The organism is Kribbella sp. NPDC058245 (genome assembly GCF_042882005.1).
Classification (GTDB): Bacteria; Actinomycetota; Actinomycetes; order Propionibacteriales; family Kribbellaceae; genus Kribbella.
In genome coordinates, this window is sequence record NZ_JBHVWY010000007.1 from 44,922 (window position 1) to 102,592 (window position 57,671).

At 68.7% G+C, this 57,671-nt stretch carries 47 protein-coding genes and 1 tRNA gene (1 of these 48 only partly in view); 35 read left to right on the top strand and 13 right to left on the bottom strand.

The genetic code is table 11. The features are described from left to right. Window positions 1-277 (top strand): hypothetical protein (locus ACFVWG_RS18020; protein ID WP_391544427.1); only part of this gene is annotated, 277 nt, incomplete at its 5' end. Between the two features lie 1,039 nt (window positions 278-1,316). Here the strand turns inward: ACFVWG_RS18020 and ACFVWG_RS18025 are convergent. Beyond that, window positions 1,317-1,490, bottom strand: a complete 174-nt coding sequence (locus tag ACFVWG_RS18025; RefSeq protein ID WP_391544428.1) for a hypothetical protein — start codon at window positions 1,488-1,490, stop codon at window positions 1,317-1,319. A gap of 162 nt (window positions 1,491-1,652) precedes the next feature. Here ACFVWG_RS18025 and cmk point away from each other — a divergent pair, with 162 nt between their 5' ends. From cmk to ACFVWG_RS18060, 7 genes are all read left to right on the top strand, one after another. After that, complete coding sequence (cmk, locus tag ACFVWG_RS18030; protein WP_391544429.1) at window positions 1,653-2,321, top strand: (d)CMP kinase; 669 nt, start codon at window positions 1,653-1,655, stop codon at window positions 2,319-2,321. After that, window positions 2,318-3,046: a lysophospholipid acyltransferase family protein gene (locus tag ACFVWG_RS18035; protein WP_391544430.1), complete on the top strand. Its 729-nt coding sequence runs from the start codon at window positions 2,318-2,320 to the stop codon at window positions 3,044-3,046. Before cmk ends, ACFVWG_RS18035 begins: the two co-directional genes overlap by 4 nt. Next, window positions 3,039-4,418 (top strand): ribosome biogenesis GTPase Der, encoded by a 1,380-nt coding sequence (gene der / locus ACFVWG_RS18040; protein WP_391544431.1) that lies wholly within the window; start codon window positions 3,039-3,041, stop codon window positions 4,416-4,418. The genes ACFVWG_RS18035 and der overlap by 8 nt, the downstream gene beginning before the upstream one ends. A 111-nt stretch (window positions 4,419-4,529) precedes the next feature. Further along, window positions 4,530-6,821, top strand: a complete 2,292-nt coding sequence (locus tag ACFVWG_RS18045; protein ID WP_391544432.1) for a sialidase family protein — start codon at window positions 4,530-4,532, stop codon at window positions 6,819-6,821. A 55-nt stretch (window positions 6,822-6,876) separates the two neighbouring features. Further along, window positions 6,877-6,951, top strand: a tRNA-Pro gene (locus ACFVWG_RS18050). Between the two features lie 49 nt (window positions 6,952-7,000). Next, on the top strand, window positions 7,001-7,795 hold the full coding sequence (locus ACFVWG_RS18055) for a hypothetical protein (protein ID WP_391544433.1): 795 nt from the start codon (window positions 7,001-7,003) through the stop codon (window positions 7,793-7,795). Between the two features lie 42 nt (window positions 7,796-7,837). Beyond that, window positions 7,838-9,046, top strand: coding sequence for an MFS transporter (locus ACFVWG_RS18060; RefSeq protein ID WP_391544783.1), 1,209 nt, complete (start codon window positions 7,838-7,840; stop codon window positions 9,044-9,046). 30 nt (window positions 9,047-9,076) lie between these two features. Here ACFVWG_RS18060 and ACFVWG_RS18065 read toward each other — a convergent pair whose 3' ends face one another. The 3 genes from ACFVWG_RS18065 to ACFVWG_RS18075 form a co-directional block, all read right to left on the bottom strand. Then, window positions 9,077-11,248, bottom strand: a complete 2,172-nt coding sequence (locus ACFVWG_RS18065; protein ID WP_391544434.1) for an MMPL family transporter — start codon at window positions 11,246-11,248, stop codon at window positions 9,077-9,079. Window positions 11,249-11,331: 83 nt separating this feature from the next. Continuing rightward, entirely contained in the window at window positions 11,332-11,877 is a 546-nt protein-coding gene (locus ACFVWG_RS18070) for a TetR/AcrR family transcriptional regulator (protein WP_391544435.1), read from the bottom strand. Window positions 11,878-12,449: 572 nt separating this feature from the next. Further along, window positions 12,450-13,109 (bottom strand): MBL fold metallo-hydrolase, encoded by a 660-nt coding sequence (locus ACFVWG_RS18075; RefSeq protein WP_391544436.1) that lies wholly within the window; start codon window positions 13,107-13,109, stop codon window positions 12,450-12,452. Window positions 13,110-13,320: 211 nt separating this feature from the next. On the opposite strand from ACFVWG_RS18075, the gene uvrA reads away from it, so the two are divergent. The 8 genes from uvrA (at window position 13,321) to ACFVWG_RS18115 (ending at window position 26,259) form a co-directional block, all read left to right on the top strand. Next, complete coding sequence (uvrA, locus tag ACFVWG_RS18080) at window positions 13,321-16,398, top strand: excinuclease ABC subunit UvrA (RefSeq protein WP_391544437.1); 3,078 nt, start codon at window positions 13,321-13,323, stop codon at window positions 16,396-16,398. A 175-nt stretch (window positions 16,399-16,573) separates the two neighbouring features. Beyond that, entirely contained in the window at window positions 16,574-16,915 is a 342-nt protein-coding gene (locus ACFVWG_RS18085) for a hypothetical protein (RefSeq protein WP_391544438.1), read from the top strand. Window positions 16,916-16,929: 14 nt separating this feature from the next. Next, window positions 16,930-17,235, top strand: a complete 306-nt coding sequence (locus ACFVWG_RS18090) for a hypothetical protein (protein WP_391544439.1) — start codon at window positions 16,930-16,932, stop codon at window positions 17,233-17,235. A 93-nt stretch (window positions 17,236-17,328) separates the two neighbouring features. Then, entirely contained in the window at window positions 17,329-17,694 is a 366-nt protein-coding gene (locus ACFVWG_RS18095) for a DUF6507 family protein (RefSeq protein WP_391544440.1), read from the top strand. Continuing rightward, window positions 17,691-17,972 (top strand): hypothetical protein, encoded by a 282-nt coding sequence (locus ACFVWG_RS18100; RefSeq protein WP_391544441.1) that lies wholly within the window; start codon window positions 17,691-17,693, stop codon window positions 17,970-17,972. The genes ACFVWG_RS18095 and ACFVWG_RS18100 overlap by 4 nt, the downstream gene beginning before the upstream one ends. A 113-nt stretch (window positions 17,973-18,085) precedes the next feature. After that, entirely contained in the window at window positions 18,086-25,477 is a 7,392-nt protein-coding gene (locus ACFVWG_RS18105) for a toxin glutamine deamidase domain-containing protein (protein WP_391544442.1), read from the top strand. After that, window positions 25,471-25,998 (top strand): hypothetical protein, encoded by a 528-nt coding sequence (locus ACFVWG_RS18110; RefSeq protein ID WP_391544443.1) that lies wholly within the window; start codon window positions 25,471-25,473, stop codon window positions 25,996-25,998. Before ACFVWG_RS18105 ends, ACFVWG_RS18110 begins: the two co-directional genes overlap by 7 nt. Beyond that, window positions 25,999-26,259: a hypothetical protein gene (locus ACFVWG_RS18115; RefSeq protein ID WP_391544444.1), complete on the top strand. Its 261-nt coding sequence runs from the start codon at window positions 25,999-26,001 to the stop codon at window positions 26,257-26,259. It abuts the gene before it with no gap. On the opposite strand, the gene ACFVWG_RS18120 is transcribed toward ACFVWG_RS18115, so the two are convergent. Then, window positions 26,260-27,141 carry a hypothetical protein gene (locus tag ACFVWG_RS18120; protein WP_391544445.1) on the bottom strand — a complete coding sequence of 294 codons (882 nt, stop codon included), beginning with the start codon at window positions 27,139-27,141 and terminating at the stop codon, window positions 26,260-26,262. It abuts the gene before it with no gap. Between the two features lie 170 nt (window positions 27,142-27,311). Between ACFVWG_RS18120 and eccCa the strand changes: the two genes are divergently transcribed. From eccCa to ACFVWG_RS18150, 6 genes are all read left to right on the top strand, one after another. Beyond that, the gene (gene eccCa, locus ACFVWG_RS18125; protein WP_391544446.1) at window positions 27,312-31,250 is read left to right on the top strand and encodes a type VII secretion protein EccCa; all 3,939 of its coding nucleotides are present in this window, start codon (window positions 27,312-27,314) and stop codon (window positions 31,248-31,250) included. Continuing rightward, complete coding sequence (locus ACFVWG_RS18130) at window positions 31,247-31,636, top strand: hypothetical protein (protein ID WP_391544447.1); 390 nt, start codon at window positions 31,247-31,249, stop codon at window positions 31,634-31,636. Before eccCa ends, ACFVWG_RS18130 begins: the two co-directional genes overlap by 4 nt. 1 nt (window position 31,637) lies before the next feature. Continuing rightward, the gene (locus ACFVWG_RS18135; RefSeq protein ID WP_391544448.1) at window positions 31,638-32,687 is read left to right on the top strand and encodes a DUF6177 family protein; all 1,050 of its coding nucleotides are present in this window, start codon (window positions 31,638-31,640) and stop codon (window positions 32,685-32,687) included. A gap of 19 nt (window positions 32,688-32,706) precedes the next feature. Then, a complete protein-coding gene (locus ACFVWG_RS18140) occupies window positions 32,707-34,029 on the top strand; it encodes an EsaB/YukD family protein (protein WP_391544449.1) in 1,323 nt (440 codons plus the stop codon). A 12-nt stretch (window positions 34,030-34,041) separates the two neighbouring features. Beyond that, a complete protein-coding gene (locus tag ACFVWG_RS18145) occupies window positions 34,042-35,601 on the top strand; it encodes a hypothetical protein (protein WP_391544450.1) in 1,560 nt (519 codons plus the stop codon). 119 nt (window positions 35,602-35,720) lie between these two features. Beyond that, window positions 35,721-36,278, top strand: coding sequence for a Rieske (2Fe-2S) protein (locus ACFVWG_RS18150; RefSeq protein ID WP_391544451.1), 558 nt, complete (start codon window positions 35,721-35,723; stop codon window positions 36,276-36,278). Between the two features lie 107 nt (window positions 36,279-36,385). On the opposite strand, the gene ACFVWG_RS18155 is transcribed toward ACFVWG_RS18150, so the two are convergent. The 3 genes from ACFVWG_RS18155 to ACFVWG_RS18165 form a co-directional block, all read right to left on the bottom strand. Continuing rightward, window positions 36,386-37,654 (bottom strand): S8 family peptidase, encoded by a 1,269-nt coding sequence (locus ACFVWG_RS18155; protein WP_391544452.1) that lies wholly within the window; start codon window positions 37,652-37,654, stop codon window positions 36,386-36,388. A gap of 160 nt (window positions 37,655-37,814) precedes the next feature. Continuing rightward, entirely contained in the window at window positions 37,815-38,552 is a 738-nt protein-coding gene (locus tag ACFVWG_RS18160) for an ankyrin repeat domain-containing protein (RefSeq protein WP_391544453.1), read from the bottom strand. Between the two features lie 53 nt (window positions 38,553-38,605). After that, window positions 38,606-39,061 carry a DUF6194 family protein gene (locus ACFVWG_RS18165; protein ID WP_391544454.1) on the bottom strand — a complete coding sequence of 152 codons (456 nt, stop codon included), beginning with the start codon at window positions 39,059-39,061 and terminating at the stop codon, window positions 38,606-38,608. Window positions 39,062-39,143: 82 nt separating this feature from the next. Between ACFVWG_RS18165 and uvrC the strand changes: the two genes are divergently transcribed. The 3 genes from uvrC (at window position 39,144) to yvcK (ending at window position 43,141) form a co-directional block, all read left to right on the top strand. Then, entirely contained in the window at window positions 39,144-41,168 is a 2,025-nt protein-coding gene (gene uvrC / locus ACFVWG_RS18170; protein ID WP_391544455.1) for an excinuclease ABC subunit UvrC, read from the top strand. A 6-nt stretch (window positions 41,169-41,174) separates the two neighbouring features. Continuing rightward, complete coding sequence (gene rapZ, locus ACFVWG_RS18175; RefSeq protein WP_391544456.1) at window positions 41,175-42,041, top strand: RNase adapter RapZ; 867 nt, start codon at window positions 41,175-41,177, stop codon at window positions 42,039-42,041. 155 nt (window positions 42,042-42,196) lie between these two features. Next, the gene (yvcK, locus tag ACFVWG_RS18180) at window positions 42,197-43,141 is read left to right on the top strand and encodes a uridine diphosphate-N-acetylglucosamine-binding protein YvcK (RefSeq protein WP_391544784.1); all 945 of its coding nucleotides are present in this window, start codon (window positions 42,197-42,199) and stop codon (window positions 43,139-43,141) included. On the opposite strand, the gene ACFVWG_RS18185 is transcribed toward yvcK, so the two are convergent. Together ACFVWG_RS18185 and ACFVWG_RS18190 are read right to left on the bottom strand one after the other, a co-directional pair. Beyond that, entirely contained in the window at window positions 43,138-44,613 is a 1,476-nt protein-coding gene (locus ACFVWG_RS18185) for a hypothetical protein (protein WP_391544457.1), read from the bottom strand. The genes yvcK and ACFVWG_RS18185 overlap by 4 nt on opposite strands. Continuing rightward, a complete protein-coding gene (locus ACFVWG_RS18190) occupies window positions 44,610-45,116 on the bottom strand; it encodes a SigE family RNA polymerase sigma factor (RefSeq protein ID WP_391544458.1) in 507 nt (168 codons plus the stop codon). The genes ACFVWG_RS18185 and ACFVWG_RS18190 overlap by 4 nt, the downstream gene beginning before the upstream one ends. Window positions 45,117-45,429: 313 nt before the next feature. Here ACFVWG_RS18190 and ACFVWG_RS18195 point away from each other — a divergent pair, with 313 nt between their 5' ends. From ACFVWG_RS18195 to ACFVWG_RS18235, 9 genes are all read left to right on the top strand, one after another. After that, on the top strand, window positions 45,430-47,034 hold the full coding sequence (locus ACFVWG_RS18195; RefSeq protein WP_391544459.1) for a glycosyltransferase family 4 protein: 1,605 nt from the start codon (window positions 45,430-45,432) through the stop codon (window positions 47,032-47,034). A gap of 52 nt (window positions 47,035-47,086) precedes the next feature. Then, window positions 47,087-49,045, top strand: a complete 1,959-nt coding sequence (locus ACFVWG_RS18200) for a glycosyltransferase (protein WP_391544460.1) — start codon at window positions 47,087-47,089, stop codon at window positions 49,043-49,045. Between the two features lie 68 nt (window positions 49,046-49,113). Further along, window positions 49,114-50,097: a DNA-binding protein WhiA gene (gene whiA / locus ACFVWG_RS18205; protein ID WP_391544461.1), complete on the top strand. Its 984-nt coding sequence runs from the start codon at window positions 49,114-49,116 to the stop codon at window positions 50,095-50,097. 206 nt (window positions 50,098-50,303) lie between these two features. Then, complete coding sequence (gap, locus tag ACFVWG_RS18210; RefSeq protein ID WP_391544462.1) at window positions 50,304-51,308, top strand: type I glyceraldehyde-3-phosphate dehydrogenase; 1,005 nt, start codon at window positions 50,304-50,306, stop codon at window positions 51,306-51,308. An 85-nt stretch (window positions 51,309-51,393) separates the two neighbouring features. Further along, window positions 51,394-52,587, top strand: a complete 1,194-nt coding sequence (locus ACFVWG_RS18215; protein WP_391544463.1) for a phosphoglycerate kinase — start codon at window positions 51,394-51,396, stop codon at window positions 52,585-52,587. Between the two features lie 5 nt (window positions 52,588-52,592). Beyond that, the gene (tpiA, locus tag ACFVWG_RS18220) at window positions 52,593-53,399 is read left to right on the top strand and encodes a triose-phosphate isomerase (RefSeq protein WP_391544464.1); all 807 of its coding nucleotides are present in this window, start codon (window positions 52,593-52,595) and stop codon (window positions 53,397-53,399) included. Further along, window positions 53,396-53,629, top strand: a complete 234-nt coding sequence (secG, locus tag ACFVWG_RS18225; RefSeq protein ID WP_132169095.1) for a preprotein translocase subunit SecG — start codon at window positions 53,396-53,398, stop codon at window positions 53,627-53,629. Before tpiA ends, secG begins: the two co-directional genes overlap by 4 nt. A gap of 14 nt (window positions 53,630-53,643) precedes the next feature. Beyond that, entirely contained in the window at window positions 53,644-54,003 is a 360-nt protein-coding gene (locus tag ACFVWG_RS18230; protein ID WP_391544465.1) for an RNA polymerase-binding protein RbpA, read from the top strand. A gap of 127 nt (window positions 54,004-54,130) precedes the next feature. After that, entirely contained in the window at window positions 54,131-55,114 is a 984-nt protein-coding gene (locus tag ACFVWG_RS18235) for an SMP-30/gluconolactonase/LRE family protein (RefSeq protein WP_391544466.1), read from the top strand. Here the strand turns inward: ACFVWG_RS18235 and ACFVWG_RS18240 are convergent. Together ACFVWG_RS18240 and ACFVWG_RS18245 are read right to left on the bottom strand one after the other, a co-directional pair. After that, window positions 55,108-55,695: a Uma2 family endonuclease gene (locus ACFVWG_RS18240; RefSeq protein WP_391544467.1), complete on the bottom strand. Its 588-nt coding sequence runs from the start codon at window positions 55,693-55,695 to the stop codon at window positions 55,108-55,110. The genes ACFVWG_RS18235 and ACFVWG_RS18240 overlap by 7 nt on opposite strands. 11 nt (window positions 55,696-55,706) lie before the next feature. Beyond that, on the bottom strand, window positions 55,707-56,483 hold the full coding sequence (locus ACFVWG_RS18245) for a dioxygenase (protein WP_391544468.1): 777 nt from the start codon (window positions 56,481-56,483) through the stop codon (window positions 55,707-55,709). 57 nt (window positions 56,484-56,540) lie between these two features. Between ACFVWG_RS18245 and ACFVWG_RS18250 the strand changes: the two genes are divergently transcribed. Then, on the top strand, window positions 56,541-57,407 hold the full coding sequence (locus ACFVWG_RS18250) for an LLM class flavin-dependent oxidoreductase (RefSeq protein WP_391544469.1): 867 nt from the start codon (window positions 56,541-56,543) through the stop codon (window positions 57,405-57,407). Here ACFVWG_RS18250 and ACFVWG_RS18255 read toward each other — a convergent pair. After that, a protein-coding gene (locus ACFVWG_RS18255) for a DUF6328 family protein (protein WP_391544470.1) crosses the window boundary here: on the bottom strand, window positions 57,388-57,671 show its 3' portion. Its footprint extends 211 nt past the window's final position; the window shows 284 of its 495 coding nt (coding positions 212-495); the start codon falls outside the window, past its right edge — the gene reads right to left on this strand; its stop codon occupies window positions 57,388-57,390. The two genes, ACFVWG_RS18250 and ACFVWG_RS18255, sit on opposite strands and share 20 nt — an antisense overlap.

The following is a 57,671-nucleotide window of genomic DNA, read 5'->3' on the forward strand; positions in this document are numbered from 1 at the left end:
GCTCGCGTTCGCTCCGATGTGGCGGCGGTCCGGGCTCGCGTTCGCTCCGATGTGGCGGCGGTCCGGGCTCGCGTTCGCTCCGATGTGGCGGCGGTCCGGGCTCGCGTTCGCTCCGATGTGGCGGCGGTTCGGGCGCGCGTTCGCTCCGATGCGGCCGGTTCGGTACGGCGGGATGGTTGCTCGCCGATCCGACTGCGGCCGGGCACGTGGGCTTGTGGTTGCTCGCCGCTGCGGCCGATTTACGGTGGCGGGTGGCTGGGGCCCGGCGCGTGGCTGAGGGGGATGGTGCGCTCGGCGATCGCGTGCCCGTTGTTTGGGCTTCCGGGCTGTGGTTGAGGTCCACGACCTGCGCCGAAAGGCGAGCGTTCGGAGTGGGGCTGAGGGGATGGTGCGGTTGGCGATCGAGCCGCTGTTGCTTGGGCGTCCGTGCTCTGGCTGGGGTCCAGGATCTGCGCTAGTGGTGAAGTTTTCGGCGCCATTTGACGAAAAAGTGACCGATAACGAGCAGACGGACCCAGCGCGGGTTCGGGCCGCGTTAGTTGGTGAGTTTTAGGGACTCGGTGACGAAAATCCACCAATTAGCGAGGACTCCCAGGCGGCCGTACCCCTCGCAGACCCCGGACCTGCCACCTGATGGGTTACCCCCAAAGCCAGTTAGTTAGTGGGTCAGGGTTGGTGTCAACCGGCCTGCGGGGCGAGCTGACGTCCGAAGCCCTGCACGCCTGGTACGGCGTGTCTTCGGACGTAACCGGTTCCCGGGGAGGATCCGGGTCGGCGTCCAACCAGAGTGGGGAGGATATGCGACCGATTCGGGGGCAAAATCCTCCCCACATCTCGTTTCGGGCCGGGCTAACTCTCCCCAAACCGGTTTGGGGAGCCACAGCGCGCCAGCCACCGCGACAGCAGCACTCCGCAAACCGGACCCAACCGGGCCGCTTGATACCGCCGCCGACCCGCTAACTAACCGGCTTTGGGGTTACCCCATGAGATGTGGCGAGGGTGAGGGCCTGTGCGGGGGGAGCGTCCGCCACGATGGGTCACCATCTAGGCCGTCCTGTCACTGACCGCAACCACAGCCCGGAAGCTCAGGCGACCTGAGCCGCGGTTGCCGGGCGCACCATCCCCCTCAGCCCAAGACCGCCCTAGCCACCCGTCTTTGTAAGCCGGCCGCGGCGGCGAGCAGCCAATGCCGTACGCCGCCGGCCGCATCAAGGACTGCAGGTAGTGGCGAGATCGCCACACCCGCAAACCCGCAAACCCGCACACCCGCACACCCGCACACCCGGCGCGCGGCGGCGGAGGCGCCGGCCGGGGGGCTACGTGCAGTCGGTCGTGTCGGCGAAGAAGTTGCGGAGGGTGGCTACCAGGATGGGTTGTTCTTCGGGGAGGGAGTGGCCGACGACGTTGGTGGCGTAGTCGCTCCAGACGTTCAGTACGTCGTAGTTGCGACCGACGAAGCCGTGTTCGCCCCAGAGGGCGAGGAGGGGCATGGTGAGGAGGCGGCCGGGTCGGCGCGGCCTCGGCGGCGCGGCTCATGGTGGCGTGATCGACCACCGCCGGGAAGTACCGGAGGTGCCGAGCATCCGTGCCGCAGTTTCACACACGGACCTAGTTGGTCGAAGGTTGTCCTCGGCGGCGGATATTCTCAGGCCATGATCATCGCTGTGGACGGGCCGAGCGGGTCCGGTAAGTCGAGTACCGCTCGGGGTGTGGCCGACCGGCTGGGACTGCGGTTCCTGGACACGGGGGCGACGTACCGGGCGGTGACGTGGTCGGCGATCGAGCATGGGCTGGATCTGGACGACACCGCGGCGGTCGCGCAGCGGGCGCGTGAGCTGCGGCTCGAGCTGAGCACCGACCCGCTGCACCAGTTCGTGATCGCGGACGGGACCGACATCACCGCGGCGATCCGGGAGCCGCGGATCAGCGAGCGGGTCAGCAAGATCGCGACCAATCTGGACGTTCGCAAGGAGTTGATCCGCCGGCAGCGGGAGATCATCGACGACGCCCAGCCCAGCGGCGGGATCGTGGTCGAGGGCCGCGACATCGCGACCGTGGTCGCCACCGACGCCGAGCTGAAGGTGCTGCTGACCGCGGACCAGGAGGCCCGGCTGGCGCGGCGCGGCGCCGAACTGGGCGCCGGCTCGGTCACCGCGGAGCAGTTGCGTGACCAGATCATCCGTCGCGACCGCGACGATTCCACCGTGTCGGAGTTCCAGGTCGCCTCGGACGGCGCGGTCACCATCGACTCCACCGATCTGTCCCTGGAGGAGGTCATCGACGTGATCAGCAGACTCGCCAAGGAGGCCTCGACCGGGTGACAGCCGAGCTCACCAGACGGCAGGAACTGCCGGCCACAGATGATCTGCCAAGGCTGCCGCACCGGCTGGCTGTCCCGGTCCGGGCGGTCGCGAGCCGGTACTTCGCGCGCAAATACGACCTGCACGTCCATCACGAGGAGCTGTTCCCGCGGACCGGTCCGGTGCTGATGACGCCGAACCATCTGAGCCTGCTGGACGGCCCGTTGCTCGGCGCGATCGCGCCTCGGATGCTCCATCAGCTCGGCAAGATCGAGGCGTTCGGCGGCCTGCAGGGGCTGTTCCTGCGCCGGACCGGCCAGATTCCGATCGACCGGACGTCGTACGACCCGCTCGCGATCCGGCAGTGCATCAAGGTTCTGCGCGACGGCCGGGTGCTGAGCATCTACCCGGAGGGCACCCGCGGCGCGGGTGATTTCACCCGGATCCGGCTCGGATCGGCGTACCTGGCGATGGCCACCGGGGCACCGATCCTGCCGGTGGCACTGCTCGGGACCCGGCTGCCGCACGGCGATGTGGAGGGTTTCCCGCCGTCCGGGAGCCGCGTCGACGTTGTGTACGGCGAACCGTTCACGGTTGACCGAGTATCCTTTCCTAGGCGGCACTCCGACGTACGGGCGGTTGCCGACCAGATCGGCGACATGCTGCGTGCCCATATCAAGGCCGCCGTCGCAGCCACCGGTCACCCGCTCCCGGGTGCGCCAGACAAGAAGGACCCTGATGACTGACCTGCCCACGGGCTACGACTTCGACGAAACGACGCACGAAGCGGAGGACTCCGGTCCGCTGCCCGTGCTCGCCATCGTCGGCCGGCCGAATGTGGGCAAGTCCACGCTCGTCAACCGCATCATCGGCCGCCGCGAGGCCGTCGTCGAGGACACCCCGGGCGTGACCCGGGACCGCGTCTCGTACGACGCCGACTGGGCCGGCCGCAGCTTCACCGTCGTCGACACCGGCGGCTGGGACCCGGACGCGGTCGGCATGGCCGCGCTCGTCGCCGCCCAGGCCGAGGTCGCGATCAACGCCGCCGACGCCGTGCTGTTCGTGGTCGACGCGACCGTCGGCATCACCGACGCCGACGAGGCCGTGGTCCGCGTGCTGCGCAAGTCCGGCAAGCCGGTCGTGCTCGCGGCGAACAAGGTCGACGACCAGCGGGTCGAGTCCGAGGCGATGAACCTGTGGGGTCTCGGCATCGGCGAACCGTTCCCGATCTCGGCCATGCACGGCCGGGGGACCGGTGACATGCTCGACGCCGTCCTGGCCGCGCTGCCCGAGGCACCGCCCGAGCGCGACGCCGAGAGCGGCGGCCCGCGCCGGATCGCGATCGTCGGCAAGCCGAACGTCGGCAAGTCCTCGCTGCTGAACAAGGTCGCCAAGGAGGACCGGGTCGTCGTCAGCGACATCGCCGGTACGACGGTCGACCCGGTCGACGAGCTGATCACGCTGGTCGGCAAGGAGTGGCGGTTCATCGACACCGCCGGCATCCGCCGCAAGGTGAAGAACGTCCAGGGCCACGAGTACTACGCCTCGCTGCGCACCAACGCCGCGATCGAGCGGGCCGAGGTCGTCGTGGTGGTGGTCGACGCCTCGCTGCCGATGACCGAGCAGGACATCCGGATCATGAACGCGGTCGAGGAGGCCGGCAAGGCCCTCGTCATCGCCTACAACAAGTGGGACCTGGTCGACGAGGACCGGCGCTACTACCTGGAGAAGGAGATCGACCGCGACCTGGTCCAGTTCCGCTGGGCGCCGCGGGTGAACATCTCCGCGCTGACCGGCCGGCACATGGAGAAGCTGGTCCCGGCGATCGAGGCCGCCCTCGACGGCTGGCAGACCCGCGTCCCGACCGGCCAGCTGAACGCGTTCCTCGGCCGGCTGGTCGCGGCGCACCCGCACCCGGTCCGCTCCGGCAAGCAGCCGAAGATCCTGTTCGGTACGCAGGCGACCACGATGCCCCCGACGTTCGCGATCTTCACCTCCGGGCAGATCGAGCCGTCGTACCAGCGGTTCATCGAGCGCCGGCTGCGCGAGGACTTCGGGTTCGTCGGCAGCCCCGTGCATGTCCAGATCCGGGCCCGGCAGAAGAACAAGAAGAAGTAGCCGCACTGCCAATAGCTGCAAATGCCCTTTAAACCAGTGCTGAAGGGATAGCGGTCCGGTCCGGTCTCCGGCATCGTGCGTGTCAACGACACGCTCCGCCGGAGGTCGCCCGTGAGGTTCCGCCCGTTTGTGCTTGCTGCTGCCCTGATGGCGGCACCCCTCGTTACATCACCCGCCGTAGCTGCTGAACCACCCGGTGTCACGCGCACCTATGAGGTGGAGCCGGTCGGCGGTCTACCTGCGGGCTGTACGACGCCCGCCGGGAAGGGTGCCGCGGTCGTCAGCTCGGAACGCGGCGCGAACGCCAGTGCGCGCTCTCTCCTGGTCAATGACGTGTCCGCCTCGTCGCACACAGTGATCACGTGCCCGTTGGATCCGGCGCCGAGCACCTCACTGTCGTTCGCGACGTACCCGGCCAGCGTGCCGAACGGGTTCCTGGTCAGCCTCCTCGGCCGCTGGCAGGGCGGCGCGGCCGGCGTGATCTACCACCTGAACGTCCAGTCCAACGGTGCGATCCAGTGGTACGACGGCGCCAGTTGGTCGCCGCTCGCACCGGCCGGCACAGTGCACCTCGCCGCCTGGAACACCTTCCGGGTCGACGGGGGACCGGCGTCCGCACAGGTATCGGTCAACGGCGCCGTGGTCGGTACGGCGAATCGGGCCGGTACGGCGGCTGTCCTCGACCTGACCGGGTATCAGTTCGCCAGCAACGGCACGGTCCCGCAGGGCGACAAGGTCTACTTCGACGACGTGCGGACCACGGCCGGCCGCGGATTCGAGTCCGAGCCGGTTGACGCCGTACCGACTGGGTGCAGCACGCCTGCTGGCAAGGCAGCCGGTGTGGTCAGCACGCTGCGTGCGAACACCGGAGCGCGGTCGCTGCGGCTCAACGACCGGGCGACCGACAAGCAGACCGTGATCTCGTGCCCGCTCGTGCCGCAGCGCGGGGTCGACCTGAAGCTCGCGGTCTACCCGGTCGCGCTGGCCAACGGGTTCCAGATCTCACTGCAGGGCCACATGGAAGGGTTCACCGACCAGCGGCTCGTCTTCCACATCGCGATCGGGTCCGACGGCAGCCTGCGCTGGTACGACGGGAACTACTGGACGACCGTGAGCCCGGCAGGCGCCGTACGGATCGGGGCTTGGAACCAGGTCGCCGTACAGGTTGCTGCGGATCAGGAAGAAGCGCAGGTGTCGGTGAACGGCGTCCGGCAGCTGGCCGGTGGGCCGATCGGGATGCGGCGCGTCACGGACCTCACGACCTTTGAGGTGTCGAGCAACGGGACCGCGCCGACCGGCGACGAGCTCTTCGTCGACGACATCTCCGCGCTGCCCGCTGCCGACGTACTGCCGCCCGGATCAGTCACGGTCGGGCCGGCAGTCACCGTCGACTCGGTGAACAACGATCTGCTGCAGATGCCGCACTCGGCGGTTGCCAACGGCACCGAATCGCTGGTGACCTACGGCGCGCACGCCGATGTCACCGCCAGCAACGGCACTCGCATCGCCGCGTCGCCCGACCAGGGCGGGACCTGGCAGCCCGTGCCTGCCCGCAACCCGATGCCGACCGCGCAGTCGTACAGCTTGTCGAAGCTGCGCAACGGCGACCTGCTCGCGGTCTCGTACCACACCTACATGCGCACCGGGAACCGCAGCGCAGACGTCGAGTCCTCCGTATCCCACGACGGCGGCCAGACCTGGGGCGCGATCCGCGTCGGCGCCATGACCACCCCGGTACTCATGAAACCGATCAGCTCCACCAGCAGCCGGCCGGGCCGCACCATGGGTGGCTTCGTCCTGGTCCACGGCGTCGTGGAAGACCCCGACGGCACGTTGTACCAGTCGGGCTACGGCTACTACGACGGCGACACCCGCTACCGGCAGATCCTGATCCGCTCCACCGACGGCGGCCTCAACTGGACAACGCAGTCCACGATCGCCTACAGCGCGACCATCAACGGCGAAGGCTTCTGCGAAGCTGGCGTCGTCCGCACCGCCGACGGCAGCCTCCTCGCCGTCATGCGCACCGGCTCCTACCTGCAGATGTACCAGGCGCGCTCCACCGACAACGGCAAGGCGTGGACCGCCCCCACACCCCTGCACGCCACCAACGGCGTCGCCATGACCGGCGTCTTCCCGAGCCTCGTCCTGCTCCCCGACAACCGTCTCCTCCTGTACTACGGCCGTCCGGGCCAGTCGATGGCCGTCTCCGACGACGGCAACGGCACGACGTGGTCCCCACCGACCTACGTCGACTACCGCAACTCGGCCAACGGATCCCTCATCCAAACCGGCCCCACCACGGTCCTCGCCTTCGGCGACCGAGGCGCCAACTGGTCCCTCAACAAGCCCACCACCTCCACCATCTGGTCCCGAACCATCACCCTCCCACCCCGTTCATAACCACCCCTCAACATGGGGTAAGGTTCTTCCTGCTCGGGGGTACGAAGCCGAGCGGCGGGCTGTGGCCTAGTTTGGCTAAGGCGCGTGGCTGGGGGCCACGAGATCGCAGGTTCGAATCCTGTCAGCCCGACAGTGGAGGAGCACCGATTTTTGTTGGTGCTCCTCTTTAGTTTGGGCTCATGAACACTCTGGGGGATCGACGAAACTGGACCGACGAGGATCTGCAGTCGGCCATCAAGGACAGCCACTCCTGGCGCGGCGTGGCGAGAGCGCTCGGGTTGAAAGGGACATCCGCCGGTTCGATCCGGGTCCTGAAGCGGCACGCCGAGCGGCTCGGACTCGACTCGACGCACTTCACCGGCCAACGCCCGTGGTCCGACGCCCAATTGCGGGCGGCCGTGCCGGCGGCGACCTGTTGGGCGGACGTGCTCAGCGCACTTGGGATTCTGGACAATGGCACGGTCCGCACGTCTATGAAGGGGCACGCGGTTCGGTTGGGCCTGGACTTCACCCATTTCGAACGCCCACGAGACCCGGTGCCGGATGGTGAGCTCTTCGGCCATCCGGTCCAGCTGACGACCTTGCGGTACGCGGCCTCGGCGGTGGCGATGGCGTGGTTCACGTTGCGAGGCTGCGCAGTCGCGCTGCCGGTCGAACCTCAGGAGTACGACTTGCTCGTCACCACCGCGAAGGGCGTTCAGCGCGTGCAGGTGAAGACGTGCGCCGCGCGGAACGGCAAGGGCTACTGGGGTGTTGGTATCGGCCGCCGTCCCTACACGCTCGACAAGACCGCCGGGAAGGATGCCGTACGACCCGGACACGATCGATCTGTTCTTCATTCTGCTGGGCGACGGCAGTATCTATTTGATTCCGAGTTCCGTGGTGGCAGGGCGGAAGTCGATCTCGGCCGAGAGCTACCTGCCGTACCGGGTGGGGGACGCGTCGAGTCTGTTGCGGTGACGAAAACCGTTTGATAGGGGGTGCTGCGGCGGACAGTATTGGTGGTTGTGCCTGAAATGGATGCGCGGCCGCTGCGGTCGGGTCCGTTTCGGTGGTTCTTCGCGGGCTGGTCGATCTCGATGGCGGGCAGCGCGATGGCGCCGGTCGCGCTGGCGTTCGGCGTACTGGAGCTCACGAACAGCGCCCGGTGGTTGTCTGCGGTTCTGACTGCGTCGACGGTTCCGATGATCGCGATGATGATCATCGGTGGAGGCATCGCGGACCGGTACCGCCGCGACATCGTCTTGGCGCTGGCCGGCCTCGGCGCCGGCGTCAGCCAAGCGGGTGTGGCGTTCGTGCTGCTGACTCACCAGGATCCCGTATTCCTGCTGCCACTCGCGGCCCTCAACGGCATCTTTCAGGCGCTGACCACGCCGACGATGCGCGGCATCGTCCCGCAGTTGGCGGCCGGACGCGGTATCCAGGTGGCCAACTCGTTGCTGGCGTCGTCGAGAAATCTGGCCCGGATGATCGGACCGGCGGCCGCAGGCTTCCTGACCGTGGCGGTCGGCGGCGGCTGGGCGATCGCAGCGGACGCCGCCTCGTTCTTGCTGGCCGCCGCCTGCTTCGGCCGGATGTTGCTCCCCGCCCGGCCGGCTCGCGCCGAGGGCGCCCCAAGCATGCTCGCCGAACTGCGCGAAGGCTGGAGCTACTTCAGTTCCAACTCGTGGATCTGGTCGGTGACCCTGGCGTTCGCGGTCCTGAACGCCGTATCAGTGGGGATCTGGCAGATCCTCGGTCCGGTGATCGCCGCGGACACGATCGGCCCGGAAGGCTGGGGTCTGGTGCTGAGCGCCCGAGCCGTCGGCGCGCTCCTGGCCACCGTGGCGATGGTGAAGCTGACGGTACGGCGGCCGATGATCCGCGCGCTGACCCTGATGACCCTGCCCGCCGTCCCGCTGGTCCTGATCGGTACCGGCGCGAACATCTTCTGGCTGGCCGCAGCGGCGTTCGCTGCCGGGGTCGCCGCGGAGTTCTTCACCGTCGTCTGGTCGACGGTCTGTCATCAGCAAATCCCCGAACGCCTGCTCTCACGCGTCGGAGCCTGGGACGAGTTCGGATCGTTCGCCTCGATCCCGATCGGCCAACTGTCGATCCCGTTGCTGGCCGCAGCATTCGGTACGGCGGCTGTCGCGGTCACCGGTGGGGGACTGCTGGCCGTCGCCATGCTGCTGCCTCTGCTTCTTCCCTCACTGCGACGCATCGAGTTCAGCACCGAGCGGTGAGGGGGCACCGGGTGGCGCCCCCTCACACGATCAGTGAACTTCGGCGAGTTCCTTAGCGGGTTTCTCTTCGACGCGGAGGGATTCGCCTTCGATGTCGACGTTCGGCGTGATGCGGTCGAGCCACTTCGGGAACCACCAGGCGGCCTTGCCCAGCAGGCTGAGGACGGCCGGGACGAGCGTCATCCGGACGACGAACGCGTCGATCAGGACGCCGATCGTGAGGCCGAAGCCGATGGCCTTGATGATCGGGTCGTGGACCAGGATGAAGCCGGCGAAGACCGAGGCCATGATCAGGGCAGCCGCGGTCACCACCCGGGCGCCGTGGCCGAGGCCTTCGACGGTGGCGGCGGTGGCTTGCTTCCCGTGCACGAACTCCTCGCGAACGCGGGAGACGATGAAGACCTCGTAGTCCATCGCGAGGCCGAACAGGATGCCCATCATGATGATCGGCAGGAAGCTCACCATCGGGCCGGGGTTGTCGATGCCGAACAGGCCGGCCAGGTGACCCTCCTGGAAGACCGCGACGGTGATGCCGAAGGTCGCGCCGATCGTGAGGACGAACCCGAGGGTCGCCTTCAGCGGGACGAGGATCGAGCGGAACGCCAGCAGCAGAAGGAGGAACGACAACCCGACGATCAGGAGGAGATAGATCGGCAGTGCGTCGGCCAGCTTCTGTGAGACGTCGACACCGACTGCGGTGTTACCGGTGACCGAGATCGTCGCTCCGTTCGCGGCGAGCGGCTGCACGGTGTCGCGGACGTTCTTCACCAGGTCGGAGGTCGCCTCGGAGGCAGGTCCGCTCTTGGGGATGATCTGCACCAGTTGCGTCGTACCGTCCTGGCTGGCGGCCGCGGGCTGGGCCGCGATGACATCGGGCAGTGTCGGCACCTTGGTCAGCAACTGCTGGACCACCGCGCCGGACTGCTTCGGGTCGTTGCTCTTCACAACCACGATCAGCGGACCGTTGGCGCCCGGACCGAAGGCCTCGGCGGTGAGGTCGTAGGCAACGCGCTGGTGGCTGCCGGCCGCCGCGGAGGCGCCGTCGGGCAGCGCGAGCCGCATGTCCTTCGCCGGGATCGCGAGCAGCCCGAGACCAATGATGCCGACGGCAACGATCGGGATGCGGAAGCGCGTCACGAACCGGCCCCAGCGGAAGCCGAAGCCTTCAGCCGGTACGACGGCGGCCGGCGTCTTGCGGATCTTGCGCGGCAGGATCCGGTCGCCGACGAAGCCGAGCATGGCCGGAACCAGCGTGAGCGCAACCAGTACGGCGGTCAGCACGGTCGCCGCGGCTGCGAGTCCCATCGCGGTCAGGAACGGTACGCCGACCACGGACAACCCGGCCAGCGCGATCACGACGGTCGCCCCGGCGAACAGCACGGCCGAACCCGCGGTCGCGGTCGCCCGCGCCACCGATTCCTCGGCGTCCAGCCCCTCGGCGAGCTGCGTGCGGTGCCGCGAGCTGATGAACAGCGCGTAGTCGATACCGACCGCGAGGCCGAGCATCAACGCCAGGATCGGACCGGTCGAGGAGACATCGGTGAACGCGGTCACGATGAACAGCCCGGCCATCCCGGCGGCCACACCGAGCAGGGCGGTCAGAAGCGTCATACCGGCTGCGACGAGCGAGCCGAAGGTGATGACGAGCACGAGTGCCGCGACCACGACGCCGATGACCTCGGTGACACCGATCTCCGGTACGCCGCCGACCACCTGACCGCCTGGGACCACTTGCAGGTCACCCGTGCTGAGCGCGGACAGACCGTCGTACCCCTCGGTGCTTGCCTTGGACAGCTCATCGGCCGGCTTCGCGAACTGGACGCTGATCAGTCCGGTCCGCCCGTCCGGGCTGATCGCCTTGCTGGTGAACGGGTCGATCGCGGCGATCACCTCGGGCACCTTCGCGGCCTTGGCGACGGTCGCGCCGACGGCGGCCTTCACGGTCGGGTCGGCCAGCGTCTTGCCGTCCGGCGCCTTCACCACGATGGTCGCCGACGCGCCGCTGGCGGCCGGCAGATCCTGCTTGAGGGCGTCGAGCGCACGCTGCGACTCGGTCCCCGGGATCGAGAAGGTGTTGGTCGTGCCGCCACCGAGGGTCAGCGCACCGACCCCGAGCGCGACGATGAACACCGCCCAGATCGCGGCGACCAGGCGCCGGCGCTGGTAGGAGAACCGGCCGAGCCGGTACAGGAGGTTGGCCATCGGATGGCATCCGTTCTTGACGTATGGGCAGAATCCGGCCGCCCGTCGTACCCGGTGGGCCGGTCGAACAGAACTCGGGTCGATCAGCTGGGTCTGAACAGGCGGTTCAGCGCGGCCTCGCAGAGGCGGTGCAACTCCTCGTCGGTCCGGCCGTCGGCATGCCGGCACTCGGCCGTCAGTCCGTTCAGTGCGAACCCGGCCAGGTCTTGCTCGAGCGGATCGTCGGAACCGGCCAGGAACCCTTTGAGCCGGATGCCGTCGGCCACCAGCAGCGCGAGCTCCGGCATCTCCTGGATGAAAGGAATGAGCTCCTGGACGACGTCCATCACGCCGCGGTAGCGGACGGCGAGGTCGGTGAACTCGCCGATCGCGAACTCCTGCGCCGCGGCCCGCGACAACTGGTCTGCGGCCGCGACCAGCGCAGCGAGGTCGGCCGCGGCCGGCTCGAGTACAGCAGCCAGCACAGCCGCCTTGCCGTTGAAGTGGTAGAGCACGGTCGCCTTGGAACACCCAGCCGCCGACGCGATGTCCTGCAACGAAACAGCCGAATACCCACGGTCCTGGAACAACCCCATCGCCTGCCGCACAATCTCGTGCCGGGTGCGCTCCCGCGCCGGAGTCGTCGTCATGACCTCATCTTCCCTGACCGATCGGCCAGTTTTCAACCGATCGGTCAGGATTGTGCCCCGCATCACGAAAACACCTTGAGCACCCACCAGTCATATTTCCGCGCCGATAGTGGTTGGTGGGTGCACAAGGCGGGGCGCCCGGTCCACCGACCGGAAAGGGCGGGCGCAGTGAAGTGCGGCACGGGCCTGGGTGGAGTGGAGCGAGACCTGAACCGACTTCGTCGGCTTGGTTGCCGAGCGGGCGCGGCAGCACGTAGCCGGGTGCGAGCAGGCGGTGACCGCCGCCGTCGCTCAGGCACTCGACCTGCCTGGCTGAGTCGGGGAGCGGAACTGACCGGAATTGACGGGCAGAAGTCCCCAGCCCCCGCGCCACCACTGGTGGCCGGAGACAGGGAGTCGGGGCCGGAGACGCCGTGCAACAGGTCTCTGGCAATCACAAGGTGGTTCAGGGCATCACTGGTGGCGAGGGGGCCGTCGGATGTCCGGCGGCGGCACTTCGCCGAGTGCAGAGATCGCGGTTAACGTCCGAAAACGCGCCGACCATGTGCTCCGCTTGTTCGGACGCTAGCGCCTCACCAGCCGCGTTCGCGCCACTCCGCTACGTGGGGGCGTTCGGTGCCGAGGGTGGTGTCGGCGCCGTGGCCGGGGTAGACCCAGGTCTCGTCGGGGAGGGTGCCGAAGAGTTTGGTGTCGACGTCGTTGAGGAGGGACTCGAAGCGTTTCGGGTCCTTCTCGGTGTTGCCGACGCCGCCGGGGAAGAGGCAGTCGCCGGTGAAGACGTGAGGGGCGCCGTCGGGGTCGTCGTACACGAGGGCGATCGAGCCGGGGGTGTGGCCGACCAGGTGGATCACGCGCAGGCGGCAGTCGCCGACGGAGATCTGGTCGCCCTCGTCGGCGAGCTGGTCGGTCGGTACGTCGATGCCTTCGGCGTCGAAGCGGCCGGCGACGGTGGTGGCGCCGGTCTTGGCGACGACCTCCGCGAGCGCCTGCCAGTGGTCGCCGTGGCGGTGGGTGGTGACGATGCGGGCCAGGCCGCCGTCGCCGATCAGGGTGAGCAGTGTGGCCGCGTCGTTGGCGGCGTCGATCAGGACCTGCTCGTCGGTCTGCCGGCAGCGCAACAGGTAGGCGTTGTTGTTCATCGGGCCGACCGCGACCTTGGTGATCATCAGCTTGGCCAGTTCGTGGGTCTGCGCGGGTCCGCCGACCTCGACGTTTCCGTGGTACTCCGGCATGCGAGCCGCTCCCTGGATCTTGGGTGCCTGGTTTTTGTCTACTCCGGCTGATCCTCGCATCTGCGCGGATTTGCGTGGAAGGCCGGTTCCGATCGAATATACTTTCGAAACGGTTGCTCCGCTCGGCAGCTTGGAAGTTTTTGTCGGTGGGCCTCGTTAGCATCACGGGGTATGCCCCGGTCAACCCCCGAGAACGTCTGAGAGTGAGCTTGTGTCTGACCGTCTGATCGTGCGCGGAGCACGTGAGCACAACCTGAAGGACGTCTCGGTCGACCTGCCCCGGGACGCGATGATCGTCTTCACCGGCCTGTCCGGCTCGGGCAAGTCCAGCCTGGCCTTCGACACGATCTTCGCCGAGGGCCAGCGGCGCTACGTCGAGTCGCTGTCGGCGTATGCGCGTCAGTTCCTCGGCCAGATGGACAAACCCGACGTCGACTTCATCGAGGGTCTGTCGCCGGCGGTCTCGATCGACCAGAAGTCGACCTCGCGCAACCCGCGCTCGACGGTCGGCACGATCACCGAGGTCTACGACTACCTGCGGCTGCTGTTTGCCCGCGCGGGCCGGCCGCACTGTCCCGAGTGCGGCGAGGCGATCGCGCGGCAGACCCCGCAGCAGATCGTCGACCGGGTCCTGGAGCTCGACGACGGGACCCGGTTCCAGGTGCTGGCCCCGGTCGTTCGCGGCCGCAAGGGGGAGTATCTCGATCTCTTCCGTCAGCTCACCGGCCAGGGCTTCTCCCGCGCCCGGGTCGACGGCGAGATCATCCAGCTCACCGAGCCGCCGAAGCTCGACAAGCAGAAGAAGCACACCATCGAGGTGGTCGTCGACCGGCTCGCGGTGAAGAGTTCGGCCAAGCAGCGGCTGACCGACTCGGTGGAGACCGCGCTGAACCTGGCCAGCGGTCTGCTCCTGCTCGACTTCGTCGACCTCCCGGAGAAGGACCCGGGCCGCGAGCGCCGGTTCTCCGAGAAGCTCGCCTGCCCGAACGATCACCCGCTGGCGATCGACGAGCTGGAACCGCGGTCGTTCTCGTTCAACTCGCCGTACGGCGCCTGCCCGGCCTGCTCCGGTCTCGGGACCCGGATGGAGGTCGACCCCGACCTGCTCGTCCCGGACCCGGAGAAGTCGCTCGACGAGGGTGCGATCCAGCCCTGGTCCGGCGCGAACGTCTCACAGTACTTCGAGCGCCTGCTCGGGGCGCTGGCCAAGGACCTCAAGATCAAGACCAGTACGCCGTTCGCCGAGCTGCCCGCGAAGGCGAAGAAGTCGCTGCTCACCGGGCACGACAAGCAGGTGCACGTCTCCTACCAGAACCGTTACGGCCGCGAGCGGTCCTACTACACGACCTTCGAAGGCGTCATCCCGTATGTCGAGCGCCGGCACGCCGAGGCGTCCAGCGACACCAGCCGGGACCGCTTCGAGGAGTACATGCGCGAGGTCCCGTGCCTGGCCTGCAACGGGGCCCGGCTGAAGCCGATCTCGCTCGCGGTCACCCTGGGCGGGAAGAACATCGCCGAGATCAGCGCGATGTCGATCGACGAGGTGCACGACTTCCTGCGCGGGATGGAGCTGTCGCCGCGCGAGAAGCAGATCGCCGAGCGGGTCGTGAAGGAGATCGGCGAGCGGCTGCGGTTCCTGCTCGACGTCGGCCTGGACTACCTCGCGCTGAGCCGGCCGGCGGGTTCGCTGTCCGGTGGTGAGGCGCAGCGGATCCGGCTCGCCACCCAGATCGGTTCCGGCCTGGTCGGCGTGCTGTATGTGCTGGACGAGCCGTCGATCGGTCTGCACCAGCGCGACAACCGGCGCCTCATCGACACCCTGGTCCGGCTCAAGGACCTGGGCAACACGCTGATCGTCGTCGAGCACGACGAGGACACCATCGACCACGCCGACTGGGTCGTCGACATCGGCCCGGGCGCGGGGGAGCACGGCGGCCAGGTCGTCGTCTCCGGCACGGTCGAGGATCTGCGCAACCACCCGGACTCGATCACCGGTGCCTACATCTCCGGCCGTAAGGAGATCCCGATCCCGGCGGTCCGCCGGCCGCTCACCGAAGGCCGCGAGCTCACGGTGTACGGCGCCCGCCAGAACAACCTGCAGGACATCGACGTGACCATCCCGCTCGGGGTGTTCGTCGCGGTCACCGGGGTCTCGGGCTCGGGGAAGTCGACGCTGGTCAACGACATCCTCTACACGTCGCTGGCCCGCCAGATCTACGGCGCCCGCACGGTGCCCGGCCGGCACACGAAGATCTCCGGCATGGACCAGGTCGACAAGGTCATCCACGTCGACCAGTCACCGATCGGTCGGACCCCGCGGTCGAACCCGGCGACCTACACGGGTGTCTGGGACCACGTCCGCAAGCTGTTCGCGGAGACGCCGGAGGCGAAGGTCCGCGGCTACCTGCAGGGCCGGTTCTCGTTCAACGTCAAGGGCGGCCGCTGTGAGGCGTGCTCCGGTGACGGCACGCTGAAGATCGAGATGAACTTCCTGCCGGACGTCTACGTTCCCTGCGAGGTCTGCCACGGCGCGCGGTACAACCGCGAGACGCTCGAGGTGCACTACAAGGGCAAGACGGTCGCCGACGTCCTGGACATGCCGATCGAGGAGGCCGCGGAGTTCTTCGCCGCGATCCCGGCGATCTCCCGGCACCTGACCACCCTGGTCGAGGTCGGTCTCGGATACGTCCGGCTCGGCCAGCCGGCACCGACGCTGTCCGGTGGTGAGGCACAGCGCGTGAAGCTGGCCTCCGAGCTGCAGCGGCGCTCGACCGGCCGCACGGTCTACGTGCTGGACGAGCCGACCACCGGTCTGCACTTCGAGGACATCCGCAAACTGCTCGGCGTTCTCGGCGGCCTGGTCGACAAGGGCAACTCGGTGCTGGTCATCGAGCACAACCTCGACGTGATCAAGACCGCCGATTGGATCATCGACCTCGGACCCGACGGCGGCCGCCGCGGCGGCACGCTGGTGGGGGAGGGGACGCCGGAGGAGATCGCCGCGAACCCGGCGTCGTACACGGGTGAGTTCCTGCGCGAGATCCTCGAAGGCCGTGCGGCCAAGCCGAGCGCCAAGGTGCTGGCGGCAGAAGCCAAGGCCCTGCCCGCGAAGAAGACGGCCGCGAAGAAGACGGCCGCGAAGAAGACTGCGGCTCCGGTGAAGAAGGCTGTTGCGGCACAGAAGACAGCGCCGGCGAAGAAGACTGCGGTCGCCACCGCGGCGAAGAAGAGCACTGTCAAGAAGACTGCCGCGAAGAAGGCACCGGCCCGGAAGCGGGCCGCCGGATAACGCGCGGTACTTGATCGAGGCAACCAATTCCGCAGTACCGGCAGCGCGGGATGGTGAACGGACCTTTCGACGTGGACGGAAAGGTCCGTGGGGGTGAGCGGCGGTGCGTCGGTGACCCGATGCTCCGACTATCGTTGCGGTCGCGGCGCAACCATGACTTTTCGGAGGAGAGACCGTGAGCGGACAACGCTGGGACATGGGCCAGGACACCCTGAGCCAGTTGGCGAAGAAGACCACGAGCGGAACCCAGGATCTCGGTGGCCTGGTGAAGCAGCTGGTCGCCGCTGCCCAGCCCCTGGAAGGCAAGATGAACGGCGCCGGCAAGCAGATGTTCGACGGCTTCAAGTCACAGGTCGACGGTATCGCCGGCGCCCTGAACGCGGGACTGGCCGCGATCAACGAAGGCCAGTCCGGGATGGACACCGCCTTCCGCGGTGGTGACAGCGAGATGGCCGACACGGCGAAGAAGAACCAGGGCTCGGCTGACTTCAACGCCGCCAAGTTCGGTAAGCGCTGAGAGAGGAACTGACGATGGCAAACCGCAACAGCTACGACACCGCCGCCTCGGGCGAGGTGCAGTCGACGATCAACAGCCTCGCCGGTCAGATCTCCGGCCTGATCGCCGCCCACCGGCAGAACGTCACGGCAGCACTGTCGGACGCGTCGGCCAGCGGCGTGACCGAGAACTACCGCGCCGTCGAGGACCGCTTCAACAAGGCGGCCGACCAGACGCTCGCGATCATCAAGACCCTCAAGGACACGATGGCGCAGAACGACTCGACCGCCGCCGCGACCCTGAAGAAGGCATCGTCGGCCGTCGACGGCATCGGCGGCTGACCTTCGCGTCCGCCGGCTCCGGGTATCTCGGTTCGAGGTACCCGGACCTGTCGTCGGCCGGTGAGTGCTCCGGCAGACCTGAGGAGTGACTGAGTGGACTGGAACATCGATATCGAGGCCGCGAGCAAGGTCCTCACCGACACCAGTAAGGCGGCCGAGCCGTTCGACGGGCTGGCCAAGGACTACGGCACCCGGCTGCAGACCATCGCCGACGGTATGAAGTACGACGTCTTCACGGTCGTCGCGGCCGCGGTCGGCGAGTACGCGCAGCACTGGTCGCCGACCATCGAGGCCGCGGCCAAGCAGATCGGCGCGTCGCTGACCGGCGCCCAGAACGCGATGAAGGCCTACATGGACGGCCAGAACGAAATGGCCATGAACGCCCAGCAGATGGCCGGACGCAACGAGATGCCGGCGGTGCCCGGCGTCAACGCAGGTGGAGGGAACCGAGCCGTATGAGCGAGCAGGAATCAGCGCTGGCACCGGACGACGTGGCCCAGGCCGGCCGGGTCCGGCTGGCCGAGTGGCTGACCGCCGCGGCGCCGAGCCCCGACCTGGGGACGACGGTCGAGGACCTGGCCGCCTGGCCGGCGTACCGGGCCGAGGAGTTCCTGGTGTTCGTGCCGCCCGGCTTCACCAACCGGATGTTCCTCCTGGGCGATCACGGCGTCACGTCGTTCGCCCCGAGCGAGCAGACCCTGGCGCAGGCGATGGACGCGGCGCGCTCGCAGTCCTGACATCCGGTACGGCGCTGAGATCGCCGTACCCGGAGTGGAACGCCGTACCCGTAACCGAACGTCGTACCCGAAGTTGTTCGTCGACCCCACGTGTGACCGAGGACTGAGCTGACATGATCCAACCCGAAGGCATCCCGATCGCGGAGCTGGACAAAGTGGTCTCTGCCCTCGACCACAACGTGCCCGGGCTCGGCGGCCTCGGCCAGGGGTTCACCGACATCGGCAACAACGTCCACAACACCTTCCACCACCTCGGCGACCACTACCAGGCGCCCGAGCGCGAGGTGCTGATCAACTCGACGTGGCGGGTACAGAAGAACCTCACCGAGTTCGGCCCCAGCCTGCCGAAGATGTCGGTGCACCTGGAGCATCTGGCCGGCGAGGTCCGCGGCAAGCTCGGCTTCCTCAAGGGCATCCGCGACGAGGCCTACGAATGGCATCGCCGCAAGAACGGCAACCCGGAGTGGCAGAACGACCAGGACATGATCGACGACAACAACCGGATGGTTGAAGACGTCACCCGGGTCATGACCAAGGAGTTGCCGGAGCTCTGCTTCAACACCGCCAACGAGATCGTCAAGCTGCACGGCGGCAAGCCGTGGGACCCCAAGACCGGCGCCAAGGAAGGCGAGAAGGTCGAGGAGAAGAAGGACGACGGCGACCCGCCGCCGCCGGCCTGGGGTACGCCGGAGGAGCGGGACCGGCCGCTCTGGCAGGACATCGTGATGGCACCGATCGACTTCGTGGTCGGTGTCGCGACGGTGGTCGGCGAGACCGTCCAGGGCATCCTGACACTGATCCCGGTGCTGCCGCTGCTGAGCATGATCGGCCCCCTCAAGGACTGGGCGAAGAACACCCTGCACTGGGACATGCCGACCTGGGACGATGCGGGGAAGGCCTGGGTGGGCCTCGGCACCATGGTTGGGCAGATAGCCTCAGCGCCCTATCAGCTCGCGTGGTGGGGCTTCGACAAGCTCACCGGCCAGGACACCCGGCCCGAGTGGGTCAAGGAGTGGGGCGAGACCGGCCTCACCATGGGTGAAGGCATGCTCAAGGGCTTCGTCGCCTGGGACGAGTGGTCGAAGAACCCGGCCAAAGCGTTCGGTATGGCGCTCACCAATGTGGTCGCGACCGTGGCGAGTGGTGGTAGCGCGGGCGCGCTGAAGACGGCCGCGATGGCAGGCAAGTTCGGCGCCGCGAGTCTGGCGGTGTCAAAGGTCGCCGGTATCGCCGAGAAGCTGCAGGCTGCCCGGATCGCGATGCACGACGGGGCACTCGGCCTGGCGACGAAGATCCCGAAGGTCGGCGACGTCGTCAGCGGGCTCTCGAAGATCCCGATCGTCGGTGAGACGTTCAAGATGCAGGGCGTGCCGAAGGTCGACGTACCGTCGGTCGACACGCCGCACGTGGGCGACACCCCAGGCCACACCCCGGCCGGCACCCACACACCGTCGGTGGACACGCCGCACGTCGATACACCGCACCTGGACACACCATCGGTGCACACGCCGTCGGTGGATACGCCGCACGTGGATACGCCGTCGGCGCATACGCCGAGCGTCGATGCTCCGGCCGCTCACGCCGACCCGTCGGCCCCGGCAGCGCACCCGGACACTGTTCCCACGCACGCCGACCCGTCGGCACCTGCTCCCCACACGGACCCGGTCCCATCGACGCCGGCCGCTCACGCGGATCCGATGACGTCGACCCCGGGTTCACACGCCGATCCGGGCGCGCCTCAGACACCTACAACCCAGCCGAGCAGCCCGACCAGCACCCCGGGCTCCACGAACACGCCGACCCCGACTCACACGCCGGGCTCGACGAACACGCCTGGGTCCACGAACACGCCGACCCCGACCCACACACCGGCTTCCACGAACACGCCTGGGTCGACGAACACTCCGGGCTCTGTGAACACGCCTGGAACGCACACTCCGGCGGCGACACACACTCCTGCGGGGCAGACGACGCCGAAGCTGGACTCGCTCGACACCACGCCGGGCCACACGCCGAGCTCGACGCATACGCCGAGCATCCACACGCCCGACGTGCACACACCCGCGGGTACGCACACGCCGACGACGCCGGACGTGCCGCACACCCCCGCAGGCACGCACACGCCCGGGACCGGCACACCCAGCCCGACGCACACCCCGGATGCGCCGACGCAGACTCACACGCCAGACGCCCCGGCGGCGACCCACACACCGGACGCCCCGGCGGCGCGTGCTGGCGACCCTGTCGTCACACCACCGCCAGTGCAGGCCGGCATGCCCGGTCATGCGGGCACGGGTACACCGCACTCGCCGGACGCGCCCCGGACGCCGGGTGGCTCGCGTACTCCGGACGCACCCCGTACGCCGGATGCGCCGCGCACTCCCGACACTCCGCGCACGCCGGGCCGTACGCCGGATGCGGACGCCCCGCGCACACGTGGTGACTACGACCAGCCGGACGCGCCACGTCACGCAGACGGCGACCCGAACGCTCCCCGCCGTACGCCGGATGAGCCGAACGCACCGAAGCAGACGATCGGTGAGCGGCTCGACGGCAAGGAGCCCACGATCGGGCAGCGCCTGGAGCCCGACGGCCCCGTCCGTCCGACCCCGCGCCAGTCCATCGCCGACCGCTTGGACGGCAAGGAACCGACGATCGCCGAACGCCTCGACGGCGTCGAACCAGTCGGCTCCCGCACCCCGCATACGCCCGACAGCACGCATACGCCGGACGGCACTCACACCCCGGACGGCACCCGCACGCCCGATGGGACGCGGACGCCGGATGGCACTCGCACACCGGATGGCACTCGCACACCGGACGGCACTCGCACGCCTGATGGGACGCGTACGCCCGACAGCACTCGGACTCCTGATGGTGCGCGGACGCCGGACGGGCAGCCGGTGCGGCCTCGGGGCGAGGACCCGTTGTACCCGACGGGAGACCGGCGGCACGAGGGCCGGGAGGCGCCGGACTATCGCGATCCGTCGCGGACCGGCGAGACCGCCGGCCGGCCCGATCCGGACGGGAACCGGCCACCGTGGCACGACCGGGACAACCCGGAGCCGGAGCCGCACCTCGACCCGAACGACCCGAAGAACAAGCCGTTCGACCACGACCCGAACAACCCGCAGCAGACACCGACGCTGTGGGACCGCCGCGATCCGGCACACGACCCGGCCGCGGTACGGCGCGACCCGCAGCACCCCGACGGCGGGAACGATCCGCACTGGGACAACCCGCTGAACCGTCAGCGCGAGCTCGACGCGATGAAGCCGGACTACCTGCGCCCGGAACCGGGCAAGCCCCGGCCACTGATCGATTCCGACAAGTTCGTGCACACGGACCCGCGGGACCCCCGTCGTGGCGACCTGCGCGACTCGGTCGGCGACCCGCCACACCGCAACCCCGAGAACTGGGTCGACAAGATCAACCCGGACCACCAGCGCAGCCCGCAGTACCAGATGAACTGCGCGGAGGTTTCGCGCCGGGCCGCGGACATCCTCAACGGTGGTACGCCGGACCTCGCGGCCGGCCGGAAGATGGCCAACGGCGAGGACCCCGAGGGCACGCTCGAGTGGATGGACCTGGAGAACTTCCCGCCCGAGAACCAGATGCGGGCCGATCCGTCGCGTCCGGCGGAGGAGTTCACCAACGCTGCCTACAAGCGCCTGCACGACGCGCTGTCCGGCCGGACGCCGGGCACGCACGCGAACGTGTTCGTGACCTGGAAATCGCACATGCCCGGGATCCCCGGTGGTGGGCACGTGCTGAACGCGTTCGTGGACGAGGCGGGCAACGTCAAGTTCCTCGACGCGCAGCCGACCGGCGGGATGATCAAGGACGCCTTCCCGCCCGGGCACACCGGCCCGCACCCGGCGAACCCGTACGCCGGTGACATCACGTCGATCCAGTTCGCGATCCGCGAGCCGGGTGGTCGCTGGGAGGGTCCGCCCCGCCCGTCGAACATGCCGCCCGCGTCGCAGATGTCGTACCTGCGCCCGTCGACGTTCCGTGGCAACGAGGTCCCGGACCTCGCCGGCGTCAACACCCCGGACCTCCACCTCTCGCCGGCCGGCGCCCACGCGCCAGGCAGGTTCGGATCCGGCGGCGACACACCGAACACCGGCCAACCGTCCATCGCCGATCGTCTGGACGGTCTCGACCGCCCATCGACCGGCCGCCACGCCGCCGACGCACCCCACACCCCAGACGTGGACACGCCGACCGGCCACACGCCGGAGAGCCGGACGCCAGAAGCCGGTACGCCGGACACTCATGCGCCCGAAGGACACGCGCCGGACACGCATGCGCCCGACGGACGCACGCCGGACGCCGACGCACCGAACACCCAGTCGACGCCTGCCCACAACACCGACCAGCCGTCGATCGCCGACCGCCTCGACGGCCTAGACCGTCCGTCGCCCGGCCGCCACGCCACCGACGCACCTCACACCCCAGACACGCACACCCCAGACGGCCACGCGCCGGACGGCCACGCGCCGGACGGACGTACGCCTGACGAGCACACGGCCGACACGCACGCTCCGGAGACGCATGTGCCGGACGGACATGCGCCGGGGGCTCACACCCCGAGCGGACGTACGCCCGATGGCCACGCGCCTGACACGCACGCTCCGGACACGCACACGCCTGACGGACGTACGCCGGACACTCACGTGCCGGATGGACACGTGCCTGCAGGACATACGCCCGGCACGCATGTGCCGGAGGCTCACGCGCCTAGCGGGCATACGCCGGATACACACGCGCCGGATACGCACGCTCCTCAGGGGCGGGATCAGGCTGGGGCGCATCCGACGGCGGATGATGGTCCGTTCCGGGGGTCCGAGCTGGGTGAGGATGGGTTCCGGGCGTCGGACGCGGATGTTGCCGCGTTGCGTGCTGAAGGCGACATCCACCCGGGCAAGCTGGCGGAGATCCGGCAGCGGGGTCGTGAGCAGATGGGCGACCAGTTCGACGAGCTGTCGCCCACCGAGATCACGTCGCTCGAGCGGATGCTGATCGGTCACGACCACCAGGATGTGAACGACGCCTACCGCGCCGGCGACACGTCGGTGGAGCGGAAGCCGGTGGTTCGCGTCGCCGCGTCGACGTTGAAGAAGCTGCCCGACTTCCACGGTGAGATCCACCGCGGTATCAGCTTCCGTTCGGCGGACGACCTGGAGAAGTTCCTCAACCGGTACCAGCCGGGCCGTACGGCGACGGAGCCCGCGTTCACGCACTCCGCCAAGAAGCAGAACGGTGCGGACGACTTCAGCGGTGGCCAGTACGACGCCGGTCGCGTCGTACTGCACATCGACGCGCGGCACGGCAAGGACTTGTCGTTCATGCGTGATCCCGCGATCGGTATCGACGAGGTCATGCACGGACCGCACACGCCGTTCTACCCGACCAAGCTCGAGCTGGACCCGGAGACCGGCGTCTGGCATGTGCACGTCCGTGACCACGGTGGTCCGGTCGAGCTGCCGCCGGGCCATACGCCGGAGCCGATCGTGGTCGACCGGCCGCAGACGAACTCGTACTGGTCAGACCCAGCAACCCACCGGCAGACCCCGGCGAACGCTGGTCTGCCGCAGGAGCCATTCCGTCCCGACTACGGCCCGCCGCCGGGATACCCGGTCCATAACTCCGGTCCGTCGGCGCACCCGGACAACCAGTTCGGTCCGGGAGGTCAGCAGCCGGCCTACCGTCCGGAGCAGCAGCCGTACGGCCCTGGCGGTCAGCCGCAGCACCCGGCTCCCGACTACGGTCCGCCGCCGGGCTACGGTCCGCAGCACCCAGGCAACCAGTTCGGTCCGACCGGACACCACCCGGACCAGCACCCCGAAGGCCAGTACGGCCCCACGGGTGAGCCGGCCTGGGGCCCGAACCGGTCCCAGGAGTTCCCGCAGCAACCCCACAACCCGCAGCAGCCTGGCTATGACCCGCGGCAGCCGGACCCGTACAACCAGCCCGGTCAGCCGCACAACCCGCAGCAGCCGCAGCCGGGTTATGACCCGCGCAGACAGGATCCGTACAACCAGCCGGGTCAGCCGCATAACCCGCAGCAGCCTGGCTACGATCCGCGGAACCCGCAGCCTGGCTATGACCCGCGGCGGCAGGACCCGTACAACCAGCCTGGGCAGCCGCATGACCCGCGGCAGCCGGGTTATGACCCGCGCAGACAGGATCCGTACAGCCAGCCTGGGCAGCCGCACAACCAACCGCATAACCCGCAGCAGCCTGGCTACGATCCGCGGCAGCCGCACGATCCCCGGAACCCGCAGCCCGGCTATGACCCGCGGCGGCAGGATCCGTACAACCAGCCTGGGCAGCCGCACGACCCGCGCCAGCCGGATCCGTACAACCAGCCGGGACGTCCGGGTGAGCCTGGCTTTGGGCCGCGTGGGCCGGAGCAGTTCCCGCAGCACCCGGGGCAACGGCCGGGGGAGCCGGGCTATGACCCGCGCAACCCGCAGCCCGGTTATGACCCGCGACAGCCGCACGATCCGCGGCAGCCGCAGCCGGGGTATGACCCGCGCCAGCCGGACCCGTACAACCAGCCCGGGCAGCCGCATAACCCGCAGCAGCCTGGCTACGACCCACGCAACCCGCAGCGCGGGTACGACCCGCGGCAGCCGCAGCCTGGCTACGGTCCGCAGGCACGCAACACCCCCGACAACCCCTCGTACGGCGGCCAGCCACACAACCAACCGTCGTACGGCGGACAACCACCGCACGGCGACCAGCCGTCGTACGGCGGTCAACCGCACCACGGCGACCAGCCGTCGTACGGGGGACAGCCGCCGCATGGGGAGCATGTGCCTGAGGCGGCGCCGGACACTGTGGTGGGGCCGGGCACAGGGGCGAACTCGGCGTATCCCGTGCGGTCGCCGAAGGTGAACGAGTTCGTCTCGAACGAGGACCCGCACCTGGAGCCGCTGTACCGGCGGATCCGGGAGGCGACCGACGACGTGCCGAAGGTCGCGGACGAGCTCGACCTGCACGACTTCGACGACGCGAAGCTCGCGGAGATCGAGGAAGTCGTCGATGTCGCGAAGCGGAACATGTTCGTGAACAAGCACGACGTCGCGGTCGGGCCGGGTGACATCCGGCGCGGCAACTTCTCCCCGCTCGACGGTGTCGGCGAGATGTGGAAGAAGGCGATGGACGGGCGGCCGCTGGACCGCTTCGAGCGCAGCTACCTGCGGTCGATCGTCGCCCACGAGTACGTGGAAGCGAAGTTGCTCGAACTGGGACAGCCGTACAAGCTGGCCGATCCGAAGATGTGGGACGCGGACGGGGTGTACCAGGGCGGGACCCGGCCGGGGCCGCACGAGCTGGCGCCGTCGGCCGGTGAAGGCGGGGAGATCGATCTGCTGAACAGCTGGGACCAGTACGGTCTGACCTCGCCGATTCCGCGGCCGTTCAAGTCTGGGACCATGTCGAAGGCCGATCTGGATGCGATCGTGCAGGCTGCGAAGGAGCAAATGGGATGGTGACCGACACGGCCGCCGCGGAGGCGATGGTCGAACGGCTGCTCGCCGTGAAGTGGGACGGCGACCTGGCGTTCGCGCGCCGGCAGTCGCGGGCCAGGTTGGCCCGGGAGTTCCTTCGGCGTACGGCGGAGTGGGCGGCGACCCTCGGTGCCGAGCAGGGCTGGCCGGTCAGCGATCTGGCCGGCGCCTTGGACCCTGCGCTCACAGTCGACCCGGAGCTGCTCAACCGGCTCGCACCGGACGACATGTCCACCGACCCGCGTCCGGTGCCGCCGGCTCTGGGCGCGGCGATCGTGCGCTGGGCAGCACTCGGTGATCTGCCTCGGCAGCGTTTCCCGCAACTAGAGGATCCGTACGAGCCGATCCTCGAGATGTTCGCTCGCGGTGGCGCGTTCAAGCGCGCTCCCGGCGAGCTGGACCTAGGCTTCATCTCCATCCAGGTGCGGACGGTCGCCGATCGCGCTGCTCTGGAGCCGTTGCCGATTGATGCGGCTTCGCTGGACGCGCTGGATCAGGAGAGCTGAGTGTCGGGTACCTATGGAACTCAGGTCATCGAGTCCGTCGCGGTACGGCGGCGGCGGTTGCGCGAGGCTTGGTTGTTCGGGGCCGAGCGGGCCAAGAACACGCTGAACGAGCAGACCGGCAGAATCCTCGCCAGCGTGATGATCGCGGCGCTGGCGTGCGCGGGCTGTGCGGGTGTGGCGTACTTCAAATCCGCGCAGGCCAAGGAAAACCAGCAGCAGCAGACCCCGAGCGGGCCGGTCAATCCCTCACCGACGAAGTAGCTACCGCCCGAACAGGTGGCGGAACCACGTCCGCCGCGGCTGCGGCTTGAGCGCAGCCGGCAGTACGGCGGCTGGGGGAGTGGCCAGCGTCACCGGGACCTGCACCATGAGGTCGCCCTGCAGCCAGAACACGTCCGGCGAGCACTGGTCGGGCGCGCCGCGGTAGCTGTCCGCCACCCAGGCGGCCAACGCGTCGGCGCGCGCCTGACCTGCGTCGGCCGGGCAGTACGCCACTGTGCTCAACCGCGGTACGCCGATCAGCACGCCGGCGCCGATCGATGCCTGAGGCAACAGGTTCTCCCGGTCCACGACCGCCATCGACACCAGCGGATCGCCGTCCCGCCGCAGTACCGAGATCCCATTTTGTTCTGCGGGTACGAGGTCCGCGATCTCCTGCAGGCTCAACTGCACCGGCGACGGTACGTCGGGATCTCCCAGCCCGAGCATGGATCGCCGGACGACGGTGAGCCGCCGCAGCTCGGTGCCGGTCTTGATGAACACGACGACCTCGAAGTGGTCACCGAACGGAATCAACGCATCCGCGACCGGTCCTGCGGTCCGGGCCGACCAGCCGCGCTGGACGAGCAAAGCACGCTGGCGCTCGGCAACATCGCCGTACCGGTGTTCGTCGGTGGCGAGCTCACCCTCCGCGACGACGGCGCGCAGCCAGGCCTCGATCTGCTCGGCCCAGCGTGCCTGTGGTAGCTGTAGGCAACGATCGACGATCTCGCCGACGCTCACGACGGCAGACATCTGTAGTGCACCACGGCCCCAGCCGACCTCGACGGTGCGTTCGGCGGAGTCCACGACGCAGCCCGGCAGCCAGATCGGCGCGAGCTCCGCGATCACATCCACGACCGCGGAATCGTCTGTCCCTGTCATCGGTTGACCTCACCCACCACTACAGTGTCTCGCACGTCCGTCGGTAAGAAGTAAGAAGTCCCCCCGCGCACACTGCGCGGCACGCCCAGCGGAGGAATACCTTAGTGGCAAGCCGGATCGTGCACCGCCCGGCGCGGCGTACACCTCCACCCGGGGTCCAGCAGCAACGTGTGATCGAGACCGCACCGAGCCTCGGCGGAGGTGGCGGCGGTGGTGGCAACGCGATGCAGATGCTGCTGCCGATGGTGGGCAGTGTCGGATCCGTCGCGATGATGACGATGGGCCGGTCCGGGCCGATGGTGATGGTCGGTGTCGGCCTGCTCGGCCTGACGCTGGTCGGTTCGATCGGCGGCATGCTGACCTCGCGCGGTAAGGGTGGCAAGGACCGCAAGAACCAGCGGACCCGCTACCTGGACTACCTGGAGCGGATGCGCGACGACTTCTCCAAGGAGGAGCGCAAGCAGCGCACCCAGGCCCTCGAGCTGAACCCGCCGCCGGATGCGCTGCTCGACTGCGTGGCCGATGTCACCCGCCTGTGGGAGCGCCGCCGTACCGACAGCGACTTCCTGCAGCCGCGCTGCGGCAGTGGCCGGGTTCCCGTCGTACCGGCGTCGGTCGGTCAGGGCGGCTCGGCGATGGAGCCGCCGGACCCGTTCATGATGGCCGAGGCGAACGCGCTGGTACGGCGCTTCACCGAGATGCCCGACATGCCGCTGACCGTCCCGCTGGACCACGTCGGCAACGTCAGCATCGTGGGCGACCGCGACGGCGTCGTACGGGTTGCTCGTTCCCTGCTCGTGCAGACCTCGGTCTTCCACGCGCCGGAGGACGTGACGATCGCTGCCGCGTTCCCGCAGCGCGCGCTCCCGGACTGGCAGTGGATGAGCTGGCTGCCGCATGTGCAGGACCCCGACCGCAAGCAGGGCCCGATGCCGTTCCGGCGGATCGCCGAGACGCCGTACGAGCTCTCGCAGTTGCTGTCCGGTGACCTGAGCGAGCGGGTGCAGTGGGCGACCGAGTCGCGCCGTGGCTCCGTGAACTTCGACGACCGCCGCCGCCTGACCCGCCGTCTGCTCGTGCTTCATGACACGTACGGCGAGAACGCGGCCGAGCTCCGTCCGGGCGCCGACGACCAGCTCGTCCCGGGTGAGCTCGGGGTCACTGTGCTGCACCTGGTCGCGGACCGCCGGCAGGAGCCGAGCTCGGTGACCATGCGGATCAGCGTGTACGGCGATGAGGTCCGGATCGAGGACCTGCGTGGGGCGTACCCGATGGTGGCCAGCGGTCGGGTCGACCGGATGGAGGCCGCGATCGCGGAGAGCATCGCGCGGGAGATGGCTCCGCTGCGACTGTCCGCTGAGTCCCTGGACGAGGACGGGTCGCACGACGACGTCGACTTCATGGGCCTGATCGGCATCTCCGACATCGGTCAGCTGGACTTCAAGCAGCTGTGGCAGCAGCGTTCCGACCGGGCGTTCCTGCGGGTCCCACTCGGCGTGGACGACAGCGGCGCCGTCGTACAGGTCGACCTGAAGGAGTCCGCGCAGCTCGGTATGGGTCCGCACGGTCTCTGCGTCGGTGCGACCGGCTCGGGTAAGTCCGAGGTACTGCGGACCATGGTGATGGCGCTGATGGCCACCCACAGTCCTGAGGACCTGTCGTTCGTGCTGGTCGACTTCAAGGGTGGTGCGTCGTTCGCACCGTTCGAGCGCGTCCCGCACGTGTCCGGCATCATCACCAACCTGCGTGACGACGCCAGCCTGATCGAGCGCGCCTACAAGAGCCTCGAAGGTGAGGTGCAGCGTCGCCAGCAGGTGCTGAAGGACGCGGGCAACATCGCCAACATCACCGACTACCGGCTGCACCGCCGGCAGAAGCCGGAGATGGCGCCGCTGCCGCACCTGTTCGTGATCATCGACGAGTTCGGTGAGTTGCTGAACGAGCGGCCGGACTTCATCGACCTGTTCCTCTCGATCGGCCGCATCGGCCGTTCGATCGGGGTCCACCTGCTGTTGTCCAGCCAGCGGGTCGAATCCGGCAAGCTGCGCGGTCTGGAGACCTACCTGTCGTACCGGCTCGGTCTGCGCACGTTCTCCGAGGAGGAGAGCCGGACCGTGCTGGACACCACCGACGCGTTCCACCTGCCGCCGCTGCCGGGCTTCGGGTTCCTGAAGGTGGACACCAGCGTCTATCAGCGGTTCCGCGCGGCCTACGTGTCTGGTGCGTACCGTCCGCCGAACGATGTGGTCATCGAGGACGAGGGCGCCGAGGCACGGCCGATCCCGATCCCGACCTACCAGCAGACCGACGCCGAGCTCGAGGCAGCCAAGCCGGTCGCCGACAACGCCACGGAGCGTACGACGGGTCCGACCGAACTGAACGTGTTCGTCGACCAGGTACGGCGTGCTGCCGACCAGGTGCTGAAGATCTGGCTGCCGCCACTTCCGACGGCGTGCACGCTGGATGCACTGGGCGGCCGGGCCGACTTCGTCGACGGACGCGGTCTGCAGCTGGCCGTCCGCGTGCCGCCGATGCAGCCGCCGGTCGGTGTGATCGACGACCCGGCCAACCAGCGCCAGGAGGTCTTCCGCCTCGACCTGACCCGGGCCGGCGGGCACGCCGCCATCGTGGGCGGTCCGCAGTCCGGCAAGACCACCGCGCTGCGGACCATCGTCACCTCGCTGGCCCACACGCACACGCCGCTCGAGGTCGCGATCTACGCACTCGACCTGGCCGGTGGCGGTATGCAGGCGCTGTCCGAGCTGCCGCACGTCGGTGGGATCGCGCTACGCACCGACCGCGAGCGGATCCGGCGGACGGTCGAGGAGATCCGCGGGATGATCGACCAGCGGGAGCGGGTGTTCCGCAATCATGCGATCGACACCATGGAGGCGCTGCGCCAGGAGCACGCGGCCGGCCAGATCCCCGAGCTGCCGGCGGCGGACGTCGTACTGGTGATCGACAACTTCGGCGCGATCCGGACCACGTTCGACGAGCTCGACGAGCCGATCACCGACATCCTGCAGCGGGGCAGCAGCTACGGCGTGCACGTGGTGACGTCCATGATGCGCTGGAACGACGTCCGGATGCAGAACCAGGCGATGTTCGGCACGATGCTCGAACTGCGGCTCAACGACCCGACCGACTCCAACATCGACCGGCGGCTGCAGGAGGTCCTGCGCAAGGCCGGTCCGGGCCGGATGCTGGTCCCGGGCGGCAAGCTCTACGGCCAGTTCGCACTGCCGCGGGTCGACGGCGTCGCCCGCGACGAGAACCTGGCCGGGATCCTCGAGGCCCAGGCGCTGACGGTGCGGTCCACCTGGCAGGGCCCGCGCGCTCCGCAGGTCCGGATCCTGCCGCTGCAGCTGCCGCGCAACCAGGTCGGCGACGACATCCGGCAGCCGGCCGTCGTACCGATCGGTGTGGACGAGCGCGGACTGGCGCCGGTCTATCTGGACCTCGCCGGGCGTGACACCAACCTGGTCGTGTTCGGGGACAGCGGTTCCGGCAAGACGAACATCGTCCGGCTCGTTGTTCAGCAGTTGATCGACCAGCACACGTCCGACCAGCTGGTGTTCGCCGTACTGGACCCACGACGCGGTCTGCGCGAGTTCGTCCCGGAGGCCTACACCGGCGGCTACGCGCCGACTGGTCGGGTCGCGGCCGGGCTCGCCGCCGGAGTCTCGCAGGAGCTGGCCAAGCGGATGCCGGACGACACCGGCGCGATCCCGGAAGAGGGCCAGGGCGGCCCGCGGATCGTCGTACTGGCTGACGACTACGACCTGCTGACGTCGGGCGGCCAGTCGCCGCTGGATCCGTTCCTGCCGTTCATCGCGTCCGGCCGGGACATCAAGCTGCACTTCATCGTGACCCGGCGTGCCGCGGGTGCGTCCCGGCAGGTCTACGAGCCGTTCCTGTCCGCGGTGATGGAGTCCGGAGCAGCCGGTCTGGTGCTGTCCGGCGACCGCAGCGAGGGCCAGCTCTTCACCGGTGCTTACCCGGGCGACTACCCGCCCGGCCGTGGATTGTTCGTACGACGAGGCGACGGACCGGAGCTGGTCCAGACGGCGCTGGCCGACCCGGCTCAGAGCAGTGGAGGAACGACATGACCTACGACCTGGTGGCGCTCGTCGACGGGCGGCCGTCGAGTGACGACATCCTGGCCGGCCTGTCCGCCGCGGGGAACGACCTCGGCGTCATCGCGGTCAGCGACGGCGCCGTGGTCCAGCTGTGCGCCCCGGACAACGAGCCGCTGGTGTCGATCGAGCTGCCGATCCTGATCCAGGTGCCCGGCGAGGTCGAGCGGATGCTCGGCCCGACGGTCGGCGTGGTGGACACACCCGCCTGGTGGGTGGAGATCCGCGCGACCGCCCAGGAGGGCGCCCGCGAGATCGCGGAGAAGTACGCGCACACCCTGATCGAACGGCTGGGCGGCAAGGTCTGGACGGCGGCGGGGATCCGCACACTCGAGGACGCCAACGAGGGGACCGACTGAGATGCCCAACGAACTGATCTTCAGCCCGGGCGTCGACCTGATCACCGAGAAGGTCGCCGTCGTCATGCAGGACCGCCCGGTGATCGGGATGTCGGCCTGGCTGAGCGACGCGCTGACCTCGGCGAAGATGGCCGGTCGCGACCTGCAGCTGGTCACCCCCAAGACCACCGCGCTGACCTATCCGGTCCGGACGAGCATCTTCAAGGGCCTCTACTCCAAGTGGGTCGTCACCGACGACGACGGCGAGTACTTCGATGGCCTGAACGGTGTCCGGCTGAAGTGGAACGGCGAGATGTTCATCGCCCGCGCCGCCGCGAAGGACGGTCAGGCGACCTCGGACCTGCACCCGGACTACGTGGTCAAGGAAGACCCGTTCGGTCAGCTCCAGTTCACCGTGCGGGTCCGGCACCGGGCGGTCGAGAGCCTGGTGATCGGCAAGATGGCCGAGCGGTTGTTCACCGCGGCGAGCGGGAGCGGCCCGGCCGGCTGGTCGACGTCTGAGCCCGTCACGCAGCCGTGGAGCCCGGAGGCCCTGACCGAATACTGCCGCGACCGCGCGCCGGAGCCGACCTGGCTGATCCTCGCCGGGCAGCCGGGCAAGGAGTTCAAGCCGGCGGTCGGCACCCTGGAGGTCCGCCGGACCATGTCCGGCGTGGACGAGACCGTGACGCTCGCGGTCACCCAGCCGGGGCTGGATTTCCCGAACGTGAACCTGGTCGGGGAGTGGATCGACGAGATCGCCGACAACTTCGAGCTGATCTCGGCGATGGTGATGGGCTCGTACGGCACGGCCGCGGGCACCTACCTGCCGCGGTTCGTCGGGATGGCCTGCCCGATCGGGGTCGGCGCCGGCAACGAGGCGGTCCGGTCCTCCAGCGTCGCGGAGATGGTGAAGGTCCCGGGGATCTCCCGGGCAATGGCGATCGGCCCGGCGCACACTCCCGCGATCTGGTACCCGATCGGCGACGGTCGTGAGCCGCGCGACTGGGAGACCTACGCCACGCTGATGAAGAAGCTGATCCCGGCCGACGCCTTGGCCGGTAAGCAGTGATGCAAAGGAGCTTCGAAAGATGAGCACGTACAGCCGGGTGACGGTGATCGGTCAGCGCCGTCGGCTGGATGCGGTACTGCCGGCGGACGAGCCACTCGGCGTCCTGCTGCCGGACCTGCTCCGGATGCTCGACGAGCCGCTGCAGCAGTCGCCGCAACGGCGGTTCCTGACCACGGCGACCGGGATCCTGGTGCCGCCGGAGGGGACGCTCGCGTCCGCGCAGATCATCGACGGTGCGGTCCTGCGCCTCGCGGCCGAGGGCGAGTTGCCGCCGCCCCCGACCGTGTACGACGTGACCGAGGAAGCCGTCGAAGACCTCAAACGACGCGGTACGACGTTCAAGCCTGCGCACCGGCGGATCCTCGCCGGGACCGGGCTGGTGTTCTCGCTCACTGCCGGGGCGATCTCGCTACTGGTCGCGGCGCCGAACCCGATCGCAGCCGCGGCGCTGCTGGTGCTGGGCGCCATTTGTGCGTTCGTCGGTATCGCGCTCGGGCGCGCGGGCAACAAGGTGATCGCGATCCCGCTGGTCATCGTGGCGACGGTGCTCCTAGCGGTGTCGGTCGGCTTCTGGGTGCTGGATGCGGGCGCGGATCTCGGTCTGACAGTGACGGTCGGCGCCTTGTGTCTGGCGCTGGGTCCGCTGTTCTTCTCGGCTGCTGGGCTGGCCGGTGGTGGCATGGTGGCCGGTGCGACGTCGGTGCTGTTCGTCGTGGTCTGGATGGTCGGCGTTGGTACCGGACTGGCTGCAGACCGGGTCGGTGCGCTCGCTGCGCTGCTGGCGGTGCTGCTGCTGGGTCTGCTGCCACGCATGGCGCTGGCGCTGTCCGGACTGGCCAGCCTGGACGACAAGCGAGCGTCTGGTCAGGAGATCATGCGCGGTGACGTGCAGAGCGCTCTGAACGCGGCTCACCTCGGTCTGGCGCTGGCGACGGTTCCGATCGCGGTGTCGTCGGGTGTGGCCGGCATCATGCTGCTGAAGGCAGGCGGTCCGTGGGCGGTCGCGCTGGCACTCGTCCTGGCGTTCCTGCTGGCCTCGCGGTCCCGGCTGTACCCGCTGGTGCAGGAGGTCGCCGTACTGTTCGCGGCGGCGTTCACCGTCGTGTCCGGGTGCGTGCTGATCGCCGCAGTGAACGGTCAGGGCGGTGCATTCATCGCACTGGGCCTGCTGGTGCTGGTCGCGCTGTTCTGTGCCTTCGGTCTCGGTTTCGCACCGGCGGAGCATGTCCGTGCGCGGCTGACGCAGCTGCTCGACTATCTTGAGGTTGGCGCGATCATCGTGACGGTCCCGCTGGCGCTGGGAGTCTTCGGCGTCTACTCCAACCTGCTGCACGCATTCTGACGACCGGATGGAATGACTGAATCTGACTGGCAGAGTGACATGCTGCGCCGGATGTCGGCGGAGCAGTCACCGGCCGAAGAGCCGTCCCGTACCGACCCTCCGCCACCGGCCGACCAGCCGGTAGCGGAGGAGCCGCCAGCTCCGCCTGCCCCTGCTCCCGAGCAGCCGCCTGCACCGGAGTACCAGCAGCAGGCTCCGCCGCCGTACGACCAGGCGCAGTACCAGCAGGCGCCGTACCAGCAGCAGCCCTATCCGCAGCCGGGGTACGAGCAGTACCCACCCGCCCAGCAGCCGCCGCCGTACCCGCCGCAGCAGCAACAGCCCTATCCGCCTGCCCAGCAGCCGCCGTACCCGCCCCAGCCCTATCCGCCTCAGCAGTACCCGGAGCAGCCGTACCCGCAGCAGGGCTACCCGCCGCCCCCGCCGCCCCCTCCGCCGCCGCAGTACCAGCAGCCGCCGCAGTACGGACAGGCGCCGCCAGTCGAGCCGCCCCCGTACGCCGTGCCCCAATATCCGCCGCAGCAGCCGTACCCGCCGGCTCAGTACCCGGCCGAGCAGTATCCGCCAGCCCAGTACCAGCAACCGCAGTACCCGCCGCAGCAGTACCCGGATCCGCAGCAGCCCTACGTGGACCCGCAGTACCAGCAGCAGCCCCCGCCGTACCACCAGCAGCACCCCGGGCAGACGCCGTACCAGGAAGCAACACCACCGCTACCCAACGCCGGCTGGGGACCACCGCCGACGCCACAGTCGGACCAGATCGGTACGCCGATGCCAGGCGAGGGCGACTCGGTGTTCCGGCGCTTCCGCCGGTTCGCCTCCGAAGCGGCGTACCTGGTTGGTGCCTCCGGCCGGATCCAGCGCGACGTGGACAACATCGCCACCATCCGCCGCCCTATCGCGATCATGCGCCGGGTCGGAGTCCTCAGCCCGGTGACGAACGCCGGTACGTCGACTGTCAGCGCCCTGCTCGCGATGATGCTCGCGAGCCAGCGGTCGGATCGAGTCGTGGCCATCGACGCGGACCCGGGTGGTGCCGAGCTGTCCCGCCGCCTCGAGCTCACCGTCGGCGCCGGCCCGATCGAACCCGTCAGCCTGGTCCGGAGCGAGGGCAACGCGGACGCGGTCCGCAGGTCACTCGCCGAGGCGCAGGGCCAGGGAGCCCGTGACGTCGGGCTGGCTGTGGTCGACTGCCCGGGCAGCATGTACGACGAGGTCAGCATGGAGATGGCGTCATCGGCGCACTGCATCGTGCTGGTCGTCCCGTCCGTGGAGCACGTCGCGAACTACTGCCTGCAGCAGCTCGACCAGCTGACCCCGGACGGCCAGAACGTGCTCCTGACCCGCGGAGTCGTGGTGATCACGATGGTCCAGCGGGCTGAGCCGAGCACTGTCGACTGGCTGGTCGAGGCGTTCCGGCAGCGCGGTCTCGAACCGCTCGTGCTGCCGCACGACGCGCACCTCGCCCAGGCCTGGCCGGTGCATGCCGAAGAGGTGCAGGACGAGACCCGCCGCGCCGTACTGGATCTGTCCGCCCGAGTCGTCCAAACCGTGACTGGCGCGGCCGGTTAACCCCCAAAAGTCTCAAACGGCGGTTCAATCGAGCAAGGGATTGAACCGTTCGGGCCGCCCACCCGTTTGTCAGAGCGTTCAACTATTTTCTGCCGGCAAGCTCCTGGAGGTCCAGATTCATGAGCGATGACACGATGGCACCACCCACCTCGCAACCAGCCGCCGAGCCGGACGGGCTGACGCGCGATCGGAGGTCGGTGCTCCGCTGCGCGGCCATCGCCGCGCTGGTGGGTGCCAGCGCCCCGATCCTCGCCGCCTGTGGCGGCGGCGACAGCAGCACGGGCTCCGCCCCGACCACCGGTGGCACCAGCTCCGGACCGACGGGCACCCCGAGCAGTGCACCGACCAGCGCGCCGACCACGGGCGCCAGCTCCGGTGCTCCGACCGGCAAGGTGCTCGGCGCGGTCTCCGACGTACCGGTCGGCGGCGGCAAGGTGTTCGCCGACGCCAAGGTCGTCGTCACCCAGCCGACCGCCGGGCAGTTCAAGGGCTTCTCCGCGATCTGCACCCACCAGGGCAACCCGGTCGGTTCGGTGGAGGGCGGTCAGATCATCTGCCCGTTCCACCAGAGCCACTTCAGCATCACCGACGGCGCTCCGGTCAGCGGCCCGGCCCAGTCGCCGCTTCCCGCGGTGAACGTCGCGGTCCAGGGCACGAACGTCGTACAGACCGCCTAACCGCCATTTGGCTGGCTAGGCAGCCAAATCGGGGGTTCTACACTCGTATTCAGAGTGCAGAACCCCCGATATCGGTGGCTAGCCAGGGAAATTGGTCAGGGTCAGGGTCAGGGCTGGGCCGGGTCGACCTTGCCGGCGAACAGCAGCTTGTTCGGAGAACCCGTGCCCGGCTCGCCGACCTTGTCCGGCGTGGACGCACCGACGAGTGCGGTCGCCACATCGGCAGGCTTGGCATCCGGGTGATCGGCCAGGTAGAGCGCGACCGCGCCCGCGACGTGCGGCGTGGCCATCGACGTACCACTCATCTTCGCGGTCGAGTCCGGACCGGTGATCCCGACCGACAGCACGTCCACGCCGGGACCGAAGACGTCGACGCACTTGCCCCAGTTCGAGAACGAGGCCTTCTGGTCTTGGTCATCGGTCGCGCCGACGGTGATCGCGGTCGCTTCGCGCGCCGGCGACGACGTACAGGCGTCCGCGCTTTCGTTGCCGGCAGCAACGGCATAGGTGATGCCGGCACCGACCGACGCCTTCACCGCCGCGTCCAGCGCGTCGTCGGCCGGGCCGCCGAGGCTCATGTTCGCGACCGCGGGCTTCTTCGCGTTCTTGGTCACCCAGTCGATCCCGGCGACCACGGTCTCGGTCGTCCCGGAACCCTTGCAGTCGAGGACGCGGACCCCGAAGATCTTCGCGCTCTTCGCGACCCCGTACGTCGTACCGGCGATCGTGCCGGAGACGTGGCTGCCGTGACCCATGCAGTCGACGCCGTTCTGCCCGTCGCCGACGGTGTCGGTACCGACCGACGCGCGGTCGCCGAAGTCCTTGTGGGCCGCGTAGATTCCGGTGTCGATCACGTAGACGCTGACATTCTCGGCCGCGGTGGTCGGCGTGTACTTCTGGTCGAGCGGCAGAGCCCGCTGGTCGATCCGGTCCAGGCCCCACGGCGGGTCGTCCTGGTTGACCGTGAACTTCTGGTTCTGCTGCACGAACGCGACCCGTGAGTCACCGGCGATCTTCTTCGCCTGCGCCTCGCTCATACTCGCCGAGAAACCCTTGATCGACGAGTCGTACTGGTCGCGGACCTTGACGTCGTACGTGCTGGACAGACTCTGGTTGGTGACCCGGGTCTCGCCCTGGGACCGCTGCCCGGCGAGGACGACGATGTAGCTGCCGGGGACGGCGGTCGGGCTGCCCGCGCCGCGGATCGTGACATCGGTCTGCGCCGGCGTGGCCGCCGTACTGGCCGTGGCGATACCGGTGACGGCGAGCGCCGAGGCCGCGAGTGCACCAAGCACGACGCGTGGTCTGACGAAGTTCAGGGCTGTGGAGTTCTTCAGGGCTGTGGAGATCTTCAGGGACATGGACTTCAGGGACATGGGCGGAAACTCCCTCGAGTCAACGCAAGGCCTTGTTGCCTCACGCAAAGGACCTGCGCATCTACCCTGGTCCACACGCTACGTAAAGCGCCCATCCCAGCCTGGGGTCAACTCCGCCTTATGACCCAACCCGCAACACGACCGTCGACCAATCGCAAGGTCAGAACCGGCCCCACCGGATCGGCCGCGCGCTCCCGCCGTACCAACGAATGGTGCAGTTGTTCGCGCGAGCCCACCGCTCGACCCCGTCGACGAGCGTCCCGGAACCGCAGTTCAGGAGGTCCTCGGCCAACTGCAGATCACGTGACGTTCGCAGGTGCGCGAGCAGGGACTCCTCCGAACCCGGGCGTCCGAGCTTGACCATGAGCACGATGAGCAGTCGTCGATCGCTCCGGTTGTCGGCGAATGCCCGCTCGAGCGCAGGCCAGAACAGTCGGTCGTCCGCACGGCGCAACTGGCCGAAACCTGCCCGAGCCGCCGGACCGGGGTCGGCCCAAGCGCCCTCGGGCGTGAGCCTGCGTGCCGTTCGGGGCAGCATCCGTTCGTACGACGCGATCTTGCTCAGGTCGTCCGCCGTGTAGCCAGCCTTGGTGACGAGCGTTTGGTCGGCACCCCGAGCGATCAGCCTCCGGACCACTTCCTCTTGCTGTGCATAGCTCGCCAGGTGGAGCGCAGTGTTGCCGCCGGCGTCGCGGGTGTCGATCGGGAAGCCGGACTGAAGGAACTCGTCGAGTCGCGTGCTGTCCTCGGGGTCCGCCGCCGCGCTGAAGAAGGCATCTCGCCGGCGGCGTGCTCGGTCGCGCGACCTCGTGTTCAGTACGACGAGGACGATCGGCAGCGCCAGGGCGGTGACGAACACTATCGGGGTTGCCCAGCCGGCGAGGAGGGGGACGAACATGGGCCGATGATGGCGTCGCCGTGGACTGCGGTGTGGGCGGTGACAGGTTGCGGTCAGGGCGTGAGGCGGCTCTGGTGGTTGGCGTGCTTGCGGGCGGCGAACTGGTACGCCTCGGCGATCAGGGGGAGCAGCGGGTCGAGGGTAGTGGGATTGACGATGGCTACCCAGTACTGGGAGGCGTAGAAAGGGTGTGGCATCAGAGTGTCGCGGGCGGCGTAGTCGTGGTCAGAGACCAGCACCCAGTCGGCGTCGCGCTCGGTCGGCGGCACACCGAACAGCTCCGTGTACGTCGCCTTGGCCAGCCCCAGGTTGAGTCGCCAGGCACCAGGCTCGTCCAGCCGGGACACGCGTTCGTAGTGGTCGCCGGTGACGATCGTGGCGAAGGGTTGCTGCCGCTCGGGCGGGAGGTCGGCGGCCGGGTCGTAGAGATGGAACAGGTCGCCCTGAGCTTCGAGAACGCGCACCCCGTCGTACCGGCGGATCAACTGATCGAGTTCGTCAACAGTCATGCCTTCAAGTCTGTCATTGAACTAGCAGTGGAGACCTTGGGAGAATTCCGGTTTTGTCGGCGGCCCGAACTAGGGTTGTCGAGTGGCTGATCCATCGTCCTACCGACCCGCGCCCGGGTCGATCCCCGACTCACCCGGTGTCTATCGCTTCAGCGACTCCGCCGGGCGGGTGATCTACGTCGGCAAGGCGAAGAACCTCCGGGCCCGGCTGTCGTCGTACTTCCAGGACCTGGTCAACCTGCACCCGCGCACGCAGGCGATGGTGACGACCGCGGCGAAGGTCGAGTGGACCGTCGTCCGCACGGAGGTCGAGTCGCTGCAGCTGGAGTACTCCTGGATCAAGGAGTTCGACCCGCGCTTCAACGTGAAGTACCGCGACGACAAGTCGTACCCGTGGCTCGCGATCACTCTCGACGAGGACTACCCGCGGGTGATGGTCGGCCGCGGCCAGAAGAAGAAGGGCATCCGGTACTTCGGCCCCTACAGCCACGCCTGGGCGATCCGCGAGACCGTCGACCTGCTACTGCGCGTCTTCCCGATGCGCTCGTGCAGCAAGGGCGTGTTCAACCGGCACCGCCAGATGGGCCGGCCCTGTCTGCTCGGGTACATCGGCAAGTGCGCGGCGCCCTGCACCGGTCAGGTGACCCAAGAGGAGCACCGCCAGATCGTCGACGACTTCGCGGCGTTCCTGTCCGGCCAGACCGCGACGTACGTGCGCCGGCTGGAGAAGGAGATGAAGGCCGCGGCGGCCGAGCTGGAGTATGAGCGGGCGGCCAAGATCCGCGACGACCTGGCCGCCCTCGACAAGGCTCTGGCCAAGAACGCGGTCGTCCTCGGCGACGGCACCGACACCGACGTGATCGCGCTCAGCGAGGACCCGCTCGAGGTCGCCGTCCAGATCTTCTACGTCCGCGGCGGCCGGATCCGCGGTGAGCGCGGCTGGATCGCCGACAAGGCCGACGGTACGGCGACCACCGGCGACCTCGTCTCGCGGTTCATCCAGCAGACGTACGCCGGTGACGCGGGCGACGCGATCCCGCGCGAGATCCTGGTGCCGACGATCCCGGACGACGTCGACGCGCTGACCCAGTGGCTGGAGGAGACGCGGGGGACGCGGGTCGCGATCCGGGTCCCGCAGCGCGGCGACAAGAAGGCGCTGATGGAGACCGTCGAGCGGAACGCGCTGCAGACGCTGACCATGCACAAGACCAAGCGGGCCAGCGATCTGACCACCCGCAACCAGGCGCTGGAGGAGATCCAGGCCGGGCTCGACCTGGCCGAGGCGCCGCTGCGGATGGAGTGCTACGACGTCTCGAACCTGCAGGGCACCGAGGTGGTCGCCTCGATGGTGGTCTTCGAGGACGGCCTGCCGCGCAAGAGCGAGTACCGCCGGTTCGTCATCAAGGGCGTCGAGGGCCAGAACGACGTCGCCTCGATCGCCGAGGTGCTGACCCGGCGGTTCAAGCGGATGATCGAGGACCGCGCCGACATTCCCGAGGGCGAGGACCCGACGGCGTACCTGGTCGATCCGGAGACCGGCCGGGCGAAGAAGTTCGCCTACACGCCGGGTCTGGTCGTGGTCGACGGTGGTCCGCCGCAGGTCGCGGCCGCCCGGCAGGCGCTCGACGAGCTGGGGCTCGGCGACATCCCGATCTGCGGACTGGCCAAGCGGCTGGAGGAGGTCTGGATCCCCGACGAGGAAGACCCGGTGATCTTCTCGCGGACCTCCGAGGGGCTGTATCTGCTGCAGCGGCTGCGGGACGAGGCGCACCGGTTCGCCATCACCCACCACCGCAACCGGCGGTCGAAGTCGATGGTCGAGAGCGTGCTGGACGACGTACCGGGGCTGGGGGAGGTCCGGCGCAAGACGCTGCTGCGGCACTTCGGGTCATTGAAGAAGTTGCGGCAGGCGAGCATCGACGAGGTGGCCGAGCTGCCCGGATTCGGGCGCCGGACGGCGGAGGCCGTCGTACTGGCGGTGAACACCGCCGCAACGACGGCGGAATCCGGCCGGGCGCCGTCGGTGAACACGGCCACAGGCGAGATACTGGGTGATGACGTCCCGGCGCCGGCCGAGGCGCCCAACGGGGATCCCAGGGAGAACTGAGAACTGATGGACGACACGAGCGGCAACCTGATCATCGTGACCGGGATGTCCGGCGCGGGGCGGAGTTCGGTTGCGGACGTGCTGGAGGACCTCGGCTGGTTCGTGGTCGACAACCTGCCGCCGATGTTCCTGACCACGATGGTCGAGCAGACGATCGGCACCGGGACCCAACCGCGGCTGGCGGTCGTGGTCGACGTCCGGACCGGGATGTTCTTCGACGAGCTGAGCTCGTCGCTGCACGACCTGCGGGTGAAGGGCTACCGGCCGCTGACCCTGTTCCTGGAGGCCTCCGACGACGTGATCGTGCGCCGGCAGGAGGGCGTGCGCCGGCCGCACCCGTTGCAGGGCGAGGGCCGGCTGCTGACCGGGATCCAGCGTGAGCGTGAGCTGCTCGGCGACATCCGGGCCGGTGCCGACCTGGTCATCGACACCTCGAACATGAACGTCCACCAGCTCGCCGCGAAGATCGTGAACGCCTTCGGTGACGAGGAGAACGCCGAGCTGCGGGCGACCGTGGTCTCGTTCGGCTTCAAGTACGGCATCCCGGTCGACGCCGACGTGGTCGCCGACATGCGCTTCATCCCGAACCCGTACTGGCAGCCCGACCTGCGCCCGATGACCGGGCAGGACAAGCCTGTGTCAGACTTCGTGCTCGGCCATCCGCTGGCCCAGCAGTTCCTGCAGAACTACTCGGACGTGCTGGACACCCTGCGGACCGGCTACCTGAACGAGGGCAAGCGCTTCGTCACCGTCGCGATCGGCTGCACCGGGGGTAAGCACCGCAGCGTCGCGATGTCGGAGGAGATCGCCCGCAGACTGCGCGAGAAGGGTTCACCGACCTTGGTCGTTCACCGGGATCTAGGACGCGAGTGACGGGGACGAGTCCTCGGCAGAGCCCTGCCCGCGAAGAGCGCGGGCTTGAGGACTCTCCGGTGTTATCTGGGGGGCGACCCCCAGACCCCCGAAGGAGCCCCGCCCGCGAAGAGCGCGGGCTCGAGACGTCTGGAGTCTTGTCCGGTGGGCGAGCTCTGGGCCTGCGAAGGCCTGGGGTCGTCGCACTAGGGGGAGGGCACGGCCTGGCGGCCTCGCTGTCCGCCCTGCGGCATGTGACCGATCAGCTGACCGCCATCGTGACCGTCGCCGACAACGGCGGCTCGTCCGGCCGGCTCCGCAAAGAGCTGGGGGTGCTGCCGCCGGGTGACCTGCGGATGGCGCTCGCGGCGCTGTGCCGTGACGACGAGTGGGGCCGCACCTGGGCCAACGTCCTGCAGCACCGCTTCCGCAGCAACGGCGAGCTGCACGACCACGCCGTCGGCAACCTGCTGATCGTCGCCCTGTGGGAGCTGCTCGGCGAGGCCGTCGACGGCCTCGACTGGGTCGGCCGGCTGCTCGGCGCCCAAGGCCGGGTGCTCCCGATGTCCGCCGTACCGCTGGACATCACCGCCCGCGTGATCGGTCTCGATCCCGACCACCCCGAGGCGCTGACCGAGATCCGCGGCCAGGCCGAGGTCGCGACCACCAACGGTCACGTCGTCGACGTCGCCCTCGACCCTGCCGACCCGCCGGCCTGTCCCGAGGCTCTGGTGGCCATCGCGGAGGCTGACTGGGTCGTCGTCGGACCAGGCTCGTGGTTCACCTCGGTCATCCCGAACCTGCTCGTTCCGGCGTTGTGCCGCGGTCTCGAGCAGACGAGCGCCCGCCGCCTGCTGACCTTGAACCTGGGAGAGCAGAAGGGCGAGACCGACGGCTTCTCACCCGAGACCCACCTCGAGGTTCTCGCCGCCCACGCTCCGGATCTGCGCATCGACGTCGTCCTCGCCGACGAAGGCCATGTCCCCGACCCCGAGTCCCTACGCCGTACGGCGCAGTCCCTCGGAGCGGAGCTGGTCATCGCCGACATTGCCGACGATGACCAGCACCTCCACCACGCCCCCGACAAACTCACGAAGGTGTATCGCGAGCTCCTCGTCTAGCTGGCGTCGACAGTGATCTTCTTGTCGTAGACCAGCTTGGCGTCCGCGTCGTACCCGCGGACCCGGACCTTCTTGAAGTTCTCACTGCCGCCGGTCGTGCCCCAGAGGTAGTAGCCGTTGGAGATCGCCGCGCGCACCGGCCCGGTGGGCAGGTCCACGATGATCTGGGCGACGCCCTGCGGAACCATGGCCCAGCGGGAGAACTCGTCCATGGTGGGGTCGCCGAACGTGCCGTCGGCCTGGACTCCGTGGCGCGTGTAGTCGTAGGCGTCCTGCTCAGCCCGGTAGCACCAGGCCACGACGTTCTGACCGGGGGAGACCAGCAGCGCGGTGAACCGCTTGTCGCTCCCGACCTTCAGTGCGACCGGCCACTGCGGGCTGATCCGTCCGGCGCCGTTGATCCGTGGGTCGATGTCCGGGTCCGGCTTCGGCAGCCCGAAGCCGGGACCGTCGAAGAACGCGTCGTCCGGCTTCTTGCACTGCGTGCGGACCTGCTCGTCGCTCAACGGGCTGGTCGGTACGACGGCCAGCGGCTTCCCGGTCTCGGGATCCTTCGTCAGCACGGTCCGCGGCTCGATCGGGTCGGACGTCTTGATCTTCACATCCGGCGGGACCTGCACCGGCGGTGCGGGTTTGGTGTACGTCCACTCGTACACCCGCTTGCCCTTCGCGTCGTACGCCCTGATCCGCTGGATGGGCGGGATGAACCGTCCCAACTTCGCGTCGTAGTTGGACTTGTCCGTCTTGAACCAGTCGGGGTAGCCGAGCGTGTAGAAGCCGCTGGCCGCGACGAGTGCCTGCCGGGGAGCCTTCTCGCCGGCGAGATTCACCAGAACCTGGCTGACGCCTTCGACCGGGATCATGACCTCGGCCGTGGCGGCCTGCGGCCCGCTGGGGGCATTGTCCGGGTCGGGTGTCCCGGGTAGGACGGTGCTGTAGCGCCCGAACGTCAGCGGCCGCTTCGCGTCCTGCATCGTGCAGTCGAACACGATCGACTTGTCAGGCGACAGGAACAGCGCTTGCAAGCGATTCTGGTCCCCGCTCTTGAGGATGATCTTCCAGCGCGTGTCGACCGGTCCGGCCTTGTCGGCCACCGTTCTCTGGAAAGACCTCGGGGCGGCTGTCTGGCAGCGTTTCAGCACCTCGGCGTCGGACAGCGGGCTGACCGGCGGCGGCGCGGTGGCCGTCGTACCGGACTCGTTGTCCACGATCTGCCCGGTCTTGGCGTTGACGGTGATGGTCTGGCTCTTCGGCGTACCGGCCGCGCCGTCGCCCTGGTTGAGTGTGTTCGACCAGACGGTGAAGCCACCGATGACTGCGATCGCGGTCAGGGTCGCGGTGGCGCCGGCGGCGAGCCGGCCACGCCGTACGGAGCGGCGGCCGCGGGCGAGGATGGTGTCGATGTCGGTGTTCAGCGGCTGGTCGGTGTCGTCGGCAGCGGCGGTCAGCAGTCGTTCGATGTCGTTACTCACGAGGCGCTCCTTTCGGGATGGCCGATTAGCTGGCGGAGGCGGTCGAGACCGCGGGAGGTCTGGCTCTTCACGCCGCCCGCGCTGACGCCGAGGATGTCGGCGGTCTCGTCGACGCTGAGGTCGTTGTAGTAGCGCAGGACCACGCAGGCACGCTGACTGGGCGGAAGCTGGGCGAGGGCCTTGACCACCATCAGCCGGTTGTCGACCGGTCCGCCGACGTCGGGCACGACCAGTGCCGCGTCGTCGGGATCGTTCAGGCGTTCGCGTCGCCACGGTTTGCGGCCCTGGTCGAGGACCGAGGTGACCACGGCCCGGTGGGCATAACTCCGGACACCTTCTCGGCGTTCGATCCGGTTCCACCGGCGGTATACCTTCACCAGGGCGTCCTGGGCCGCGTCCTCCGCGCGATGCCAGTCACCACACATCAGGAACGCCGTACGGCGCAGTGGCCGGATCATCGTCGCGGCGAACTCGGTGAACTCGGCGTCGTCTCGTGCTCTCATGCCCCTCCTCTCGTGCTGTCGGGGAAGGAACGCAGCCGATCGGGGGTTGGGTTGCAATGAACCCGGGAGGAGTTGGACGTCCTGCCGCCAGGACGGGGTGTCGTCCGTTCTGCGGTTCGCGGGTCGAACGTGCTGGCCATCCTACGGACCAGGCGCGGATATCGGGGCCTGATGCAACCTGTTCGCACCTGGCCTTCGTCTACTACCCATTGGGAACAGGGCGTGTCGGACACCCCTGGCGCTGGTCGAGCCCGGCCGGCCCCGCAGTCGATGACGCATGCCCGGTGCTGATACGGGCTGGAATGGAGCAGAGTTGACGGACAGGATCGCGCCACACGTAGCAATGGTCGTAGCCAATGACACCGCCAACGACACGCGGGTGCTGAAGGAGGCCGACGCGTTGGCACGAGGTGGTGTCAGGGTCACATTGTTCGGTGTGGCGCGCGAGGGACCGGCCACGGTCGAGCGCCTGGACAACGGCGTTCTCCGCGTGCTGGTCGAGGGCCGTTTCGTCCTGCGGGACGAGCGGACCAGGCGCCGGGCGCTCCGGCGGGCCAGGCGGCTGATGACCGGGGAGCCGGCGGCTGCGCTGGCCGCGCGCTCCGCGCGGATCAACGCCCGGCTGGGCGACCTCAAGGCAGAGTCCGGGCACGCGGTGCGGTCGCGGAAGGCCGGACAGGTCGGAACCGTGCCGTTCAAGATCGGTGTCGCCGGCCGCCTGCTGGCGCAGAAGCGCTGGCAGGTCGCCCGGCTGAGTGTGAAGGCCCGGACGAGACTCGCCCGGCGGCAGTCGCGCTGGGCCAACGGCTACTGGCAGCGCTGGGACGCGAGCATGTCCCGCGACGACCGCAGCGTCAGTTGGCGGACCGAGATCCCGGAGGCCTACGACTACGAGGCGATGCTGGGTCCGGTGCTGGACCGGATCGAGCCGGCCGCGATCCACGCGCACGACATGCACATCATCGGTGTCGCGGCTCGTGCGGCGGGGCGCGCGAGTCTGCGCGGCCGCGAGGTGAAGACCGTGTACGACGCGCACGAGTACGTGCCCGGGCTCTCGCAGTACGGGGGACGGACGCCTCGTTTCATCGCCGCCTGGGCGCAGCACGAGTCGGAGTACATCCGGCAGATGGATCGGGTGATCACCGTCAGCCCGGCGATCGCCCGGGCCTTGCGGAAGCGGCACGACCTGCCGCTCGAACCGACCGTGGTGATGAACAGCCCGGCGTTGGCGGCCGGCAGCGGCGCCGACGCCGCGGTGACCGGCATCCGGGAGCGCATCGGCCTGCCGGACACGACGCCGCTGATGGTGTACTCCGGCGGCATCACCCGGGCGCGTGGAGTCGAGACCGCGATCGAGGCGTTGCCGGACCTGCCGGACGTGCACCTCGCTGTCGTCTGCGTACCGAAAGTCGACATGCGTTCGGTGACGGCGCTGAAGAAGCTGGCGGCGAAGGTCGGCGTCGAGCACCGGGTGCACTACCTCGAACCGGTGGCGCCGGCGGACGTTGTTCCGTTCCTGCGGACGGCTGATATCGGCCTCATCCCGATCCTGCGGTTCCCCAGCCACGAGATGGCACTGCCGAACAAGGTCTTCGAGTACCTGTTCGCCGGCTTGCCGGTGGTGACCAGCGACATGCCGAGCCTGCACGAGTTCGTCGGCCGGACCGGGATCGGTGAGGTCTTCACGGCGGAGGACCCGTACGACCTGGCGGTCGCCGTCCGGCAGGTACTGGCCACTCAGGCCGGCTACCGCGAGAACGTCGCCCGGCCCGATCTCCTCCGGGAAGTGTCGTGGGAGGTGCAGTCGGACCACCTCCGGGCGTTGTACGCCGAGCTTCTCGGCACGGACCTCGAGCAGCAGGTCCCGGTCGAGGACGACCGGTGGGAGAAGGAGATCCGCACGATCCTCGGACTGTGACACCGCGCAGCGGACCAGGCCCGATGATGTGTGACGAACCGATGGAGAAGTGATGCGTACCAGTACCGACGTGCGCGTGGTGATGGTGGTTGCCAACGATGTCACTTGCGACCGCCGCGTCCGCAGGGAGGCCGCGGCGCTGGCCGCGACCGGAGCCGAGGTGACCGTGCTCGGTGTCGCGGCCAATGGCCTGCCGTCGAAGGAGCCGCTCGGCCGCGCGACGATCGTCCGGGTGGCGGTGCCGTACTCGCTGCGCACGGAGCGCACACGCAGCCGGAACGCGAAGCGGGACTGGCGTCCGCCGCTCCTCGGCTACCGGCACGCGTCGACGTATGCAGCCCGCACTGCGCGGATCCGCGCCGAGCTGATGGAGGTGAAGGCAGCTTCGGGCGCCGCGACCGCGCGGGCGAGGTCTGGTTGGGCCGGACTGCTGACGTTCAAGGCCGGCGTCGCCGTACGGCGGCTCCGCAGGGCACGCTGGCGAGTCGCCCAGCGGGCGGCCCGGCTGCGCAAGGGCCTCGGCAGCTCGGCCGACAGGTCGTTCACGGCCGGCTGGCGGGCGTACGACGCGGTGGTGCACCGGCTGCCCTGGCCCGCGCCGTGGCGCACACTGCACCCGGAGGCGTTCGACCTGGAGACCGCCTTCGGCGACCTGATCGATCTCCTGAAGCCGGATGTCGTGCACGCGCACGGTGTGCACGTGATCGGTGTCGCGGTCCGTGCGGCAGGTCGCGCGAAGCTTCGTGGCCACGACCTCAAGGTCGTGTACGACGCCCACGAACACGTCGCCGGACTCGGCGCCCGGACCCGGCGCTCCGCCGCGGCCTGGGCGAACCACGAAGCCGAATACATCGGAGCCGCCGATCGGGTGATCACCGCTGATCCGGCCGGCGGGTCGACGCTGCGCGCGCTGTACGGCGAGCTGACCGGTAAGCGGTTCGAGGCCGCCACCAAGGACCGCACGAAGACCGACCGGCAGCTGCTGATCGGACCGTTGAACAGCGCGGGGCAGGCCTACCTGTGGTCCACCGCGGTCAACCACAATCTGATGGGCGTCACCGCGGAGTCGCTGTCCATCAGCAGCGCCGCGTTCCGCTTCCCGGTGCACCGCACTGCCACCGAGGAGCAGTACCGCTCCGACCTGCGGTGGCAGCTGGAGCTGACCGCGCATGTGCTCCACGACGTCACCCACGTGATCTTCGAGGCGGGGCGGACGATGTTCGGGGCCGTCAGCGGGCAGATGTGGACCAGCGAGGTGCCGATGCTCGAAGAGGCTGGGATCAGGCACGCCGTCCTGTTCCACGGCTCGGAGATCCGTGACCCCGCCCTGCACCGGGCGCGCCATCGCCATTCACCGTTCAAGGACCCGAACGACGATCTGACCCAGCGGCTGCAGGCGGCGAACGACATGGTCCGCCGCAACCTGCAGAGCTACCAGGGCCCGGTCTTCGTCTCCACACCGGACCTGCTGGAGTTCGTGGACAACGGCATCTGGCTCCCGCTGGCGATCGACGTCGAGGGCTTCGCATCGAACCGTCCGGTGCTCGATCGCAAGATCCCGGTGGTCCTGCACGCCCCCACCTCGGGCCCGCTCAAGGGCTCGTCGTCCATCGATCCGGTGCTGGCCGACCTGGACGCGCAGGGTCTGATCCAGTACCAGCGGGTGCAGAAGGTGGCGCACGCGGAGCTCGCCGAGATGGTGCGGAACGCCGACATCGTCGTCGAGCAGCTGCTGCTCGGCTTGTACGGCGTCACCGCCTGTGAAGCGATGGCAGCCGGGCGCGTGACCGTCGGGTACGTCCCGGATCGGATCCGGGAGCTGTTGCCGACGGACCTGCCGATCGTGGAGGCGACGCCGGACGACCTGGCCGAGGTGATCGAGCGACTGGTCCACGAACGTGACGAGGCCCGGAAGATCGCCGACGCCGGCCCACGCTACGTCCGGGATCTGCACGACGGGCGCAGGTCGGCCGAAGCGCTGTTGCCGTTCCTGGGCGGCGAGCCCGCGTAACGCACTCCCACCGGGCACAGTTGGACGGGGCGGCGAGGGTCTTTGACAACGGTGGGAGGATGCCTTCTATGGCGATGACAGCACAGGTGAAGTCCGAGTTGACCAGCATCCAGGTCACGAAACCCTGTTGCCGCAAGGCCGAGGTGTCGTCCGTGCTGCGCTTCGCGGGAGGACTGCACCTGGTCTCGGGCCGGATCGTCGTGGAGGCCGAGCTGGACAGCGGCGCGGCCGCGCGCCGGCTGCGCAAGGACATCGCCGAGATCTTCGGGCACCCGTCGGACGTGGTGGTGATCTCCCCGTCCGGAATCCGGAAGCAGACCAAGTACGTCGTCCGGGTCGTTCGTGACGGTGATGCGCTGGCTCGCCAGACCGGACTGGTCGACAACCGCGGCCGTCCGGTCCGCGGCCTGCCGCCGGCAGTGGTGTCGGGCGCTTCCTGCGATGCGGTGGCTGCCTGGCGTGGTGCGTTCCTGGCCCACGGTTCGCTGACCGAGCCGGGCCGCTCGTCCTCGCTCGAGGTGACCTGCCCGGGCCCGGAGGCCGCGTTGGCGCTGGTTGGCGCTGCGCGTCGGCTGGGGATCGGTTCCAAGGCTCGTGAGGTGCGAAACGTCGACCGCGTGGTGATCCGCGACGGTGACGCGATCGGCGCCTTGCTGACCCGCCTGGGTGCGCACGAGTCGGTGCTGGCCTGGGAAGAGCGCCGGATGCGTCGCGAGGTCCGTGCGACCGCGAACCGGCTGGCCAACTTCGACGACGCGAACCTCCGTCGCTCCGCTCGTGCCGCGGTCGCGGCCGGTGCTCGGGTCGAGCGTGCGCTGGAGATCCTGGGCGACGACGTACCCGATCACCTGCAGATCGCCGGCAAGCTGCGGCTGGAGCACAAGCAGGCCAGCCTCGAAGAGCTCGGCCAGCTGCACGAGCCCGCGCTGACGAAGGACGCGGTCGCGGGCCGCATCCGCCGCCTGCTGGCGATGGCCGACAAGCGCGCGAGCGACCTCGGCATCCCGAACACCGAGGCCAACCTCACCCCGGAGATGCTCGACCCGGCCTGAGGTGATCACCACTGCGTCAACTGGTATTCACCTGAAGACCCCGGGAGGTTCCCGGGGTCTTCGCACGTCTGGGTGGTCTGGACCACGAATGACGCGCGTACCACGGTGGTCTGCTGTGGATAGCACCAGTTGGCCCGGTGGGCGGTTGGGCTAATGTTCGGGGTGAAGAGCAGTGCTGGAACGCTAGTTCGAGGAGACGTAGTCCCGTGACCGTACGCGTAGGTATCAACGGCTTCGGCCGGATCGGCCGTAACTTCTTCCGCGCCGTGCAGGCGTCCGGTGCCGACATCGAGGTCGTCGCCGTCAACGACTTGACCGACAACCAGACGCTGGCCCACCTGCTCAAGTACGACTCGATCCTGGGCCGTTTCCCCGGTGAGGTCTCGGCGACCGACACCGACATCTCGGTCGGCGACCACACCTTCAAGGCGTTCGCCGAGCGCGACCCGGCGAACCTGAAGTGGTCCGACGTCGGCGCCGACATCGTGATCGAGTCGACCGGCTTCTTCACCGACGCCACCAAGGCCAAGACGCACGCCGACAACGGCGCCAAGAAGGTCATCATCTCCGCCCCGGCGAAGAACGAGGACCTGACGATCGTGATGGGCGTCAACCACGAGCTGTACGACGCCGAGAAGCACACCGTCATCTCGAACGCGTCCTGCACCACGAACTGCCTCGCCCCGATGGCCAAGGCCATCCACGACGAGTTCGTCATCCAGCAGGGCCTGATGACCACGGTCCACGCCTACACCCAGGACCAGAACCTGCAGGACGGCCCGCACTCCGACCTGCGTCGCGCCCGCGCCGCGGCGATCAACGTCGTCCCGACCTCGACCGGTGCCGCCAAGGCGATCGGCCTGGTCCTGCCGGAGCTCAAGGGCAAGCTGGACGGCTACGCGCTGCGCGTCCCGGTGCCGACCGGCTCCGCCACCGACCTGACCGTGAACGTCGGCCGGGAGACCTCGGTCGAAGAGGTCAACGCCGCCGTCAAGGCCGCCGCCGAGGGCGCGCTCAAGGGCTACCTGCGCTACACCGAGGACCCGATCGTGTCGAGCGACATCGTCACCGACCCGGCCTCCTGCATCTTCGACGCCGGCCTGACCAAGGTCCTGGGCAACCAGGTCAAGGTCGTCGGCTGGTACGACAACGAGTGGGGTTACTCCAACCGCCTCGTCGACCTGGTCAACTACGTCGGCACCTCGCTCTGACGTTTCTTCCCAGCATGCGCTCGAGGGTGACCCTGGTGTCCTCCTTCGGGCGCATGCCTGTTTCGTAGACAGGAACCCCTGAACTGTGAAGACCATCGACGACCTCGGAGATGTCGCGGGACTCCGCGTTCTCGTACGCTCCGACCTGAACGTACCGATCAAGAACGACGTGATCGGCGACGACGGCCGCATCCGCGCCTCGCTGCCGACGCTGGTGAAGCTGGCCAAGGCCGGCGCCAAGGTGATCGTGACCGCGCACCTCGGCCGCCCGAAGGGCGAGCCGAACCCGGCCTACACGCTGGCACCCGTGGCCAAGCGGCTCGGTGAGCTGCTGCAGCCCGAGGGCATCACGGTGCACTTCGCCGCCGATGTCACCGGCGACGCGGCCCAGACCGCCGTACAGGAACTGGACGAGGGCGAGGTCCTGCTGCTCGAGAACGTCCGGTACGACGCCCGCGAGGAGAGCAAGGACGAGGCGCAGCGCGACCAGTTGGCCGACGAGCTCGCGGCCCTGGCCGACGTCTTCGTCAGCGACGGCTTCGGCGTCGTGCACCGCAAGCAGGCCAGCGTGTACGACGTGGCCCGCAAGCTGCCGCACGCGGCCGGCGGGCTCGTGCTCGCCGAGGTCGAGGTACTGAAGAAGCTGACCGAGGACCCCGCCCGCCCGTACGTCGTCGTACTGGGTGGCGCGAAGGTCTCCGACAAGCTCGCCGTGATCGACAACCTGCTGGCCAAGGCCGACAAGCTGCTGATCGGTGGCGGCATGGTGTTCACCTTCCTGAAGGCGCAAGGCCACGAGGTCGGCAAGAGCCTGCTCGAGGAGGACCAGCTCGACGTCGTCCGCGGCTACCTGAAGGAGGCCGGCGACCGGATCGTGCTGCCGACCGACATCGTGGTGGCGCCGGAGTTCAAGGCCGACTCGCCCGCGACCGTCGTGGCCGCGGACGCGATCCCGGCCGACCAGCTCGGTCTGGACATCGGCCCGGACTCGGCCAAGGCGTTCGCCGCCGAGGTCGCCGGCGCGAAGACGGTGTTCTGGAACGGCCCGATGGGCGTCTTCGAGATGGCGGCGTTCGCGGGTGGAACCAAGGCCGTCGCGCAGGCGTTGACCGAGGTGGATGGCCTGAGTGTCGTCGGTGGCGGTGACTCCGCGGCCGCCGTCCGGCAGCTAGGCTTCGCCGACGATGCGTTCGGCCACATCTCCACCGGTGGCGGCGCATCCCTCGAGTACCTGGAGGGCAAGGAGCTCCCGGGACTCGCCGTACTGGAAGAGGACTGACTCAGATGGCAGAAGCTGCCCGTACGCCGCTGATGGCGGGCAACTGGAAGATGAACCTCAACCACGTTGAGGCCGTGCACCTGCTGCAGAAGCTGTCGTGGACGCTGCAGGACAAGAAGCACGACTTCGAGCGCGTCGAGGTGGCGGTCCTGCCGCCGTTCACCGACATCCGCAGCGTGCAGACGCTGGTCGACGGTGACCGGATGAAGATCAAGTACGGCGCGCAGGACGTGTCGACCAAGGACGCCGGCGCCTTCACCGGGGAGATCTCGGCCGCGATGCTGAGCAAGCTCGGCTGCACCTACGTACTGACGGGGCACTCGGAGCGCCGGCAGTATCACGGCGAGGACGACGCGCTGGTCAACGCCAAGACCGCCAAGGCACTCGAGGCGGGCCTGGTCCCCATCATGTGCGTCGGTGAGGGTCTGGAGGTCCGCAAGGAGAACGGCCAGGTCGAGCACGTGCTCAGCCAGGTCGACGCCGGGCTGGCCGGCCTGAAGCAGGACGACGTCCGCAAGGTCGTCATCGCCTACGAGCCGGTCTGGGCGATCGGCACCGGCGAGGTCGCGACCCCGGAGGACGCCCAGGAGGTCAACTCGGCGATCCGGGCCCGGATCGAGGAGACGATTTCACCCTCGGTGGCCGACTCGGTACGGATTCTTTACGGCGGATCGGTGAAGATGGCCAGTGCAGGTGGCATCATGGCCCAACCGGATGTCGACGGCTGTCTTGTTGGGGGTGCGAGCCTCCAGGTGGACGAGTTCGCCGGCATCTGCCGTTACCTGGACCTTCAGTTAGGCTACTCCTCGTGATCCTCGCTTTCTCTATCGTCGTGCTCATCTGCAGCCTCATCCTCACGCTGCTCGTGCTGCTGCACAAAGGCCGCGGTGGCGGCCTGTCCGACCTGTTCGGTGGGGGAGTGTCGTCCAGCCTGGGCGGTTCCTCGGTCGCCGAGCGGAACCTGGACCGCATCACGATCGGCGTCGGCCTGATCTGGTTCGCCTCCATCGTCGCGCTCGGCCTGCTCTACAAGCTCGGCTGAGGGGGTAGGGTCCCGTGGCTGGTGGTGGTAGTGCGATTCGTGGCAGCCGGGTCGGTGCCGGCCCGATGGGCGAAGCGGAGCGCGGCGACACCGCGCCCCGGCAGCGTGTCGTCTTCTTCTGTGCCAACGGGCACGAGACGGCGACCGTCTTCGCGGTCGAGGCAGCCGTTCCGGAGGCGTGGGACTGTCCGCGGTGCGGTCTGCCGACCAGCACCGATGTGAACAACCCCCCGCCGCCGACGAAGATCGAGCCCTACAAGACCCACCTGGCCTACGTGAAGGAGCGGCGCTCCGAATCGGAGGCGGCCGAGATTCTCGAAGAGGCACTGGAGAAGCTCCGCGCGCGGCGTGCCCGCGGCGAAGTCATCTTCTGACCGAACGCTGTGTTGAATACTGTCCCCACCCCACCACCCCGGACAGGACAAACCCGGACCAGCCCACGTGGCCGGTCCGGGTTGTCGCGTTGTGTGCCGGGGATCTGACTCCTTGTAGAGTCGGCGCATGAAGGCTTCGATCGCCCCTGTGCGCTGGACTCCGCCGCCCGCCGACCCCGTCCGGCACCCGACAAGCCTTGCCGTGACGACTGTCGCCGTACCGGGTCATGGGCCTGAGGATGCGTTGATCGACGAGGACGGCAGCGTCCTGACCGGCCTCGACGACGGCCGCATCCTGCGCGTCTCCGCCGACGGAACCACGATCAGCACACTCGCCGACACCGGCGGCCGACCGCTCGGCCTGGAGTGGCTGCCCGATGGCAAGGTCCTCGTCTGCGACGCCAACCGCGGCCTGCTCACCGTCGACAAGGACGGTCGCGTCGCGACCCTCCTGACCGAGATCGACGGCCGCCCGATGCGCTTCTGCAACAACGCCGCCGTCGCACCCGACGGCACGATCTACTTCAGCGACTCGTCCACCCGCTTCGGCGTCGACAACTGGAAGGGCGACCTGCTTGAGCATTCCGCCACCGGCAGCATCTACCGCCTGACCCCCGACGGCGCAGTGACTCGCCTCGCCGCCCACCGCGCCTTCCCCAACGGCGTAGCCCTCAGCGCCGACCACCAAACCCTCTACTGGGCCGAGACCGCGACCTACGCCGTCTACAAACTCGACCTCAGTACGACGGACGCCGAGCCCGCCGTACTTGCCCGTGTCCCCGGCCTGCCCGACAACATCTCCCGCGGCTCCGACGGCCTGATCTGGGTCACCATCGGCTCACCCCGCAACACCCTCCTGGACCTGCTCCTCCCCAAACCGCCCATCCTGCGCAAACTCGTCTGGGCCCTCCCCGACGCCCTCCAGCCCAAGCCCGCCGACATCATCGAGCTCCAGGCCTACGACGAGTCCGGCACCCTCATCCACGACCTCCGCGGCACCCACCCCGACTTCCGCATGCCCACCGGCGTCCGCGAACACAACGGCACAGTCTGGCTAGCCAGCCTAGGCACCGAAACCCTAGCCACCTTCCCCACGCCGACGCGTCAGTAGGACTCGAGAAGCTCTGCCGGGTCGAAACTCATCGCAAACGGCTCGGCGGTCTCGAAGAGCTCGCCTGACTGCGCGCGTACGTGGGTGCTGTACCGACCGTCGCTCCCAAGGCGTAACAGCTCCACCTCGGCCTCGTCCGTCCGGATCTCGACGTACAGGTAGTAAGGCATGCCCAGCTGGGCGCACATCGCCGGCTTGTCGATCCTGTCCCGGTTGTAGGAGGACGACGACCTGATCTCGATCGGGCACAGCACTTGGCCGCCCTCGATCCAGTGCTGCTGCTGAACACCCTCATGCAGGATCATCAGCTCAGGTTCGATCCAGCTGTTGATATCGGTGCGGACATTCATCGCCAGGTAGACCGCGTGGCCTGCAGCGAGTGCCGGCTCGTGGAGTACGAAGGCCAAATGCGTTGCTGCCCAGCTAGTCGCGCTGCCCTCACGCGGGCTCATCCGAAGTCTGCCGTTGTCGGCTTCGTAGCGCGTCGGGGGCATGCCTTCGATCGGTAGGTAGCGTCGGGCCAGTTCAACGGTCCACAGACCGTCGAGGTCGATCAACGGATCGAACGGTCGCACTGTCACGACAGCAAACGCTAGCCGATTTGCCAGGAGCGTTTGGAGAGGCCGTACCAGAAGCCGTCGATGACGGTTTCGGCTGTGGGGAGTTGGTGGGCGGCTGCGCCTAGGGTGACGAAGAGTGGGGCGAAGTGTTCGGTGCGGGGGTGGGCGATCGTGGCGGCGGGGGCCTTGTGGAGGAAGTCGATGAGGGCGTCGACGTCTTGGGAGGCGAGGGCGCGGCGGGTCCAGTCGTCGAACTCGATCGACCAGTTCGGGGCGGGGGCGTCGGAGCCGGCGGCGAAGTTCATGGCGCGCAGGTTGTGGGTGGTGAAGCCGCTGCCGATGATCAGGACGCCTTGGTCGCGCAGGGGCGCGAGTTTCTGGCCGATGCGGAAGAGTTCGGTCGGGTCGAGGGTCGGCATCGAGACCTGCAGGACCGGTACGTCGGCATCCGGGTACATCTCCTTGAGCGGGACGTAGGCGCCGTGGTCGAGACCGCGAGTCGGGTCGTCATAGACCGGCGTACCGGGGGAGTGCAGCAGCTTGCGGACCTGGTCGGCGAGCTGCGGGGCGCCGGGAGCGGCGTACTGGACCTGGTAGTAGCGCTCGGGGAAGCCGCCGAAGTCGTAGAGGAGCGGCACGGTCTCGGTCGCCGCGAGGGTGAGCGGGGCGGCCTCCCAGTGCGCGGAGACGATCAGGGTCGCGGTCGGGCGCTCAAGTCCGGCCGAGACGTCGGCCAGCTCGGCGGTCCAGAGGCGGTCGTCGGCCAGTGGGGGTGCGCCGTGGCTCAGGTACAGCACAGGAGTGGTCATGTCAGTGATCAATGTAGTTGAACACTCAATCTATTCCCGGCTCGGTAGGGTGCGGGTATGCGATTCGGGATCACGATCCTGCCGGAGTACCGGTGGAAGGAAGCAGAACGGCGCTGGCGGCGGGCGGAGGAGTTCGGGTTCGACCATGCCTGGACCTATGACCACCTGACCTGGGGAGGGTTGCAGGACTCGCCCTGGTACGGGACGACTCCGACTTTGACCGCGGCCGCGGTGGCGACCTCGAGGATCAAGCTCGGCACCTTCGTCACCTCACCGAACTTCCGGCACCCTCTCGCGCTGACCCGCGAGATCCTCGCCCTGGATGACATCTCCGACGGCCGCTTCCTCTGCGGCATCGGTGCCGGTGGCGGGATCGACACCACGATCCAGGGCGGTCCGGAGCTCGGTCCGCGGGAGAAGGTCGACCGGCTCACCGAGTTCGTCGAACTGCTGGACACCCTGCTGACCACCGACGGCGTCGACTATAAGGGCGAGTACTTCGAGGTCCGCAACGGCCGGACCCTCCCGGGCTGCATCCAGCAGCCGCGCGTTCCGTTCGTGATGGCCGCCAACGGCCCGCGTTCGTTGAGACTGGCCGCCAAGTACGGCGCGGGGTGGGTCACCACAGGCGGTCGCGCCGACGACCTCGACGGCTGGTTCAAGACGGTCGCAGACCTGACCCACCGCCTCGACGACGTCCTCGCGGCTGCGGGGGAGGACCGCCCGTTCGACCGCTACCTGTCTCTCGACAACAGCCTCTACGCCCTCACCAGCGTCGCCGCCTTCGAAGATCTCGCCGGCCGCGCCGCTGCCCTCGGCTTCACCGACGTCATCACGCACTGGCCGCGCGCTGAAGGCGTCTACGCCGGCAGCGCGGACGTGCTGGAGCAGGTGGCCGCGGAGGTCATTCCCCGGTTCCGTTAGGCGTCGACCGCCGGACCCAGGTCGGGACGGCGTACCAGAAGATGACGAACCAGAGCAGGACCACCGCAGCGATCAGGATCGCGACCGGGCGGGACACCACGACGTCGATCGCGAGCAGGACACCGCCGGTCATCGCGAGCACCAGGAAGGCGAGGCCGGCGACCGCCATCCGGCTCGCGATCGGGAGCATTCGGTCGCGCAGTTTGTGCCGGTAGATGATGCGGTGGAAGGACACCGGCGCAAGGAGCAGGCCGACCGCGAGAG

Coding starts and splice junctions, on each gene's coding strand:
- ACFVWG_RS18160 (WP_391544453.1), bottom strand. CDS start 38,552: ATGTTCGTCCCCCTCCTCGCCGGCTGGGCAACCCCGATAGTGTTCGTC.
- ACFVWG_RS18150 (WP_391544451.1), top strand. CDS start 35,721: ATGAGCGATGACACGATGGCACCACCCACCTCGCAACCAGCCGCCGAG.
- ACFVWG_RS18090 (WP_391544439.1), top strand. CDS start 16,930: ATGGCAAACCGCAACAGCTACGACACCGCCGCCTCGGGCGAGGTGCAG.
- ACFVWG_RS18075 (WP_391544436.1), bottom strand. CDS start 13,109: ATGCCGGAGTACCACGGAAACGTCGAGGTCGGCGGACCCGCGCAGACC.
- ACFVWG_RS18110 (WP_391544443.1), top strand. CDS start 25,471: ATGGTGACCGACACGGCCGCCGCGGAGGCGATGGTCGAACGGCTGCTC.
- tpiA (WP_391544464.1), top strand. CDS start 52,593: ATGGCAGAAGCTGCCCGTACGCCGCTGATGGCGGGCAACTGGAAGATG.
- ACFVWG_RS18055 (WP_391544433.1), top strand. CDS start 7,001: ATGAACACTCTGGGGGATCGACGAAACTGGACCGACGAGGATCTGCAG.
- der (WP_391544431.1), top strand. CDS start 3,039: ATGACTGACCTGCCCACGGGCTACGACTTCGACGAAACGACGCACGAA.
- ACFVWG_RS18120 (WP_391544445.1), bottom strand. CDS start 27,141: ATGACAGGGACAGACGATTCCGCGGTCGTGGATGTGATCGCGGAGCTC.
- ACFVWG_RS18245 (WP_391544468.1), bottom strand. CDS start 56,483: ATGACCACTCCTGTGCTGTACCTGAGCCACGGCGCACCCCCACTGGCC.
- ACFVWG_RS18155 (WP_391544452.1), bottom strand. CDS start 37,654: ATGTCCCTGAAGTCCATGTCCCTGAAGATCTCCACAGCCCTGAAGAAC.
- ACFVWG_RS18145 (WP_391544450.1), top strand. CDS start 34,042: ATGACTGAATCTGACTGGCAGAGTGACATGCTGCGCCGGATGTCGGCG.
- whiA (WP_391544461.1), top strand. CDS start 49,114: ATGGCGATGACAGCACAGGTGAAGTCCGAGTTGACCAGCATCCAGGTC.
- cmk (WP_391544429.1), top strand. CDS start 1,653: ATGATCATCGCTGTGGACGGGCCGAGCGGGTCCGGTAAGTCGAGTACC.
- ACFVWG_RS18105 (WP_391544442.1), top strand. CDS start 18,086: ATGATCCAACCCGAAGGCATCCCGATCGCGGAGCTGGACAAAGTGGTC.
- ACFVWG_RS18135 (WP_391544448.1), top strand. CDS start 31,638: ATGCCCAACGAACTGATCTTCAGCCCGGGCGTCGACCTGATCACCGAG.
- ACFVWG_RS18065 (WP_391544434.1), bottom strand. CDS start 11,248: ATGGCCAACCTCCTGTACCGGCTCGGCCGGTTCTCCTACCAGCGCCGG.
- rapZ (WP_391544456.1), top strand. CDS start 41,175: ATGGACGACACGAGCGGCAACCTGATCATCGTGACCGGGATGTCCGGC.
- ACFVWG_RS18165 (WP_391544454.1), bottom strand. CDS start 39,061: ATGACTGTTGACGAACTCGATCAGTTGATCCGCCGGTACGACGGGGTG.
- ACFVWG_RS18235 (WP_391544466.1), top strand. CDS start 54,131: ATGAAGGCTTCGATCGCCCCTGTGCGCTGGACTCCGCCGCCCGCCGAC.
- ACFVWG_RS18190 (WP_391544458.1), bottom strand. CDS start 45,116: ATGAGAGCACGAGACGACGCCGAGTTCACCGAGTTCGCCGCGACGATG.
- ACFVWG_RS18025 (WP_391544428.1), bottom strand. CDS start 1,490: ATGCCCCTCCTCGCCCTCTGGGGCGAACACGGCTTCGTCGGTCGCAAC.
- ACFVWG_RS18100 (WP_391544441.1), top strand. CDS start 17,691: ATGAGCGAGCAGGAATCAGCGCTGGCACCGGACGACGTGGCCCAGGCC.
- ACFVWG_RS18130 (WP_391544447.1), top strand. CDS start 31,247: ATGACCTACGACCTGGTGGCGCTCGTCGACGGGCGGCCGTCGAGTGAC.
- ACFVWG_RS18140 (WP_391544449.1), top strand. CDS start 32,707: ATGAGCACGTACAGCCGGGTGACGGTGATCGGTCAGCGCCGTCGGCTG.
- ACFVWG_RS18070 (WP_391544435.1), bottom strand. CDS start 11,877: ATGACGACGACTCCGGCGCGGGAGCGCACCCGGCACGAGATTGTGCGG.
- ACFVWG_RS18250 (WP_391544469.1), top strand. CDS start 56,541: ATGCGATTCGGGATCACGATCCTGCCGGAGTACCGGTGGAAGGAAGCA.
- ACFVWG_RS18200 (WP_391544460.1), top strand. CDS start 47,087: ATGCGTACCAGTACCGACGTGCGCGTGGTGATGGTGGTTGCCAACGAT.
- ACFVWG_RS18060 (WP_391544783.1), top strand. CDS start 7,838: ATGGATGCGCGGCCGCTGCGGTCGGGTCCGTTTCGGTGGTTCTTCGCG.